The 57671-nt window shown below is 69.0% G+C and carries 47 protein-coding genes (1 of these 47 running past the window's edge); 17 read left to right on the forward strand and 30 right to left on the reverse strand.

From position 1 onward, the window contains the following. Together ABZ319_RS18215 and ABZ319_RS18220 are read right to left on the reverse strand one after the other, a co-directional pair. The coding region (locus ABZ319_RS18215) for a UvrD-helicase domain-containing protein (protein ID WP_354987580.1) at window positions 1-3938 on the reverse strand (3938 nt) is incomplete at its 3' end. Further along, window positions 3935-7336 carry an ATP-dependent DNA helicase gene (locus ABZ319_RS18220; RefSeq protein WP_354987636.1) on the reverse strand — a complete coding sequence of 1134 codons (3402 nt, stop codon included), beginning with the start codon at window positions 7334-7336 and terminating at the stop codon, window positions 3935-3937. The genes ABZ319_RS18220 and ABZ319_RS18215, both read right to left, overlap by 4 nt. A gap of 85 nt (window positions 7337-7421) precedes the next feature. On the opposite strand from ABZ319_RS18220, the gene ABZ319_RS18225 reads away from it, so the two are divergent. From ABZ319_RS18225 to ABZ319_RS18235, 3 genes are all read left to right on the forward strand, one after another. Beyond that, window positions 7422-8222, forward strand: coding sequence for an alpha/beta hydrolase (locus ABZ319_RS18225; protein WP_354987581.1), 801 nt, complete (start codon window positions 7422-7424; stop codon window positions 8220-8222). 9 nt (window positions 8223-8231) lie between these two features. After that, window positions 8232-8558: an MGMT family protein gene (locus ABZ319_RS18230; protein WP_354987582.1), complete on the forward strand. Its 327-nt coding sequence runs from the start codon at window positions 8232-8234 to the stop codon at window positions 8556-8558. A gap of 81 nt (window positions 8559-8639) precedes the next feature. After that, a complete protein-coding gene (locus ABZ319_RS18235; protein WP_354987583.1) occupies window positions 8640-9389 on the forward strand; it encodes a VOC family protein in 750 nt (249 codons plus the stop codon). 49 nt (window positions 9390-9438) lie between these two features. On the opposite strand, the gene ABZ319_RS18240 is transcribed toward ABZ319_RS18235, so the two are convergent. Beyond that, window positions 9439-9687 carry a WhiB family transcriptional regulator gene (locus ABZ319_RS18240; protein WP_354987584.1) on the reverse strand — a complete coding sequence of 83 codons (249 nt, stop codon included), beginning with the start codon at window positions 9685-9687 and terminating at the stop codon, window positions 9439-9441. A 76-nt stretch (window positions 9688-9763) separates the two neighbouring features. After that, window positions 9764-10057 carry a hypothetical protein gene (locus tag ABZ319_RS18245; RefSeq protein ID WP_354987585.1) on the reverse strand — a complete coding sequence of 98 codons (294 nt, stop codon included), beginning with the start codon at window positions 10055-10057 and terminating at the stop codon, window positions 9764-9766. A gap of 6 nt (window positions 10058-10063) precedes the next feature. On the opposite strand from ABZ319_RS18245, the gene ABZ319_RS18250 reads away from it, so the two are divergent. After that, complete coding sequence (locus ABZ319_RS18250) at window positions 10064-10369, forward strand: hypothetical protein (protein ID WP_354987586.1); 306 nt, start codon at window positions 10064-10066, stop codon at window positions 10367-10369. 65 nt (window positions 10370-10434) lie between these two features. Next, window positions 10435-11316 carry an alpha/beta hydrolase gene (locus tag ABZ319_RS18255; protein ID WP_354987587.1) on the forward strand — a complete coding sequence of 294 codons (882 nt, stop codon included), beginning with the start codon at window positions 10435-10437 and terminating at the stop codon, window positions 11314-11316. A 61-nt stretch (window positions 11317-11377) separates the two neighbouring features. Here ABZ319_RS18255 and ABZ319_RS18260 read toward each other — a convergent pair whose 3' ends face one another. Continuing rightward, window positions 11378-12211, reverse strand: coding sequence for a helix-turn-helix transcriptional regulator (locus ABZ319_RS18260; protein ID WP_354987588.1), 834 nt, complete (start codon window positions 12209-12211; stop codon window positions 11378-11380). A gap of 353 nt (window positions 12212-12564) precedes the next feature. Here ABZ319_RS18260 and ABZ319_RS18265 point away from each other — a divergent pair, with 353 nt between their 5' ends. Beyond that, the gene (locus tag ABZ319_RS18265) at window positions 12565-14313 is read left to right on the forward strand and encodes an NTP transferase domain-containing protein (RefSeq protein ID WP_354987589.1); all 1749 of its coding nucleotides are present in this window, start codon (window positions 12565-12567) and stop codon (window positions 14311-14313) included. A 66-nt stretch (window positions 14314-14379) separates the two neighbouring features. Here ABZ319_RS18265 and ABZ319_RS18270 read toward each other — a convergent pair whose 3' ends face one another. The 5 genes from ABZ319_RS18270 to ABZ319_RS18290 all read right to left on the reverse strand — a co-directional run bounded on the left by ABZ319_RS18270 (window position 14380) and on the right by ABZ319_RS18290 (window position 20874). Continuing rightward, a complete protein-coding gene (locus tag ABZ319_RS18270) occupies window positions 14380-15150 on the reverse strand; it encodes a helix-turn-helix transcriptional regulator (protein ID WP_354987637.1) in 771 nt (256 codons plus the stop codon). A 426-nt stretch (window positions 15151-15576) separates the two neighbouring features. Beyond that, window positions 15577-17397 (reverse strand): ABC transporter ATP-binding protein, encoded by a 1821-nt coding sequence (locus tag ABZ319_RS18275; protein ID WP_354987590.1) that lies wholly within the window; start codon window positions 17395-17397, stop codon window positions 15577-15579. Next, window positions 17394-18332 (reverse strand): ABC transporter permease, encoded by a 939-nt coding sequence (locus tag ABZ319_RS18280; RefSeq protein WP_354987591.1) that lies wholly within the window; start codon window positions 18330-18332, stop codon window positions 17394-17396. The genes ABZ319_RS18275 and ABZ319_RS18280 overlap by 4 nt, the downstream gene beginning before the upstream one ends. Continuing rightward, window positions 18329-19288, reverse strand: a complete 960-nt coding sequence (locus ABZ319_RS18285) for an ABC transporter permease (protein ID WP_354987592.1) — start codon at window positions 19286-19288, stop codon at window positions 18329-18331. Before ABZ319_RS18285 ends, ABZ319_RS18280 begins: the two co-directional genes overlap by 4 nt. After that, the gene (locus ABZ319_RS18290) at window positions 19285-20874 is read right to left on the reverse strand and encodes an ABC transporter substrate-binding protein (protein WP_354987593.1); all 1590 of its coding nucleotides are present in this window, start codon (window positions 20872-20874) and stop codon (window positions 19285-19287) included. The genes ABZ319_RS18285 and ABZ319_RS18290 overlap by 4 nt, the downstream gene beginning before the upstream one ends. A 279-nt stretch (window positions 20875-21153) precedes the next feature. On the opposite strand from ABZ319_RS18290, the gene ABZ319_RS18295 reads away from it, so the two are divergent. Next, window positions 21154-23466 (forward strand): arylsulfatase, encoded by a 2313-nt coding sequence (locus tag ABZ319_RS18295; protein ID WP_354987594.1) that lies wholly within the window; start codon window positions 21154-21156, stop codon window positions 23464-23466. Window positions 23467-23638: 172 nt separating this feature from the next. Here ABZ319_RS18295 and ABZ319_RS18300 read toward each other — a convergent pair whose 3' ends face one another. Beyond that, window positions 23639-24130, reverse strand: coding sequence for a DNA starvation/stationary phase protection protein (locus ABZ319_RS18300; protein WP_354987595.1), 492 nt, complete (start codon window positions 24128-24130; stop codon window positions 23639-23641). A 213-nt stretch (window positions 24131-24343) separates the two neighbouring features. Between ABZ319_RS18300 and ABZ319_RS18305 the strand changes: the two genes are divergently transcribed. The 6 genes from ABZ319_RS18305 (at window position 24344) to narI (ending at window position 32730) form a co-directional block, all read left to right on the forward strand. Then, a complete protein-coding gene (locus ABZ319_RS18305; RefSeq protein ID WP_354987596.1) occupies window positions 24344-25099 on the forward strand; it encodes a hypothetical protein in 756 nt (251 codons plus the stop codon). 526 nt (window positions 25100-25625) lie between these two features. Continuing rightward, entirely contained in the window at window positions 25626-29402 is a 3777-nt protein-coding gene (locus ABZ319_RS18310; RefSeq protein ID WP_354987597.1) for a nitrate reductase subunit alpha, read from the forward strand. Between the two features lie 10 nt (window positions 29403-29412). Further along, window positions 29413-31137, forward strand: a complete 1725-nt coding sequence (gene narH / locus ABZ319_RS18315; protein ID WP_354987638.1) for a nitrate reductase subunit beta — start codon at window positions 29413-29415, stop codon at window positions 31135-31137. Beyond that, window positions 31134-31319, forward strand: a complete 186-nt coding sequence (locus ABZ319_RS18320; RefSeq protein ID WP_354987598.1) for a hypothetical protein — start codon at window positions 31134-31136, stop codon at window positions 31317-31319. Before narH ends, ABZ319_RS18320 begins: the two co-directional genes overlap by 4 nt. Next, window positions 31316-31996, forward strand: coding sequence for a nitrate reductase molybdenum cofactor assembly chaperone (gene narJ, locus ABZ319_RS18325; RefSeq protein WP_354987599.1), 681 nt, complete (start codon window positions 31316-31318; stop codon window positions 31994-31996). The genes ABZ319_RS18320 and narJ overlap by 4 nt, the downstream gene beginning before the upstream one ends. Next, a complete protein-coding gene (gene narI / locus ABZ319_RS18330) occupies window positions 31993-32730 on the forward strand; it encodes a respiratory nitrate reductase subunit gamma (RefSeq protein ID WP_354987600.1) in 738 nt (245 codons plus the stop codon). The genes narJ and narI overlap by 4 nt, the downstream gene beginning before the upstream one ends. Before the next feature lie 3 nt (window positions 32731-32733). Here narI and ABZ319_RS18335 read toward each other — a convergent pair whose 3' ends face one another. The 4 genes from ABZ319_RS18335 to ABZ319_RS18350 form a co-directional block, all read right to left on the reverse strand. Then, window positions 32734-34176: an RNase H family protein gene (locus tag ABZ319_RS18335; protein WP_354987601.1), complete on the reverse strand. Its 1443-nt coding sequence runs from the start codon at window positions 34174-34176 to the stop codon at window positions 32734-32736. 179 nt (window positions 34177-34355) lie between these two features. Further along, window positions 34356-34604 (reverse strand): three-helix bundle dimerization domain-containing protein, encoded by a 249-nt coding sequence (locus ABZ319_RS18340; protein ID WP_354987602.1) that lies wholly within the window; start codon window positions 34602-34604, stop codon window positions 34356-34358. A gap of 128 nt (window positions 34605-34732) precedes the next feature. Then, window positions 34733-34933 (reverse strand): DUF397 domain-containing protein, encoded by a 201-nt coding sequence (locus tag ABZ319_RS18345; protein WP_354987603.1) that lies wholly within the window; start codon window positions 34931-34933, stop codon window positions 34733-34735. Further along, window positions 34923-35828 carry a helix-turn-helix transcriptional regulator gene (locus ABZ319_RS18350; protein WP_354987604.1) on the reverse strand — a complete coding sequence of 302 codons (906 nt, stop codon included), beginning with the start codon at window positions 35826-35828 and terminating at the stop codon, window positions 34923-34925. Before ABZ319_RS18350 ends, ABZ319_RS18345 begins: the two co-directional genes overlap by 11 nt. Window positions 35829-35981: 153 nt before the next feature. On the opposite strand from ABZ319_RS18350, the gene ABZ319_RS18355 reads away from it, so the two are divergent. Continuing rightward, the gene (locus ABZ319_RS18355; protein ID WP_354987605.1) at window positions 35982-36230 is read left to right on the forward strand and encodes a hypothetical protein; all 249 of its coding nucleotides are present in this window, start codon (window positions 35982-35984) and stop codon (window positions 36228-36230) included. Window positions 36231-36510: 280 nt separating this feature from the next. Here ABZ319_RS18355 and ABZ319_RS18360 read toward each other — a convergent pair whose 3' ends face one another. From ABZ319_RS18360 to ABZ319_RS18380, 5 genes are all read right to left on the reverse strand, one after another. Then, on the reverse strand, window positions 36511-37296 hold the full coding sequence (locus ABZ319_RS18360; protein ID WP_354987606.1) for an SDR family NAD(P)-dependent oxidoreductase: 786 nt from the start codon (window positions 37294-37296) through the stop codon (window positions 36511-36513). Between the two features lie 97 nt (window positions 37297-37393). Beyond that, the gene (locus tag ABZ319_RS18365; RefSeq protein WP_354987607.1) at window positions 37394-39136 is read right to left on the reverse strand and encodes a hypothetical protein; all 1743 of its coding nucleotides are present in this window, start codon (window positions 39134-39136) and stop codon (window positions 37394-37396) included. 6 nt (window positions 39137-39142) lie between these two features. Then, on the reverse strand, window positions 39143-40801 hold the full coding sequence (locus ABZ319_RS18370) for a class I adenylate-forming enzyme family protein (RefSeq protein ID WP_354987608.1): 1659 nt from the start codon (window positions 40799-40801) through the stop codon (window positions 39143-39145). 30 nt (window positions 40802-40831) lie between these two features. Continuing rightward, window positions 40832-41962, reverse strand: a complete 1131-nt coding sequence (locus ABZ319_RS18375) for a serine hydrolase domain-containing protein (RefSeq protein ID WP_354987609.1) — start codon at window positions 41960-41962, stop codon at window positions 40832-40834. 13 nt (window positions 41963-41975) lie between these two features. Further along, complete coding sequence (locus tag ABZ319_RS18380; RefSeq protein ID WP_354987610.1) at window positions 41976-43343, reverse strand: NAD(P)-binding domain-containing protein; 1368 nt, start codon at window positions 43341-43343, stop codon at window positions 41976-41978. Between the two features lie 213 nt (window positions 43344-43556). Here ABZ319_RS18380 and ABZ319_RS18385 point away from each other — a divergent pair, with 213 nt between their 5' ends. Next, the gene (locus tag ABZ319_RS18385) at window positions 43557-44222 is read left to right on the forward strand and encodes a TetR/AcrR family transcriptional regulator (protein WP_354987611.1); all 666 of its coding nucleotides are present in this window, start codon (window positions 43557-43559) and stop codon (window positions 44220-44222) included. Here the strand turns inward: ABZ319_RS18385 and ABZ319_RS18390 are convergent. The 8 genes from ABZ319_RS18390 to ABZ319_RS18425 all read right to left on the reverse strand — a co-directional run bounded on the left by ABZ319_RS18390 (window position 44219) and on the right by ABZ319_RS18425 (window position 53176). Continuing rightward, window positions 44219-44626, reverse strand: coding sequence for a nuclear transport factor 2 family protein (locus ABZ319_RS18390; RefSeq protein WP_354987612.1), 408 nt, complete (start codon window positions 44624-44626; stop codon window positions 44219-44221). The two genes, ABZ319_RS18385 and ABZ319_RS18390, sit on opposite strands and share 4 nt — an antisense overlap. 143 nt (window positions 44627-44769) lie before the next feature. After that, on the reverse strand, window positions 44770-45000 hold the full coding sequence (locus ABZ319_RS18395; RefSeq protein WP_354987613.1) for a hypothetical protein: 231 nt from the start codon (window positions 44998-45000) through the stop codon (window positions 44770-44772). 91 nt (window positions 45001-45091) lie between these two features. Beyond that, the gene (locus tag ABZ319_RS18400; RefSeq protein ID WP_354987614.1) at window positions 45092-45847 is read right to left on the reverse strand and encodes a sirohydrochlorin chelatase; all 756 of its coding nucleotides are present in this window, start codon (window positions 45845-45847) and stop codon (window positions 45092-45094) included. Continuing rightward, window positions 45844-47217, reverse strand: coding sequence for a uroporphyrinogen-III synthase (locus ABZ319_RS18405; protein ID WP_354987615.1), 1374 nt, complete (start codon window positions 47215-47217; stop codon window positions 45844-45846). Before ABZ319_RS18405 ends, ABZ319_RS18400 begins: the two co-directional genes overlap by 4 nt. After that, window positions 47214-47615: a nitrite reductase small subunit NirD gene (nirD, locus tag ABZ319_RS18410; RefSeq protein WP_354987616.1), complete on the reverse strand. Its 402-nt coding sequence runs from the start codon at window positions 47613-47615 to the stop codon at window positions 47214-47216. Before nirD ends, ABZ319_RS18405 begins: the two co-directional genes overlap by 4 nt. A gap of 124 nt (window positions 47616-47739) precedes the next feature. Continuing rightward, a complete protein-coding gene (gene nirB, locus ABZ319_RS18415) occupies window positions 47740-50277 on the reverse strand; it encodes a nitrite reductase large subunit NirB (protein ID WP_354987617.1) in 2538 nt (845 codons plus the stop codon). A 27-nt stretch (window positions 50278-50304) separates the two neighbouring features. Continuing rightward, a complete protein-coding gene (locus ABZ319_RS18420; RefSeq protein WP_354987618.1) occupies window positions 50305-51765 on the reverse strand; it encodes a nitrate/nitrite transporter in 1461 nt (486 codons plus the stop codon). A 259-nt stretch (window positions 51766-52024) separates the two neighbouring features. Further along, a complete protein-coding gene (locus ABZ319_RS18425; RefSeq protein ID WP_354987639.1) occupies window positions 52025-53176 on the reverse strand; it encodes an MFS transporter in 1152 nt (383 codons plus the stop codon). 224 nt (window positions 53177-53400) lie between these two features. Between ABZ319_RS18425 and ABZ319_RS18430 the strand changes: the two genes are divergently transcribed. Both ABZ319_RS18430 and ABZ319_RS18435 read left to right on the forward strand, forming a co-directional pair. Then, window positions 53401-54072 (forward strand): FCD domain-containing protein, encoded by a 672-nt coding sequence (locus ABZ319_RS18430; RefSeq protein WP_354987619.1) that lies wholly within the window; start codon window positions 53401-53403, stop codon window positions 54070-54072. Between the two features lie 197 nt (window positions 54073-54269). Further along, window positions 54270-55736, forward strand: a complete 1467-nt coding sequence (locus tag ABZ319_RS18435; RefSeq protein WP_354987620.1) for an MFS transporter — start codon at window positions 54270-54272, stop codon at window positions 55734-55736. Window positions 55737-55913: 177 nt separating this feature from the next. On the opposite strand, the gene ABZ319_RS18440 is transcribed toward ABZ319_RS18435, so the two are convergent. Both ABZ319_RS18440 and moeZ read right to left on the reverse strand, forming a co-directional pair. Further along, window positions 55914-56765 (reverse strand): TIGR02569 family protein, encoded by an 852-nt coding sequence (locus tag ABZ319_RS18440; RefSeq protein WP_354987640.1) that lies wholly within the window; start codon window positions 56763-56765, stop codon window positions 55914-55916. Between the two features lie 169 nt (window positions 56766-56934). Then, window positions 56935-57671, reverse strand: the 3' portion of a protein-coding gene (moeZ, locus tag ABZ319_RS18445) for an adenylyltransferase/sulfurtransferase MoeZ (protein ID WP_354987621.1). The gene runs 451 nt beyond the window's last position; the window shows 737 of its 1188 coding nt (coding positions 452-1188); its start codon lies beyond the right edge, outside the window — the gene reads right to left on this strand; its stop codon occupies window positions 56935-56937.

The raw sequence follows: 57671 nt of genomic DNA on the forward strand, positions 1-57671 counted from the left end.
CAGTTCCTGGTCCTGGCCCCCGGCGAACAACCCGCGCCCATGGAAATGGCCGAAGTGCCGGGCATGCCGGGTATGAGCGACTCCGGCCATATGGGAGGTCGTTCGGGTGCGGCGTCGGTGATGAGCGCGGCGAGTTCGGCGGGGCCGGGCAGGTATTCGGGGGCGATGGTGCGGCCGGTGCGGACGTAGTGGAAGGCGGCGCTGGTGCGGGCGAGCACGTCGGCTTCGGTCGCGCCGGTGCGGGCGGCCTCCAGGCGCGCCCAGGCCAGCCGGTAGACCGCGAGCTGAATGGCCACCGCCTGTTCCTCCGCCGCGGTGGGTTCGCCGCCGGTCTTCCAGTCCACCACCACCCAGGTGCCGTCCGGGTTGCGGAAGACCGCGTCCATGCGACCGCGGATCACAGTGCCTGCCAACGAGGTTTCGAACGAGATCTCGACCTCGACGGCATTGCGGTCGGCCCACTCCGAGGACAGGAACGCCTCCTGCAGGCGCAGCAGTCCGGCATCGGTGTCACCGGTGTCGGCGGCTCCGGGAAGTTCGTCGAAGGCGAGCAGGCGGCCCGCGCCGAACCAGCGTTGCAGCCAGGCGTGGAAGGCGGTGCCGCGGCGGGTGAACGGGCTGGGCGGGTACGGCAGCGGACGGCGCAGGCGCGCGGCGAGTTCGGCCGGATCGCTGCGCAGATCGACCAGGGAGGTGGCCGCGAGCTGGCCGGGCAGTTCCACCTCGCGGACCGACTTCTCGGCGGCGAGGTGTTCGGCGATGAGTGCGTCGACGTCGGCGGCCCAGTTCTCGGGATCGGCGTCGATCGGGTCGGAATCGGCTGCCGCGCTGCCGGATTCGAGATCGTCGTCGCCGTCGAGGCCGAAGTCGAAGGCGATCTGCTCGGGCCGGGATTGCTGGTGTAGGGCGGTGAGCGCCGATTTCACCATGGCCGCACCGTGTTCCACCGATTCGCGGCGCGGGCCGAGCGGATCGCGGGGCCAGGTGGCGCTGGCCGGGTTGTCGGTGAAGGGGTTCGCGGTGTCGGGCAGTGGCGGGTCGTCCCAGCGGTCCACCTGGACGGCGGGGTTGGGCGTATCGCCGGTGCGGACCAGCTCGAGCAGGAAGTCCGAGGGGCCCTTGGGTTTCGAGCCGGTTTCGCCCCAGTGGTGCGCCGAGACCAGCAGCGCGCGCTCGGTGCGGGTGAGGGCGACGTAGAAGAGGCGGCGGTCCTCGTCCAAGCGTCGGCGGGCCAGGGCCTTCTTGTGCCCGTCGAGGGCGCGTTCGAGGTCGGAGCGGTCGTAGATGTCGGCGAGATCGAGGACGGGGACGCCGTCCCCGGCGTCGCGGGACTGCCGGTCGCCGCGCAGGGTGGTGGGAAGTTCGGCGAGCGCGCCCATCCAGGTGGTCGTGCCGGTGCCCGAGGGGAAGGTGCCCTCGACCACGTGCGGTACGGCCACCACCTCCCATTCCAGGCCCTTGGCGGCGTGCACGGTGAGCACCTGCACGCGGTCGTGCGCGACCTCGACTTCGCCCGGCTCCAAACCGTTCTCGACCTCTTCGGCGGCGGCGAGGAAATCGAGCAGGCCGGTGAGGGAGGAGCGATGATCGGACGCGTAGCCGGCGACCACGTCGGCGAAGGCGTCCAGGTGTTCGCGGCCGGCTGCGGCCACGGCCTTGCGGGCCTGGGTCTCCACGCCGACGCCGATGGTGCGCTCCACATCGGCGACGAGCTCGGACAGCGGCTGCCCGGCGCGTTCGCGCAGGGCCGCGAGTTCCGCGCCGAGCGCGGCGATGCGGGCGAAGCCCTGCGGTGAATACTGTTGCTCGTCACCGGGATCGGCGATGGCGTCGCCGAGCCCGGCGCGTTCGGCGGGTTCGGGGGCGACCTCGCGCAGGGCCTCGTCCAGGGTCGCGGTGTCGGTGATCTCGGCCGCGGGTCCGCCGGGGCGGCGGATGGACAACTCGCGGGCGCGTTTGGACAGCGCGGCGATGTCGGCGACCCCGATGCGCCAGCGCGCGCCGGTCAGAATGCGCACCGCGGCGCTGCCCGCGGCAGGGTCGGCGATCAGGCGCAGGGTCGCGACGATGTCCGCGACCTCGGGGGTGTGCAGCAGCCCGCCGAGTCCGACGATCTCGACCGGCAATCCCTGATCGCGCAGGGCTTCCGCGAGCGGAGCGGCATCGGCGTTGCGGCGCACCAGGACCGCGGAGGTGGGCGGCGGCGCGCCGGCCTCCGCGGCCGCGACCCACTCCCCTTTGATCCGGACCGCGACCCATTCCCGTTCCTGTGCGACGGTTTCGGTCAGCGCCGCCGCCACCAGCCCCGCCGGGGCGTCCGGCCGCGGCCGCAGCGCGTCCACGGTCACGCCGCCGCCCTCGGCGGCCTTGCGCCGCAACGGATCCGCCACCAGGTTCGCCAGATCCAGGGCCTCGGGCGGATTGCGCCAGCTGGTCAGCAACGGCAGTACCGGCGCGGGCACCCCGGGCGCGACCGGGAAGTCGGTCGCGAACCGCGGCAGGTTCGCGGCCGACGCCCCGCGCCACCCGTAGATCGACTGCATGGGGTCCCCGACGGCCGTAACCGCCAGCGGCCGCAAGTGATTCGGCTCTTCCTCGGTGGCCGTGGGCGACCCGTCATGGCCGTGGCGGTGTCCATCGACGCCTGCCGAACCGGACGCGGCGGCGGAGCTGTCGGCCGGTCCGCTGCCTCGTGGCTGCCCGGAGACCGCTGCGGCACGGGCGGGCCCGGACCCACCGTCTTCGAGTACGTCACCGCTGCGAAACGCACCGTCGGCGGCGGGCTGACGATCGTCGTAGGGTGCACCCGCCTCCGGTAGCACCCGGCTGCTCGGATGCGAGTCGCCGGTACGCGCCGCATCGTCCCCCGGCTGTCCCGCAGCCGGTTCGCGACCCACCACCCGCGGGCGCGCGTCGGTGGCAGAGTGCGCGTGGTCCTCGCGGCGGCGGCCCGGCCGGGGACGCACGTTCGCGATCGGTTCAGCGCCGTCGCCCGGGTGTGGGTTCGGTTGGGGTGCTGCGGTATCGGCGGCGGGAGCGCCGAACAGGCTGGAGAGCAGGATCCGCTGGGAGTGGCCGGTGTCCTGGTATTCGTCGAGCAGGACCAGGCGGAAGCGGGTGCGTTCGGCGGCGCCGACCTCGGGATGCAGGGCGGCGAGACGGGCGGCGAGCGACATCTGAGCGCCGAAGTCCAGCGCGCCGCGCCGGCGGAGTTCGTCGGCGAGGCGGGCCACCAAGGGGAGCAGGGCGATTCGTTCGTGCTGGGTGTCGAGCAGAGCCAGCAGCGATTTGCTGGGGCCGCCGCGCTGGCGGGGGCCGGGTGGGAGGGTGTGCACCAGGTGTTCGAGTTCGCGGTGTGCCGTGGCCAATTCGCGCGGTTCCACCAGGTGTTCGGCGAGCTGGCCGGACAGGGCCAGGACGGCTTCGGTGACCGAGACGGGGCTGCGATCGGTGTCCAGGTCGCCGTCCCAGGTGGAGACGACGCGGTAGGCCAGCTGCCAGAGCTGGGTCTGGGTGAGCAGGGTGGCGGTGGGTTCGACCGGCAGCAGCAGGCCGTATTCGGTGAGCAGGCGGCCCGCGTAGGAGTGGTAGGTGCTGATCTCGGGTTCGGAGCCGGTCAGCAGGCCGCGCAGGTGGCCGGTGGGGTCGAGGTCGCGCAGCACGGGTGCGCCCGCCAGGCGCGCCAGGCGGGTGCGGATGCGAGTGGTCAACTGCTGCGCGGCTTTTCGGGTGAAGGTCAGGCCCAGCACCTGGTCGGGCTGGACCAGGCCGTTGGCGACCATCCACACCACCCGCGCGGCCATGGTCTCGGTTTTGCCCGCGCCCGCCCCGGCCACCACCAGGGTGGGTCCGGGCGGTGCGGAGATGACCGCGGCCTGTTCGCCGGTCGGCGGGGGCAGCCCCAGTGCGTCGGCTAGTTGACCGGGGGTGATGCTCACTCGTCGGTCACTTGACGACCGGAATCCTGTACCGGGCAGCTGCCCGCCACCTTGCAGTGGCGGCAGCCGTCATTGCGCATGGCCAGGTAGCTCGGCCCCTTGGAGGAGGCCGCGGCGTCGTGGATGACCCCGCGCCAGGCGTCCACGCCCTCGGCGTCGAGGGCGGGCTGTTCGCGTTCGGTGGCCGATCCGTCCCGGGCGCTGGGCTTGGCCACGTACACCAGGCGCGCGCCGCCGGTCTCGCCGTCGCCGAGCGCCCCGCCGGCCGCGGCGACCTGGTAGGTGGCCAGCTGCGCGTGCTCTTCGGCGGCCTGTTTGGAGATCGGGGTCTTGCCGGTCTTGACGTCCACGATGACGAAGCGGCCCTGCGTATCTCGTTCGAGCCGGTCCATCCGGCCGCTGACGCGCACCGGCAGTTCGCCGGGTCCGCGCGCGGGCAGCGTGATGTCGATCGGCACCTCGACCCCGAGGGTGGTCAGTTCGTCGCGGGTGTTGCGCAGCCAGGCCAGGAACGTGTCGACCATGGTCTCGGTGCGCCGGTACTCCGCGCGCGAATGCCAGTTCTCGCCGTCCCGGGCGGCGCTCGGATCGACCTTCTTCCACGCCTTGGCCAGCGCGAGTTTGACCTGCGCCTCGGTGACCTGCCCGGCCAGCGCCTGGACCAGGGTGTGCACCAGATTGCCCTTGAGGGCGTGCTGGTTGTCGCCGTCCCCGCCGCCGTGCCGTTCCAGCGCCCAGCGCAGCGGGCAGGTCTTCAGCTGTTCGACGGTGGAGGGCGACAGCGCGATGGAGCCGTCCACCAGATCCCAGAGCGGATCGTCGGTGGAGAGTTGGGCGGTGCCGTACCAGTCGTCCGGGTGCGCGCCGCGCACGCCGGCGTTCGCCAGCCGGGCGAGCTGGTGCGCGGCGCGATCGCGCCGATCCTGGGTGGTGTCGGGATCGCAGGCCGCGCCGCGCAATTCGGCGATCAGGGTGTGCATGGCCAGGGCGCGGCCCGGATCGATGGCGGGCGGAATCCGCCCGGGCTGACCGGCTTCGGCGTCGGCGTCGAGTTCGGCCAGGAAGCGCGAGGGCACCAGATCCTGGTCGCCGGTGACGGATTCGACGGCGGTCACCAGCAGTGAGCGCCGGGCCCGCCCGCACGCGACCAGCAGCAGACGGCGTTCCTCGGCCAGCATGGGTGCGGCCCGGCTCACCTTCTCACCGGTATCCCCCACCCCGGCAAGCAGATCCACCATGTCCTCGACCCCGAGCAGGGTGCCGCGCGGGCGCAGATTGGGCCAGATGCCCTCCTGCACCGCCGCCACCGCGACGGTGTCCCACTCCCGGCCCGCGGCCGCGTGCGCGCTGCAGATGGTGACCGCTTCGCCCGGGTCGGTGTGCGGGGCGTTGTCCTGCGGAATCTCCTGCTGTTCCAGGTATTCCACGAAGCCCTCGGCGGTGGCGCGCGGCAACCGGTCCACGTACGCGGCCGCCGCCTCGAACAGCCCGACCACCGCGTCCAGGTCCCGATCGGCCTGCATGCCGACCGCTCCCCCGCGCTCGGACTGCCCCACCCAGCGCCGCTCCAGGGTCGACCCGCTCCAGAGCCCCCAGAGGGTCTCTTCCAGCCCGCCGCCGTCCCGCCTCGCCTTGCGCGCCCGCCCCAGCGCCTTGAGCACTCGGTTCAGCGGGGCGGCCTCGACCGGGGTGAGCCGGGCCAGTACCGCTTGACTTCCGCTGCCCACCAACAGATCTCGCAGAATCTCCGCCGAGGAGCGGTCCAGATCCGCGTAGCGATCGGCCTGCTCGTCCGGGGCAGCTTCCTCCTCCGGGGCCGCATAGCGCTCCGGATAGCCCAACTCGAGCACGGTGCGCCGGATGCCGCGGCGCAGGCGGCGCAGGCTGATCTGGTCCGCGCCGCCGAGCGGGCCCGCGAGCAGGTCGAGGGCGTCGTCGGCGGTGAAGGCGATGGGGCGGGGCTGCTGGGTGCCGGTGGGATCACCGGCGGTGATGGCGCGCAGCGCGAGCAGGGCCCAGGCCGCCCCGTGGCGGCGGGCCAGGGGCACCTCGGCGGGCGGCTGGCGGACCGGGACGCCCGCGGCCAGCAGCGCGCGGCGCAGCGGGGCCAGCGAGAGCGGGACCGAGCGCACGACCACGGCCATGCGCGACCACGGCACGGCGTGGGTCAGGTGCGCACGGCGCAGGTGGTCGGCGATGAGCGCGGCTTCCTTGGCCGGGGTGGTGAGCACCTGCACCTTCACTTCACCGGAAGGCACCCCCGTCCAAGGCATTTCGTGATCGTCGAACGCGGCCTCGTCGCGCAGGCCGGCGGGTGTCACGCGGTGGGCCGCCGAGCCGGGCAGGCGTGCGGCGATCCGAGCCGTCACCTCCTGGATGGCGAGGGCGGAACGGTGGTTGCGCCGCAGCACGATTCGGCGTTCGGCCGGTGCGCCCGGATCCAGGGCGAAGCGCGCGTCCGCGCCGCGGAAGGTGAACACCGCTTGGTCGGGGTCCGCGGCCAGCACCGTGGTGGCCGCACCCGCGCCGAGCGCGCGAACCAATTGGGCGGCAAGCGGATCGAGGTGCTGGGCGTCATCGACGAGCAGGCAGTGCAGGCGGTCGCGTTCGGCGGCCAGCAACTCCGGATCCACGGCCAGCGCGTCCAGCGCCGCCCCGACCAGCTCGGCGGCGTCCAGGGCGGGCGCACTGGCCTCGGGGACGTCCATGCCCACGGCCCAGCGCAGCAGCATGATCTGCTCGAATCGTTCGAAGAACCGGCCCGCCGCGATCCATACCGCGTGCCGATGGGTCCGGCCGAGTTCGATCAGATCTTCGGGCCCGAGCCCGCGTTCGGTGGCCCGGAGAATGAGGTCACGCAATTGTTCAGCGAATCCCGCGGCGGGCAGCGCGGGATGCAGTCGTTCCGGCCACAGTTCCGCGCCGTCGGCGAGTTCACCGCGCAGCATCTCGCGAATCACCATGTCCTGTTCGGAGCCGGTGAGCAGCCGCGGCGGCGGATTGTTGTGCTGGGCGGCGACCGTGCGCAGCAGACCGAACGCGTAGGAGTGCAGGGTGCGAACCAGCGGGCCGCGGGTGGCTCCGGGCACCCCGCCCAGCGCCGGGTCCGCACCGGCCACCCGTACGGTCAGCGCGTTGCGCACGGCCGTGGCCGCCCGTTTGGAGTAGGTGAGCACCAGGACCGAATCGGGATCGGCGCCGCTCAGGATGCGTTCGGCGGCGATGTCGACCAGCAGCGAAGTCTTGCCCGTGCCGGGCCCGCCCAGCACCTGCCAGGGCCGCCAGCCGGGGTCGGCCCCGGCGGCTTCGAACAGCGGATGGATAGCGGCGTCCCACTCCCGGGGATGGGAGACAGCCTCGGCCCGGCGCACCAATTGCACCGAGCTATCCGATCGCATCACGCAGGCTATTTCAACAGACCGCCCCGACAGGTTGCGTTTGCCATGAGTTGGCCGCGCCGACGATCCGCGTTCGGCGGGCAGAATGGGCGGCGTGCTCGATCTTCATACGCATCGTTTCGGCCCCGCGACCGGTCCCGTCGTGCTCGCTCTGCACGGCCTGACCGGGCACGGAAGGCGCTGGGAGGCGCTCGCGCGCGAGCAGCTGCCGCAGGTGCGGATCATCGCGCCGGATCTGCGCGGGCACGGGCGTTCGCCGGGCGTGCCGCCGTGGGATTTCGAAACCATCGTCGCCGATCTGGTGCGGCTGCTGGCCGCCGAGACGAGCGAACCGGTGGTCGTGCTCGGGCATTCGTTCGGCGCGGCCGTGGGCGTGCGGCTGGCGCACCGGCATCCCGAGCTGGTGCGCGCGCTGGTGCTGCTGGACCCGGCCATCGGCCTGGACGCGGACTTCATGCTGCGCATCGCGGAGTCCATGCTGGAGAACCCGGACTACGCGGACGCCGAGGCCGCCCGTTTCGACAAGCTGGAGACCGCCTGGGCCGAGCTGGACCCGCGGGTGCTGGACGCGGAACTGGCCGAGCATCTGGTGCCCACCGGAGCGGGCCGGGTCGGTTGGCGGCTGACGCAGCCCGCGATCATCTCCTACTGGGGCCAGCTGGCCCGGGACTTCGTGCTGCCGCCCGCGCACCTGCCGACCACGGTGGTGCAGGCGATGAAGGTCGACCCGCCCTTCGTGACCCCCGAGTTCCGCGCGGCCCTGAGCGCACGCCTGGGCGACCGGCTCACGGTGCACGAGTTCGATTGCGACCACATGGTGGCGCAGGCGCGGCCCGCGGAGACCGCCGCGCTGGTCCGGGCGGCCCTGGCCGCCGCACCCGCCTAGAGTCGGACCATGCCCACCTCCGACGCCGACATCGAACGGGTGCGCGCCCTGGTCGCGGCCGTTCCGCCCGGGCGGGTCGCCACCTACGGCGACATCGCGGCCGCGGCCGGATTGTCCACCCCGCGCACGGTCGGCTGGATCATGCGCACCGACGCGGCCGACCTGCCGTGGCATCGCATTCTGCGCGCAAATGGCACGCCCGCACCGCATTTGGCGCATCGGCAGTTGCGCGAGCTCGCGGCCGAGGGCTGCCCGATGCTCGATGACCGCGTCGACCTCCGCCGGGCGCGTCACGTCTTCGAACCGCCCGTGACCGGGACGAATCCGCCCGGCTGACCGCGCGGATGGCAGCCTGCCGGGCCGCCGGATACCGAGAACCCGCCACACGGCGCCCGCGGCGGCGGCTACCGTTGAAACATGTCCACCCGGCTGGCGTGCGTGGTGTTCGATGCGATGGAGCCCCGAAGCGTGGCACGCTTCTGGGCCGAACTGCTGAGCTGGGAGGTCACGGTGGAGCGGCCGGATTCGGTCGACGTCGCCGCCCCCGACCCGGACGGCCTGGACGTGGCCCTGACGTTCCTGCCCGCCCAGCGCGCCAAATCGGCGAAGAACCGCATCCATCTGGATCTGGCCAGCAGATCACTGGATCATCAACGCGTGCAGGTGGATCGAGCGCTCGCGCTCGGTGCGCGCCGGCTCGACATCGGGCAGGGCGCGGTGCCGTGGTCCGTGCTGGCCGATCCCGAGGGCAACGAGTTCTGCGTCCTGGAGCCGCGCGAGCACTACGTCGACACCGGATCGGTCGCGGCCATCGTGGTCGACACCGAGAATCCGCTGCGGCTGGCCGAATTCTGGTCGGCGGCCTCCGGGTGGCCGGTCACCCACGACAGCGCCCGCTACGCCGGAATCCGTTCGGCCACCGGACAGGGCCCGTGGCTGGAGTTCCTGCGCACGCCCCGCGCTCAGGACGCACGCAGCCGTCTGCATCTGGATCTCATCGCCTTCCCCACCGATGATCCCGCGGCGGAGGCGGCTCGCCTGCGGGCCGCGGGCGCGCTCCCGGTCGGCCCCGGCACCCCGCAGATCCCACCGGCCGCCGCGCCCGTCACCGTGCTGGCCGATCCGGAGACGAACGAGTTCTGCTTGCTCCCAGCGGCTTCGGATTGATCGGCGGGCGGTGCGCCGGCGAATACCCGGCTCGCGCGCGAAATCCCGTTCAGGCGGCGTTGTAGCGACGGCGTTCGCGCGGGGAGAGTCCACCCCAGATGCCGAAACGCTGATCGTGACTGAGCGCGTAGTCGAGGCATTCGCGCCGCACTTCGCATGCCGAGCAGATGCGTTTGGCTTCCCTCGTGGAACCGCCCTTGTCCGGAAAGAATGCCTCCGGATCGGTCTGCGTGCACAGCGCCTGCTGATGCCAGGACGCGGGCTCCAATTCCTGCGGGCGCGAGATCGATTCGAACATTGCGTCGAAATTGGTAAAGAGCATTTTCACGACGTCCACCCTCTTCGATAGTTTTCCGCGGGGTACCGAATCGGGATCAGGCACGGCCCATCATGGAGCAATCCCCACTGGCGACCGCGGTCAAACGTGCCTGTTCTCCGGTGAGGAATATTCGCCGCGCGTGCACCGCCGCCGGGGCCGATGACCAGGGCGCCAGTGCCGTGGTGAACATCAGCTCGCACCAGGACAGCGCCGGCACCGCCCCGCCCGACAGCGTGTTGAGCATCGACAATTCGCTGTCGGATTCGTTCCAGGCGGCGAACAGCCAGCCGGCGTCCAGGCGGCCGAGGAATTCTTCGGCGTCCTCGGGCGGGCCCAGCGGAGTATCCACGGCGAGATGGACGACCGCGGCGATCGCGTGCCGCATTCGCGCATCCAAACCGACACCGTCGTGCAGGAGCAAACCCTCGAGCGAATCCCGCAGTCCTGCTCCCTGATCGACTCGGAAGTCGGTGTGGCGAGCGGCAGTAGTAACGTCGAACATTTTCGATTTCCTCCCTTGGAATTGACGCTCGTCCCAAAAGCGCCACGGCCTGATTTAAATGGCCGCACGGTGTTGTTGTCCAGTTTTGGCGGCATCTGGGGCAAACCCCTAGCAGTACTGACACTCGCCAGTGTTGGTACCGGTCGGGAAGAGTACTGAAGGGTGCCTGGCACCGCGTGGGCAAACATTAGGCCCGGAACACTTCCTGCCTTTACGGTCTGACCATGCCTTATGTGCGATCAGGTTCAGCCACAGTTCATTTCGTTGCCAGCGACATCCCGGGCCCGGCACTTCTGCTCACCCACGGTTTTCTCATGGACGAAACGATGTTCGAACCCATGCGCGAACCTCTGGCAGCGGCCGGAATCAATCTCGTAACTGTTGACGCGCGGTGCCACGGACGCACCCAGACACCCGAGGGCGAACCCTTCACCTATTGGGATATGGCCGCCGATGTTCTGGCCGTTCTCGATGAACTCGGAATCGACAAAGCAGTATTCGGCGGAATGAGTCAGGGCGGTTACACCGCACTGCGTGCGGCGCTGCTGGCGCCCGAGCGCGTGCGCGGACTCGCGCTCATGTCCACCGAGGGCGATGCCTGCACGCCCGCCGAACTCGCCTTCTACCGAACCTTTTTCGAGCGCTGGTGCGGCGCCGAGCCGATGGCCCCGCTGGTCGCGGAACTGGCGCCGCAGCTGATCGGCGGTTCGGATCCGCGGCAGTGGCGATCCTGGACCAGCCGCTGGTACGCCTCCGATCGGCAGGCGATCGCGCCCGCCGCGGACTGCCTGATGCAGCGGCGCTCGGTCCTGCATCGGCTCGGCGAGATCAGCGCGCCCGCGCTGGTGGTCCGGGGCAGCCACGACGGCACCAGCACCGCGCAGAAGTCGGAACTGCTCGCCGCCGGACTGTCCGGCGCCGACGGCGTGGTCACCATTCCGGGAGCGGGCCACGGCGCGGTGTGGACCCATCCGGAAGTGGTGGCGCCGTTGCTGATTCGGCTGGCGCGGCGGGCCGTCGCGCAACCGCACCGCGCGCCCGGGCGGCCGCGGGCCAATCCGTGGTTCACCAGCCGTGGCGGGGGCGAGATCGACATCGCGCAGTAGTGCGCGCCGGGCGCACGGCCGCGACCCCGCGGTGGCGGCCCCGCCGGTTGCCCGCGGCGCGCTAATCCTCCTGCGAAAGACTCCGCAAATGACCGGGATCGAGTATCTCGCCCGATTCCGAGCACCAACTCGGAATGCCCAGGAAGATCTGAATCTGGGTCGGATAGGCCGCGGAGAAGACACTGAACAACTGCACCGCGATGGCCCGGCACCGCCCGGTCGCAATGTCGTTCAAATGCATGATCGGCCGGGGCCTGCCGTAGGCGGCGATGCCCTCGTCCCACATTTCCCGGAAGAGCCCGAAGCGGCCGAGTTCGGCGAGGAAGTCCACCGACCAGGCGGTGTCACCGGAGCCGGCGATGAGTCCGCGCAGCCAGTGCACGGTGAGCCGGACCTCGTCCTCCCACTCGAGCATCACGTCGCGCGCGCGTTCGTTTCCCAGAAACCAGCGCAGGATATTGACGTCCTGTTCCAGTCCGGGGAACGCGCGGGAGTAGCTGGCATTGCAGGCCAGCACATTCCACCGGGTATCGACATACGCCGCGAGATTGGGCTCGTGCAGGTCCAGTGCGCGCCGCATGTCGTCGGTGATTTCGGCGCGCAGTTGTTGCACGGTGGGGAATTCGCTCACGCCCAGCCCCGCCAGGTCGAGCAGATGGCGGCGTTCGACCGCGGACAGCTGCTCTATTCGGTCCAGATAGCGGACCAGCGCGTCGACCACCTCGCGGGTGGGATGGCCGCGATCACCCTTCTCCAAATGGCTGATGTAGCTGGCGCTGACCCCGGCGTTGAACGCGAGCCTTTCTCGCGATACCCCCCGCGCGTCGCGCAGCTTACGCAGCAGCAGACCGAAGGTCGGCGGTTTCAGCTCTTCGAAGTCTCTAGGCGGTTTCACGCTCAACACCACGCCGTTCCCTCTCCACAAACATTCAGCAAACCAACCTTCATCGATCCGGTGCCCACCCGGTTCCGGACAGCGGGACCCGCTGTAACGCCTGTCGTGAACTGTGACGAATCGCCAGGAACGCCGTCAGCTCTGGCCTCGGATACTGCCATATGCGATTGTGCAGGAGTTCCAAAACATGATCATTTCTACTATGTGTCGCAACACTTCGCATAACGATGAAGAGATGAGCAATTGCTTAGCAAGCGAACGAAACGGACGCGGCGCGGACCGGGTTCGCGGATCGGAATCGACCGGCAACTACCATCTTCAACCATGATCATCCACACCCCCGGCGCACCCTCGTGACGACCGTCGACGCCATCGTGCTCGCGGGCGGGCGGGCCAGCCGGATGGGCGGTGTGGACAAGCCCGCGATAGTGGTCGGCGGTCAATCCATGCTGGATGCGGCCCTGCGGGCGGTCGCGGCGTGCACGCGCGTCGTGGTCGTGGGACCGCATCGTCCCGAGTTGCCGCCGGAGATTCTGCAGACCCAGGAGGTGCCAGCCGGCGCGGGTCCGGTGGCGGCCGTGGCGGCGGGCATCGGCGCGCTCGCGGGCTGTGAATTCCCGGCCGGATCCATTGTCGTGCTCGCCGCGGACATGCCATTTCTCACAGCCGCCGCGGTCGACGAACTACTCGTGCACGCAAAGGAATCCGGCAGCGACGCGGTGTTCGCGGCCGACGCCGCCGGGCGGCCGCAGTACCTCGTGGGCGTCTGGCGGCGCACCGCGCTGCTCGCCGCCCTGCGTCAGCTCGAGTCCCCGGTCAATCGGCCGATGAAGGCGCTGGTGCCCGTCGACACCGTCACCGTGCAGCTGTCCGGGGTCGATGATTGCGACACCCCGGACGACGTGCAGCGGGCACGCGTCACGGCGGGGCGCGGCGCGGCCCCGCTCACCCTGGACGAGGCGCGGGATACCCTGCGCCGGAATATCTCCCGGTTGCCGGTGCGGCACGCCGCGGTGCGCACGGTGAAGGGCGCGACCCTGGCCGAGCCGATGCCGGCCGCCGACGCGCTGCCCCGGTTCGACGTCTCGGCCATGGACGGGTACGCGGTCAGCGGGACCGGACCCTGGCAGGTGCGGCGCGACATCGGCTTCGCGGGCGGGCGGCGCCCGGTGGGCCTGCTGGACGGCGAAGCGGTGCGCATCGCCACCGGTGCGCACGTGCCGGACGGCACCGGCTCGGTGGTGCGCGACGAGTTCGTGACGCTCGGGCCGGACGGCCTGCTGCATCGCCTGCCGGACACCCCGATTCGCGACGATGTGCGCTATCGCGGTGAGGAGTGGCAGCCCGGCGACGAGGTCGCGCCCGCGGGCGCGCCGGTGACCACCGCGCTGATCTCGGTGGCCGCCAGCGCCGAGGTGCACACGGTCGCGGTGCGCGGTCCGGTGCGGGCGCGAATCGTGATGACCGGCGACGAGATTCGCAGCGAGGGTCCGCTGCACGCCGGGCAGACCCGCGACTCCATCGGGCCGGTGCTGCCCGATCTGCTCGCCGCCTCCGGTGTGCTCACCATCGATCGAGTCCATTTGCGCGACACCGCGAACGCCTTCGACGAGGTCTTCGCCGCGGCCGGCGACTGCGATCTGCTGGTCATCGTGGGCGCGACCGGCGGCGGCGCGGCCGATCAGCTGCGCGCCGCGCTCGACCGCGCGCAGGCCCGCGTGCTGGTGAACCGGCTGCGGCTGCGCCCGGGCGGCTCGACGGTGGTGGCCCAACTCGCCGCCGGCCCAGCCGTTCTCGGGCTGCCCGGGAATCCGTACGCCGCGGTGTCCACCCTGCTGGGGCTGATCGGCGCGCTGCGCGACGGGCTGACCGGCGCCACGCCCGCGCCGGCCTTCCGCGCGCCGCTGGCGAACGCCGCCGAACTCGCCGGGCCCGCACCGCGTATCGTGCCCGCGCGGCTGGGCCCGGCCGGTGAGCTGATCGGCGATGTGCGCCTGCGCACCGCGCATCTGGCCAATCTGCTGGGCCGCGACGCGCTCGCGGTGGTGCCCGCGGACGCGGTCGACGGGCAGCCGGTGGAGTTCATCCCGCTGCCCCGCTGATTCGAGCGCGAGCCGGCGAATTCGGCCACCGCCCCGCTGATTCGGGCGACGGTGGCCGGACCGGGTTCAGACGGGCAGGCCGAGCACGGCGAGCAATTGGCCCGGATAGACGCCGCTGTCGAGGCGGCCGGTCTGGGCGTACAACCGGCGGCGGACGCCGGTGACCGGGTTCCGCAGGTGCAGGGACCAGACGTGCGGCGCGAAGGCCACCCCGCCCTCGGACCAGACCTGACGGAACTTCGGATACGCGCCGAGTTCGCGAATGAGATCGGTGAATCCGGCGGCGTTGCCCGAGCGGCCGATCAATCCGCGCAGCCAGCGCACCACCTGCCGGGCGTCGCTCTCCCAGTTCACCATGACGCGGGTGGCGAGCTCGTTGTTGAAGAACCAGTGCAGCATGTTGCCGTCGTCGACCAGGCCCGGGAACGCGTCGGCCCAACCCTCGTTCCAGGCAACGACATTGGCGCGGCTGTCCATGAACGCCGCCGGGTCGGGCCGGTGCTGGATGAGTATGCGGTGCAGGTCCGGGGTGAGTGCGGCACGCAATTGCGCCACCGTCGGGAAATCCTCGGCGGGCAGCCCGGCCAGATCGGTGAGCTGACGCCGATCCGAGATCGAGAGCGGTTCCAGGCGATCCAGGTATCGGGTGAGCGCCTGCACCACCTCGCGGGTGGGATTGCCGCGGTCGCCCTTCTCCAAATGCGTTATGTAGCTGGCGCTCACACCGGCGTTGAAGGCCAATCGTTCCCGCGACACGCCCCGATCGTCACGCAATTTCCGAAGCAGATTCCCGAGCGTGGGGGCTTCCAGGGCTTCGTAATCGCGTCCGCATGTCATATTGGCGACCACCGGTCCTCCTTCGTCAGCAACCGGCGGACACCGCACCTCCCCGTTGAAGCGGGCCCCGCCGGGTATTCACCCTGGAAGAGAATGTTTCCACAGTCCGCGACGAGAACGCGTACACGCGAGTTGCCCAATCTGTATATCCGGGTGACCCTGACGGTATCGGTGCACGCCGGTAGCCGCCCGATCCTGCTCGGCCGCAAGAATTTCCGCCCATCGAACGCATATTCCGCTTGCAACGGGCGCCTATTGCGGAAGGTGCGCGAACGCGCGAAGACCGCGCCGAACCCCCTGTCCCCCACTATTGGGGGCTCGGCGCGGTATTGCGTGAATGGTCCAATAAGACCATTTGGTCTGTATTGGAAAGGGCCGGACCGACCCTTCCCAACAGCGTGAATACGCGGAGAAAACGCGTATTGCTCAGGCTCCGACCGCGAATGGCGCGGCGACGGTGGATGAATCCCGCGGCGCTTCGACGAGTGGGCGCGGCGTCGCGGCCGGGACGGCTGCCAGAAGTTTGCGGGTGTAGTCCGCACGCGGCCGGCGGAAGACCTCCGCGACCGGTCCGGTCTCGACCACGCCGCCCCGGCGCAGCACCACCACCCGATCCGCGATCTGATGGACCACGGCCAGATCGTGGCTGATGAACAGGCAGGCGAAACCGTATTCCGCCCGCAGGTCGGCGAACAGCTCCAGCACCTGGGCCTGCACCGACACGTCCAGGGCGCTGGTCGGCTCGTCGGCGATGAGCAGGCGCGGAGCCAGGGCCAGCGCCCGGGCCAGGGCGACGCGCTGACGCTGACCCCCCGAGAGCTCGCCCGGGCGGCGGGTGGCGTACTCCCGGGGCAGGCGCACCGAATCCAGCAGATCCCCGACCCGTGCGCGCAGCAGCGCACCGGAGGCGGCGCGATGCACGAGCAGCGGCTCGCCGATGGAATCCTCCAGCGTGCGACGCGGATCCAGGGACGCGGTGACGTCCTGATGCACCAGCGCGACGTTCTTGCGCAGGCCGCGCAGCTCGCGGGTGGAGCGGCCGGTGAGCGAAACGCCCTGCAGCACCACCTCTCCCGCGGTGGCGGGCACCAGGCCCAGCGCGGTGCGCCCGAGTGTGCTCTTGCCCGAGCCGGATTCGCCGACCAGGCCGATCACCTCGCGCGGCGCGACGGTGAGCGAGACGCCGTCCAGGGCTCGGAACTCCTGGCGGCCGCGCCGGTAGACGACGGTCAGATCGCTGACGCGCAGCACCGGTTCGGGTGTCTCGGCCGGGTCCGGGGTGGCTACCGCGGCGCCGGACGGCTCGCGCGCGACCTCGGCCTCGCCCGCCACCTCGATCGCGTCGCCGTCCGGCCGCTTCGCGATCCGGACCGGCGCGGGGGCCGGCTCGGCGGGCGCCGCCGGATCGGCCGCCCCGGTCCGTTCCGGAAGCTCGGGCACCGCGGCGAGCAGGGTGCGGGTGTACTCCTCGCGGGGATCGCCGAAAAGCTCGTGCACGCCCCGGGTTTCGACGACCTGTCCGGCGCGCATGACGACCACGCGATCGGCGATGGCCGCCACCACACCCAGGTTGTGCGTGATGAACAGGATGGCCGTGCCGGTGCGGCGCTGGAGTTCGCGCAGCAGGTCCAGTATTTCGGCCTGCACGGTCACGTCGAGGGCGGTGGTGGGTTCGTCGGCGATGAGCAGGTCCGGCTCGCCCGACAGCGCCAGCGCGATGACCACGCGCTGTTTCTGACCGCCGGAGAGCTGATGCGGATACCAGTCCACGCGCTTGTCCGGCTCGGGGATGTCGACCAGGGTGAGCAGCTCGATGGCCCGGGTTCTGGCTTCCGCCTTGGTGATCGAGCCCTGCGCCGCCCCGGCGCCGTTCGCCGCGTGCGCGCGCAGCGCCTGGATGAGCTGGGTGCCGATCTTCTGAACCGGGTTCAGCGCGGTCTGCGGCTCCTGGAACACCATGGCCGCGCGGGTCCCGCGCAGGGCGCGCAGTTCGGCGTCGGGGGCGCCGATGATCTCGGCGCCGCCCAGTCGAATGGATCCGGCGGCCCCTGCGCCGTCGGGCAGCAGACCGAGCACGGCCCGCGCGGTCAGGGATTTGCCAGAGCCGGATTCGCCTACCAGCGCGACGGTTTCGCCGCGGTCCACGCGCACGTGCACCCCGTCCACCACGACGCGGTCACCGAATCGCACCACCAGCTCCCGAACTTCGAGCAGCGCGCCGGTGGGGACTTGCTCGTTGTCGCTCATCCGATCCTCCGGGCGCGGCCCAGTGCCTGGGCGATCAAAAGGAATCCGAGGGTCAGGCCGGAGACCACGAGCAGCGGTCCGACCGCGAACGCCGGATTGGCGTCGAGATTGTCGATGGAAGCCGAGATGAGCGAGCCCAGTGAGGGTTCGGGCGGCCGCACGCCGATGCCGATGAAGCTCATGGCGCTCTCGATGAACACCGCGATGGACAGCGACAGCGCCAGCTGGACCGAGATCGGCTCGATCACGTTGGGCAGCACGTGTTTCCGCAGCGTCCACCAGGTGCTCGCGCCGATGACCTCCGACGCCTCCACGTAGGGCTGCTCACGCACGGCCAGGATGGCGGTGCGAATCTGCCTGCCGAAGATGGGGATCTCGGCCGCGATGATCACCACGATCACCGCGTGCGCGCCGGGCCCGGTGACCGCGGCCAGCGCGATGGCGAAGATGAGCGCCGGGAAGGCCAGGATCAGGTCGAACACGCGCTGGGTGATGACGTCGGCGATCGTGTTCACGCTCGCCAGCAGTCCCGCCAGGGCCCCGATCACCGCGCCGATCGGCACGGCGGTGAAGGCGATGATCAGATCGATGCGAATGCCGTACAGCACGCGGGAGAAGATGTCGCGGTTGAGGTTGTCGGTGCCGAACCAGTGCTCACCGCTGGGCCCGACGAGGTTGGCGCCCGGGATCTGTTCCAGCGGACCGTAGTCCGTGAGCAGTCCGGCGGCGAGTCCGGCGAGGGCGATGACGCCCACCAGCAGCACCCCGGCCAGGCCCTGCCCCCTGCGCAGGGCCCGCAGCAGCGGGCGCGCCGAATCGGCGTGCCGGTCGGCGGTTTCCACGGCCGTGCCGACGGTGGGGTCGAGTACGCCGGGATCGAGCTCGGGCACGGGGGTTTTCGACGGATCGGTGGTCGACGGTGAGATACCGCTCATGATCGGCCTCCGATGCGGATGCGGGGGTCGAGGTAGGCGTGCACGATGTCGGTGGTGAGCTGGATGGCGACGAAGACCGCCACCGAGAACAGCAGCAGCGCCTGCACCACTGGGTAGTCGCGCCGGTTGATGCCCTGTTCGATGAGCTGGCCGATGCCGGGCCAGGCGAAGGCGGCCTCCACCAGCACCGCACCGCCCAGCAGCTGCCCGGTCTGGATGCCGAGCACGGTGAGCATGGTCGGCAGGGCGTTGCGCAGCGCGCCGCGGGTGACGATCTCGCGATGCGAGATGCCCAGGGCCCGGGCGGTCAGCACGTAGGGCTTGCGCAGTTCGGTGCGCAGCGATTCGGTGAGGAAGCGGGTCAGGGCCGCGGTCACCGGCAGCGCCAGGCAGATGCCGGGCAGCAGCAGGTACTGCACGGCGATGTCGGGCCGGGCGATGAAGCCGTCCGGGGGCACCCCGCCGGCCGGCAGGACCGGGATGGCGACGGCGAACACCAGCACGAGCAGGACGCCGGTCACGAAGACCGGCACCGCGACCGCCACGGTATTGGCCGCGGCGACGACGGCGTTGAGCCACCTGCGATCCCACAGCACCGCCGCGACGCTGACCGCGAGCGAGATGGTCACCGCGAGCACCAGCGCGAAGGCGGTGAGCACGAGGGTGTTGGTGAGCCCGCGCCCGACGAGGTCGGCGATCTGCCCGCCGATGATGTACGAGCGCCCGAGATCGCCGGAGAGCACATCGCTCACCCAGGTCAGGTATTGCGCGGGAATGGATTTGTCGAGGCCGAGCTGTTGCCGGATGGCGGCGATGGACTCCGGGCTCGCGTCGGGCCCGGCCAGCGTGGTGGCCGGGTCGCCGGGGACCAGGCGCAGCAGCAGGAAGATCAGCACCGACGCTCCGAAGAGCACCGCCACCGCCGAGGGCACCCGGCGCAGCAGGTACCCGGTCACGAGAGGAACGCCTCGCGCAGATCGAGTTCGCGGCGCTTGGTCCAGTTGACCGCGTGCAGTTTCCGGGTGGAGGTGCCCTGCGGGTGGTGCACGCCGATCTCGATCAGGAACAGCGACTCCAGCAGCTGATCGCTCAGCGCCTGGTAGGCCTTGGCCGCCTCGGGCCCGGTGCCCTGGGGCAGCTTCCAGGCGGCGTCGGCCGCGGCCACGTAGGCGGGCGATTCGAAGCGCGAGGCGTTCTTGCGGGCGTTGAACGGGTAGGCGCTGACGGTGAGCGTGGAGGGCACGAACTGTGCCCAGGAGTGGTCGGTGATCCACAAGCCCGGGAACTGCGCGCCGATGAGCTGCTTGACGAAGGTGGCGTTGTCGATCGGCACCAGCTCGACCTCGATGCCGACCTCGGCGAGGTTGGCCTGGACGATCTGCGAGGCGGCCTCGTAGGCGGCGATGCCCGCGACGAAGGTCAGCGGCACCTTCGGCGGCTTGGGCAGGCCCGACAGGATCTGCTTGGCCTTGGACACGTCGCGCTGGTAGCGAGTGTTGCGCCCGGCGTCGAAGGCCGGGGAACCCTTGGGCCACGGCACGTTCAGCGGGTAGCCCGCGCCGCGGAAGACCTCGGTGATGATGCGCTCGCGATCGAGGGCGAAGGCGATGGCCTGGCGCAGCTTCACGTCGGCGAGCGCGGGATCGGAGACGTTCGCGCCCACGTAGAGCTGGAGTTCGGCGCCCTCGTAGGCGATGACCTTGTACTCGTCGTTCTTGGCCAGGTTCTCGTTGTCGCGGTAGCTGATGGCGTCCGCGAAATGGATCTGGCCGGACTTGAGCGCGTTGAGCTGGGCCTGGTTGTCCGCGATGACGGTGAACTCGACCCGGTCCAGGTACGGCCGCTCCGGGATCCGGTAGTCGGGGTTGCGTTCGAAGACCAGCTGCTGGTTCGGGATTCGCGAGACGAAGCGGAACGGCCCGGTGCCGATGAGCTTCTCGCCGGTGCCGACCTGATCGATGCTCTCGCTGTCCAGGATGGGCACGGTGTCGAGCAGGTCGAAGATGTTGCCCAGCGGATGCGCGAAGCTCAGGGTGATGCGGTACGGATCGATGATGTCGAAGCCGGTGATGGCCGCGGCGGTGCTCTTGAGCTGCGCGGTCCACTTGGGATCGGCGTAGGTGCGCAGCGCGAATTCCACGTCCTTGGCGGTGAATCCGCGTCCGCTGTGGAACTTCACGTCCTTGCGCAGGTCCAGGGTGATCGACTTGCCGTCCGGGGCCAGCGACCACTTCTCGGCGAGCAGCGGCTGCGGCTCCAGCTTGTCGTGCGGGTAGCGGACCAGCGATTCGTAGACCAGGCCGATCACGGCCGGGGTGGTGCCGGTGTTGGTGAGCAGGTTCGAGGGGATCAGATCGAACTGGACGCCGTACTTCAGCGTGCCGCCGCGCACGGGCTCGGCGTTGTCGTCGCCGCCGCCTTTGCTCTGGTTCACGGCCGAGGTGCAGGCCGCCAGCGCGCCGCCACCGAAGATGGCGAGCGCGGCGATGCCGGAGTTGCGCAGGAAATGACGGCGATCCAGTCCACGGGGGGACGTATTCATCTGAAGATCCTCGAGATATGAGCCGCTGGACAGGCGGCGGGGTGCGCTGAACACACCTGGGGGACTTGAGAAAAGGGAGAATTACGCGCGGGCCGGCGCGTCAGGCACAGTGCGGACAGCCCTGTACCCGCGAGGACCGGAGCAGTCCGGTGCGGGGCGCGCAGGGGTGGCCGATGTGCATGGCGGCGACGGTAACAGCGGGTGAGCACCCGATCACCGGTTGCGCGCAGCACGAATGAAACCCTGGCGAGCGGCGGGACCCGGAACTTTGCTGGGCGGATGCCTGTTCCCCCGCATGCCCGTGGCTATGAGAACTTCGCCGGCGAGATCGGCCGCACCACCGCCGATTCGACCCCCGAATGGGTTTATCCGCCCGCCGCCCCCGCCGGTGCGCCCAACATCATCGTGGTGCTGGTCGACGATATGGGATTCAGCGATATCGGGCCGTTCGGCTCGGAGATCGAGACCCCGACCCTGGACCGCCTGGCCGCCACGGGCCTGCGGCTCACCAACTTTCACACCACGCCGCTGTGCTCGCCGTCCCGCGCCGCCCTGCTGACCGGCGTGAATTCCCACCGCGCGGGTTTCGGTTTCGTCGCCAACGCCGATCCGGGATATCCGGGACTGCGCCTCGAACTCGCCGATGACGTGCTCACCCTGCCGGAGATTCTGCGCGCCAACGGATATGCCACCTACGCGGTCGGAAAGTGGCATCTGGTGCGCGACGCCACGCTGCATCCGGGCGCGCATCGCGATTCCTGGCCGACCCAGCGCGGATTCGACCGCTATTACGGATCGCTGGAGGGCCTGAACTCCTTCTATCATCCGAATCAACTGATCTCGGACAGCTCCGCGGTGGAGGTCGAGGAGTTTCCCGAGAATTACTATCTCACCGACGATTACACCGATCGCGCCATCGGCTACCTCAAGGATCTGCGCGCGCACGACGCGACCAAACCGTTCTTCCTGTACTTCGCGCACACCGCCATGCACGGGCCGTTGCAGGCCAAACCCGCGGATCAGGCCAAATACCGGGGCCGGTACAAAGAGGGCTGGGACCGGCTGCGCCAGAGCCGGTTCGCCGAGCAGCTGGCCCAGGGGCTGTTCCCGCCGGGCACCGAGCAGAAGCCGCGCAACACCGAACCGGGTTACGAAGCGCAGGAATGGGATTCGCTGACCCCGGAACAGCAGTCGCGCTTCGAGCGGTACATGGAGGTGTACGCGGGCATGGTCGACAGCATCGACCAGAGCCTGGGGCGGATCGTGGAGACCCTGGAACAGTTCGGCGAGCTGGACAACACGATCATCGTGTTCACCTCGGACAACGGCGGTACCGCGGAGGGCGGGCCCGAGGGCACCCGCACCTACTTCGCACAGTTCGCCCAGGTGGACGAGCCGGACTGGGAACGCGACGTGCCGCACGACGACGAACTCATCGGCACCGCCCGGCTGGGCGTGCACTATCCGCGCGGCTGGGGGCAGGCCTCCAACACCCCGTTCCGCTTCTACAAGGGCCAGACCTTCGCGGGCGGTGTCCGGGTGCCGTTCGTGCTGTCCTGGCCCAAGGGTCTGCCGCGCACCACCGATGACGCGGGCGTGCGCCAGGAGTACACCTACGTCACCGATCTGGCTCCCACCCTGCTGGAACTGGCCGGGCTCGAGCGGCCCACCGTCCGGAACGGCTTGCCCGCCAAGGATTTCGACGGCGTGTCCGCGGTCGATGTGCTGCGTGATCCGGGCGCGGTGTCCCAGCACACCGAACAGTATTCGGAGATGACCGGGCATCGCGGTTTCTACCGGGACGGCTGGAAGCTGCTGGCGCTGCTGGAGCCCGCGCGCGGCATCGATGATCCGCGCTGGCAGCTCTTCGACGTCCGCACCGATCCCACCGAACTGCACGATCTGTCCGAGCGATTCCCGGAGAAGGTGGCCGAGCTGGCTGCCGCCTGGGACGAGGCCGCCTGGAACAACACGGTGTTCCCGCTGCTCACGCGCCAGGATCTGGCCCTGCGCCGGCCCGAGGAGGCCCGGCTCACCGACCGCGTCCGCATCCTGCCCGGCACCGCCACGCTCGAGCGGTACCGCTCCCAGCGCCTGATCGCGTACCGGGACTTCACCATCGCCGCCGAACTCGCCGGGTTCGAGCCGGGAGACGCGGGTGTGCTCGTGTCGCACGGTGATCCGCTCGGCGGCTATGTGCTCTACGTGGAGCACGATCGCCTGCACTTCACCTACAACGCCTACGGCCGCGAGCACACCGTGGACGCCGGTCCCATCCCGGCGGGCAGCCGGAATCTGACCGTGTCCGCGACGGTACAGCCGCACCTGCGCTGGGATTTCTCCCTCGGCATCGACGGCGTGCAGGCGGCCACCCTGCCCGATCAGGTGCAGTTGGTCGGCATGGCGCCGTGGACGGGCATCACCGTCGGGCTCGACGCGCGCGGCCCGGTCTCCTGGGAGCTGCGCGAGCGCCGCGGCGTCTTCCGCTACACGGGTGCGCTGCGCTCGATCACCTACCTGCCGGGCGCGGTCGGCGTGCCGGAGGAGACGCAGCAGGCGCTGGACTCGGAGGCCGAGCTGATCGCCGAGTAGCGACCGGCGCCGAAAAGTTCGGCTGCACAGACGAACACCCGCCGGGCACAGGTGTCCGGCGGGTGTTTCGCTGTCGAGTCCGATCCCGGTCGCGTTCCGTGGTGTTCCGGTTCCGCGCCGTGCGGCGGTGTCCGCCGAACGGGAGTGGGCTGTGCTCCCGTTCGGCCGCCGGTCAGTCCGCGAGCTGGGCCTGGAACATCCAGCGATGCTCCTCGATCTTGGCCGTGATGGAGATGAACAGATCCTGGGTGACCGGGTCCGCGGTCTCGGTGGCGGCGATATGGCCGCGCAGGCGCTGGGTCAGCTTGTCCAGTACCTCGACGATGCCCGATACCGCTTCATGGGTGCGCAGATAGCCGGTGGGCAGCTGCGGCAGACCCTTGGCCTCGGCGACGGTCGCCGCGCGGCCGTCCGGGGAGATACCCAGTGCCGCAGCGCGTTCGGCGACGGCGTCGGAGAACTCGCGGGCGCTGTCGACCACCTCGTCCAGGTGCAGGTGCACGGTCTTGAAGTCGCGGCCCACCACGTTCCAGTGCGCCTGCTTGGCCAGCAGCGACAGATCGACGAGATCGGTCAGCGCCGACTGCAGTGCCAGGCCGACCGCCTTCTGTTCGGCCTTACCGAGCGGGCTGGTGATCGGGGTCCGGGACAGTGTGGTGGTCATATCGCACTCCTTCTGAACGATGGTCGTTTTCTGGAATGACTCCAATCTAGCTCGAGGCGCGGCGGGATGCCACCGAGTCGTCCCACGACTTCGGTCACCTTCTGAAGAATGTGTGATCCAGACCGCGCCGCTGTGTCGGGTGCCACTGCTAGCGTGCGAAGCGAAGTACCCGGTGGGACGGAGGCCGGGCGCACAACTGCAGAGGATGTACCGGTGGAACTGGGGAAAGACCCGCGCGACGGCGAGCATACGAACGCGGGCGCGACAGCCGAGCCCGGGGCGGGCGCACGCTCGCCGTACGGCACGGCCGAACTGCCCGCGGTGTGGGGGCAGCCGGATCCGGCGAGCGCGGCGGGCGCACCGCCCGAACCCGCGCCCGAGGTCCCGAATTACCCGCCGACCACGCCGTTTCCGGCGATGCACGCCGCGCCGGCGCCGGGGTCCCCGTACGCCGCCACGGCCGTGCCGCCGGGCGGGGCGCAGGCTCCCGGCGGATACGAGCCGATGCCGCCGTTCCCGACGGGCGGGAACCAGGGCTACGGCTATCCGCCGAATCCGCACGGCTACAACCCCTATGGGCCGTACGCGCCCCAGCCCGCGACCATGCCCGCGTCGGTCAAGGCCGCGCGGGTGGTCTCCTTCCTCTTCGGCGGACTCGGGCTCGTCATCGTGGTGGCGGTGTCCGCACTCGGCGACGCCTACGCGGCCGGCGTGGCGGTCGGCGGCTTCGCGGTCCCGATCCTGCTGGCGGGCTTCGCATTCGGGTTCGGATCGGGTGGCAACGGGATCCGCGTGACGGCCATCGTGCTCGCGGTCATCACCATGCTCATGGGCCTGGGCGGGGCGGCGAGTCAGTCGCCGCCGGGGCCGCTGGGCCTGATCGTCGGACTGGCGGTGCTGATCCTGCTGTGCCAGTCCAGCGCCGCCGCCTGGTTCAAGCGCCCCCGGGACGCCGAGCCCGTCGGCTGAGCCCGACGAGCGGAATGGGGATTTACGCGCCGCCGCCATCGGCGGCGGCGTTGAAATGTCCGATTCGAGACACCGATTCGAGACAGCGCGGTGCGGCTTTCATACCGCACCCGCGACCGCGCGATATTCATCGGCGATCATTCAGCAAACACGAATACCGATGAGTAATCCACGCCACTCCGTAAGCGCGACACGGTAGCCGGGTTGGCGGAAAATCGCGTACAGGTCCCCTTCCGAAACGTGTTAACAAATGTAAACCGCCGGAGAACCAGCCGTTTCCAAAGCATCACCGTGACCACTCCGGAACCCCTGGAACGGGCGGCATTTCAGCGGTTCACCCGCGGTAACCGCAGGTCACGCCAGATCATCGGGGGTATCGCCGCTATCGCGCAGTGACCGTGAGGTTGCGGCGATCTCACAACTCACCATCGGCCATCGCGCACTGTGAGAACATGGTTTTGATGCCCGCAATGACGTCCCTACAGTCGAGCCAGCAGCCCGGTTTTTCTCACTCGATGGGGGCGTCATGGCTAACTCGCATACCGGAACTTCCTCCGCGGATGCACTTCTTCGACTGGGAAAGTACTTCAATCGCGGTGAGGTTTCCGGCGATTTGCGCACCCTGCATCAGGTGGGCGGACGCGAGGCCGACGAGTTCTATCGTGATCGCTGGTCCCACGACAAGGTGGTGCGCTCCACGCACGGTGTGAACTGCACCGGTTCGTGCTCCTGGAAGATCTACGTCAAGGACGGCGTGATCACCTGGGAGTCGCAGCAGACCGACTACCCCTCGGTGGGATCGGACAAGCCCGAATACGAACCCCGCGGCTGCCCGCGCGGCGCGTCGTTCTCCTGGTACACCTACTCCCCCGCGCGCATCCGCTACCCGTATGTGCGCGGCGTGCTGCTGGAGCTGTACCGCGAGGCCAAGACCCGGCTCAAGGATCCGGTGCTGGCGTGGGAGTCCATCGTCGAGGATCCCGCGAAGGCGAAGTCCTACAAGTCCGCTCGCGGTCGCGGCGGCTTCGTGCGCGCCGAGTGGTGGGAGGCCGCGGAGATGGCCGCCGCCGCCCACGTGCACACCATCAAGAAGTACGGCCCCGACCGCGTCGCCGGCTTCTCCCCGATTCCGGCGATGTCCATGGTCAGCCATGCCGTCGGCGCACGCTTCATCTCGCTGATCGGCGGCTCCATGCTGTCGTTCTACGACTGGTACGCCGACCTGCCGGTGGCCTCGCCGCAGGTCTTCGGCGATCAGACCGACGTGCCCGAATCCGCGGACTGGTTCGACGCCGGCTACCTCATCATGTGGGGCTCCAACGTCCCGGTGACCCGAACCCCGGACGCGCACTACATGACCGAGGCCCGGTATCGCGGCCAGAAGGTCGTGGTGGTCTCCCCGGACTACGCCGACAACACCAAGTTCGCCGACGAGTGGATGCCCGCCCGCCCCGGCACCGACGCCGCGCTCGCCATGGCCATGGGCCACGTCGTGCTGAACGAGTTCTTCGTCGCCAAGCGCACCGAGCGCTTCGACGACTACATCAAGCGCTACACCGACCTGCCGTACCTCATCACGCTCGAGGACAAGGACGGCGTCGCGGTACCGGGCAAGTTCCTCACCGCCGCCGATCTCGGTCGGACCGGCGAAGGTGTGGAATTCAAACCGGTCCTGCTGGACGGCGACGCGAATCCCCAGGTGCCCAACGGATCCCTCGGCGACCGCTTCACCGAAGCGGGCAAGGGCAAGTGGAACCTGGACCTCGGGGACGTCGATCCCCTCCTGACTCTGCACGGTCGCACCGACGACGCTGCGGCCGTGCAGTTCCCCCGCTTCGACGAGCCCACCGCGGGCGTCCTCACGCGCGGTGTGCCGACCACCGTCGTGGCGGGTAAGCGGGTGACGACGGTGTTCGACCTGTTGCTGGCCCAATACGGGGTAGCGCGATCGGGGCTGCCCGGCAGCTGGCCTACCGGGTACGACGATCCCAGCGAGCCGTACACACCGGCCTGGCAGGAACAGATCACCGGCGTCCCCGCGGTGCAGGCGGCGCGCATCGCTCGCGAATTCGCCGACAACGCCGATAAATCCGGCGGCCGCTCCATGATCCTCATGGGCGCGGGCACCAACCACTGGTTCCACTCGGACCAGATCTACCGCGCCTTCTTCACCCTGACGCTGCTCACCGGCTGCCAGGGCGTGAACGGCGGCGGCTGGGCGCACTACGTGGGCCAGGAGAAGTGCCGTCCGGTAACCGGCTGGGCCACAATGGCTTTCGGCTTAGACTGGCAGCGCCCGCCGCGTCAGATGCAGGGCACCGTGTTCTGGTACCTGACCAACGATCAGTGGCGCTACGACCCCTTCACCTCCGAGGCCTTCGCCTCCCCGCTGGCCAAGGGCGAGTTCGCCGGGCGCACCGCCGCCGACAACATCGCGCTCGCGACGCGTTTGGGCTGGATGCCGTCCTACCCGACGCTCAACCGCAATCCCCTGGACCTGGCCGACGAGGCCGAGGCCGCGGGCAAGAGCGCGGCCGAGTACGTGGTCGACGGGCTGAAGTCCGGTGAGCTGCGCTTCGCCTGCGAGGACCCCGACGCCCCGGAGAACTTCCCGCGCGTGCTCACCGTGTGGCGCGCCAATCTGCTCGGCTCCTCGGGCAAGGGCAACGAGTACTTCCACAAGCATCTGCTGGGCGCGGACTCCAACCTGCAGACCGGCGAGGCCACCGGCGTGCGGCCGCAGGAACTCGTCTGGCGCGAGGAGGGGGCCACCGGCAAGCTGGATCTGCTGCTGTCCCTGGACTTCCGCATGACCAGCACCACCATGTACTCCGACATCGTGCTGCCCGCCGCCACCTGGTACGAGAAGCACGATCTCTCCTCCACCGACATGCACCCCTTCGTGCACGCCTTCACCCCGGCCATCTCCCCGCCGTGGGAGACCCGCACCGACTTCGACGCCTTCCACCGCATCGCGCGCGGCTTCTCGTGGCTCGCGGAGAAGCACCTCGGCGTCCGCAAGGACATCGTGGCGGTGCCGCTGCAGCACGACACCGCCGACGCGCTGGCCCAGGCCGGCGGGCGCGTGCTGGACTGGAAGAAGGGCGAATGCGAGCCCATTCCGGGTAAGACGATGCCCAAACTCGTTGTGGTGGAACGGAATTTCCCCGCGGTTGCGGAGAAGATGGCCGCCCTCGGGCCGCTGGTGGAGACCATGGGCCTGACCACCAAGGGCGTGGTCACCCATCCCACCGAGGAAGTCGAATACCTGCGCGGCCAGAACGGCGCCGTGGTTTCCGGTGTGGCGCAGGGGCGTCCGTCGCTGGCCAAGGACACGCACGCCGCCGAGACCATCCTGGCGCTGTCCGGCACCACCAACGGGCGACTGGCCGTGGAGGGCTTCGAGGATCTCGAGGAGCGCACCGGCACCAAGCTGGCGGACCTGGCGGCCGAACACGAGGGCAAGCGCATCACCTTCGCGGACACCCAGGCCCGGCCCGTACCGGTCATCACCTCGCCCGAATGGTCGGGCAGCGAGACCGGCGGCCGCCGGTACTCCCCGTTCACCATCAATACCGAGCGACTCAAGCCGTGGCACACCCTGACCGGCCGCCAGCACTTCTACCTCGATCACGACTGGATGATCGAACTGGGCGAACAGCTGCCGATCTACCGGCCGCCGCTGGACATGACCGCGCTGTTCAGCGAGCCCGGCATCGGCTCGGTGAACGAGCACGGCGGCGTGACCGTGCGCTATCTGACGCCGCACTCCAAGTGGTCGATCCACTCCGCGTACCAGGACAACCTGCACATGCTCACGCTCTCGCGCGGCGGTCAGGCCATCTGGATGTCCAATGTCGACGCCGCGAAAATCGGTGTCGCGGACAATGACTGGATCGAGGCGGTCAACCGCAACGGCGTCGTGGTCGCCCGGGCGATCGTCTCGCACCGCATGCCGGAGGGCACGGTGTTCATGTACCACGCCCAGGACCGCACGGTGAACGTGCCGCGTATCGAGGGGCCGCCCGTCGCCTCGAACGGCAAGGGCGGCAACGGTTCCAACGGCCACAGCTCGAACGGCAACGGCTCGAACGGCAACGGCGCCGACAAGCCCGACGACTTCAAGGGTCGCGGCAAACGCGGCGGCATTCACAATGCGCTCACCCGCATCATGATCAAGCCCTCGCATCTCATCGGTGGTTACGCCCAGCAGTCCTTCGCGCTGAACTACCACGGCCCCACCGGAAATCAGCGCGACGAAGTGACGACGATTCGTAAGCGCTCGCAGGAAGTGGAGTACTGACATGCGCGTCATGGCACAGCTCGCGATGGTCATGAACCTCGACAAGTGCATCGGCTGCCACACCTGCTCGGTCACCTGCAAGCAGGCGTGGACCAACCGCGGCGGCACCGAGTACGTCTGGTTCAACAACGTGGAAACCCGTCCGGGACAGGGCTATCCACGCCGCTACGAGGACCAGGAGAAGTGGAAGGGCGGGTGGACCCTCAACAAGAAGGGCAAGCTCACCCTCAAGTCCGGCTCGCGGATGAAGCGCCTGCTCAACATCTTCGCGAACCCGGACCTGCCCACGGTCTCGGACTACTACGACCCGTGGAGCTACGACTACGAGAATCTGCTCTCGGCCCCGGCCATGGACACCAGCCCGGTGGCCAAGCCGAAGTCGCTCATCACCGGCGAGGACGCCAAGGTCACCTGGGGCGCCAACTGGGACGACTCACTGGGCTCGGGACCCGAGCAGGTCGCCAAGGATCCGCTGCTGGGCAAGCTGGAGGACAAGGTCAAACTCGAATTCGAGGAGACCTTCATGTTCTACCTGCCGCGCATCTGCGAGCACTGCCTCAATCCCTCCTGCGCGGCCGCGTGCCCGTCCGGCGCGATCTACAAGCGCTCCGAAGACGGCATCGTGCTCGTCGATCAGGACAAGTGCCGCGGCTGGCGGCAGTGCGTGAGCAGCTGCCCGTACAAGAAGATCTACTTCAACCACAAGACGGGCAAGGCGGAGAAATGTACTTTCTGCTACCCGCGCGTGGAGGTCGGAATTCCGACCGTGTGCTCGGAGACCTGCGTCGGGCGCCTGCGCTACATCGGCGTCATGCTGTACGACGCCGATGCCGTGCAGGCCGCGTGTGAGGTCAAGGACGACAAGGACCTGTACCCGGCGCAGCTGGGGGTGTTCCTCAATCCGCACGACCCGCGCGTGATCGCCGAGGCCGAAGCGGCCGGTATCTCACCGGAATGGATTCAGGCGGCTCAGGATTCGCCGTGCTACAAGCTCATCGTCGACTACCAGATCGCGTTGCCGCTGCATCCGGAATACCGCACCATGCCGATGGTCTGGTACGTGCCGCCGCTGTCGCCGGTGGTGGACGTGCTGTCCGAGACCGGGCACGACGGGGAGAACGTCGACAACCTCTTCGGGGCTATCGACGCGCTGCGCATCCCCCTGGAATACCTGGCCGAACTCTTCACCGCCGGTGAACTCGGCCCGGTGCGCTCCTCGCTGCAACGCCTCGCGGGCATGCGCTCGTTCATGCGCTCGATCAACCTCGGCCAGGAACCCGATCTCACCATTCCGGATTCGGTGGGCCTCGAGCCGGAGGAGATCGAGGCCATGTACCGGCTGCTGGCCATCGCCAAGTACGAGCACCGGTACGTGATTCCGCAGGGTGCGACTTCGCGTGCGCACGAACTGGATTCACTCGCCACCGGCTGCAGTCTCGATACCGATGGCGGGCCGGGCATGACGGCCTTCGACGTGATGGCGGAGAAGTTCCACCTCACCGATACCAATGGCGCGGCGCCGGACGAGAAGTCCACGCGCATCAATCTGCTCAACTGGGACGGCAAGAACGCCTCCGGGCTGCTGCCGGGGCGCAACGGCAACGGCAACGGTTCGCACGGCAACGGTTCGCACGGCGGTGGCTCGAACGGCAACGGGCACAACGGGTCCGCGGCCAACGGCAACGGCGGCGCGAACGAACCCGAATCCACGCTCCCGGCGGGAGCGGCCCGATGAAGCTGTTCACCCTGCGCCGCCGCACCGCATCGGCCGCACCGATCGCCCAGCACGATTCCCGGCTGGCCTGGCGACTGGGCGCGCTGGCGCTGGACTACCCGAACGCCCGGGCCGATCGCCCGATCGCGAGCGGCCCGGGTGACGCGACCGCGTCATCCCTCCAGGCCGGAGTGACGCCGTGAACCTGCTCAAACTCCGCCGCCGGCCCGAACCGGCCGTCGCGCTCTCGGATCGCGACCGGCGACTGGTGTGGCGACTGTGCGCGCTGCTGCTGGACTACCCGAGCGTCAAGGCACTCGAATTCATCGGCGAACTGGCCGATGCCGCGGGCGAATTGCCGAGCTCGGTGCGTGTACACCTGGAACCGATCATCGAGCATCTGCGCTCGGGTGCGCCCATCGCGCTGGCGCAGGAGTATGTCGAGACCTTCGACATGCGCCGGCGCGCCAGCCTGCACCTGAGCTACTACGCGTACGGCGACACCCGCAAGCGCGGCATGGCGCTACTGCGCTTCAAACACGCCTACCGGCACGCGGGCATGGAACTCGGCGACGAGGAACTGCCCGACTTCCTGCCGGTGCTGCTGGAATTCGCGGCCACCGTCGATCCGGTGGGCGGCGAGCGCCTGCTGGGCGAGCACGTCCCCGTACTCGAACTGCTGCGACTGTCCCTGTCCGACAGCGGATCCCCCTATTCCGGCGTGCTGGCCGCGGTCACCGCCACGCTGCCGCCGGTCACCACCGCCGACCGCAGGCGCATCGCCGAACTCGCCGCGCAGGGACCGCCCGAGGAAGAAGTCGGCCTGGAGCCGTTCGCCATGGATCCCCTGTCCTTCACCGGAGCGGAAGGCCGCCGATGACCAGCACCCTGTGGATGACCCTGCCCTACATCGCCTTCACCTCTTTCGTGCTGGGCCATCTGTGGCGGTATCGCAACGACCAATTCGGCTGGACCACAAGGTCTTCGCAGATCTACGAATCGCGGCTGCTGCGCCTGGGCAGCCCGCTGTTCCACTTCGGCATGCTCGGGGTGATCGGCGGACATGTGCTGGGCGTGCTGATTCCGGCATCGTGGACCGCGGCCATCGGCATCTCCGACCACCTGTATCACGTGGTCGCGGTATCGGCCGGCACCGTCGCGGGCGTCGCGGTCATCCTCGGCATCGCCATCCTGCTGTACCGGCGCTTCACGGTCTCCGCCGTGCGGCAGGCGACCACCACCAATGACAAATTCATGTACGCGTTGCTCGCGGGCGCGCTCATCACCGGGTTGCTCAACACCGTGGGCAGCAACCTGCTGTGGGGCACGTACAACTACCGCGAGACCGTATCGCCGTGGTTCCGCAGCCTTTTCACCGCGCATCCGGAGCCCGAACTCATGGTGGGCACGCCGTGGACCTTCCAGGCGCACGGCCTCATCGTCATCACGCTCATCGGCGTCTGGCCGTACACGCGGCTCGTGCACATGTTCAGCGCGCCGATCGGCTACCTGGTGCGGCCGTACGTGGTCTACCGCAGTAAGGAGACCAACGCGGTGGACAAGCGGCGCTTCGCCCGCGCCTGGGACTCCCCGGTGCTGCCACCCAAGCGGTAGCCGCTACCAGCGGGCAGCGCGGGCCAGGCGGTGTGCCTCCTCGTTGAGGGGGTGGCCGTCGTGGCCCGCTATCCATTTGGCGCTGAAGGGAATCGTGCGCCCGATCGCCCGGTGCACGTACTCCTGGACGGCGGCGGACACCGAGAACGGGAGCGTATTGGCCGTGCGATTGCGCAGCGCGGCGTTCACGGCTTCGACCGCCTGATCACAATCGGACAGTATGCGCAGCCGGCGATCCGACAGCTCGGGCGCCAGCGCGGCTTCGCAGATGGCGATGAGCTCGGATTCCACCGAGGACTTCCCGTCCACGCATTTGCCGCCGCCGCTGCGGCCGTCGGCGGTCACCCAGGCGTAGCCGCCCACCGGGCCGAATCCGGAGGCATCGGTGGCCACGGCGAGCACGCCCGGACCGGACGCGGGAGTCACCACCGGTATCGCGCCGGAGGACAGGTCGCTCGCGGAATGATGAACCGGATGTTCGCGAACCGCCAGCCGCAGGCGATCGGCGAGCGCGCTGCCGTCCACGGTGAAGGTGAATCCCGCACGTTCCCAGGTGCTCCGGTGCTCCCACACGACGGTGCGCACCCGCGCCCACAGGTCGGCGTGCTCCTCGGCGATACGATCGGCCGCCGCGGCGCAGCACCACTCGCGCACCGAATCGGTGGCGGCGTTGACGCGGCCCGCGACCTCGTCCTTCATCGCGATACAGCGCCGCACCGCCGCCCGGCGCTGCACGCGCAGATCGGCGAGTTCCTCGTAGAGTTCGGCGACCCAGGTGAGCGCGAGTTCGAAGGACGCGCCACGCGCCTCCCGCGCCACGGCCAGCGCGGCTTCGAGATCCGCGCGCAATTCCTCCTCGATGCCCTTGAACGCGCGCTCCCAGCGCTCCACCACCGCGGGATCGTCCGATCCGGGAACGTTCTCACCGGCGATGACCCGGCGTACCCGCTCGACGAAAGCGTCCTGGTGCAGTGAAAGTAGTTGTGTGGCAGCGGGACCGGAGGTGTCCACGAGCCAGCCGTAGCGCACGGCCCAGGCCCACCAATCGTGCGAGGGGAGCCGTGTGCGTTCGGGAGCCAGACCGCATTCCAGCGAGGCTTCACCGAACGCGGCCTCGTATTCGCGCGGCAGCAGCAGCCCCACCAGCCAGCCGCACACCTGCTCGAATCCCTTGGGGCCCTCACGCCGCAGCGGATGCTCCTCCGCGCGCACCAGCGCCATCGCGGTCAGGCGCAAACTCTCGGTGCGATGCCACATATCGGCTAATTCGGCCCGCTCGGCGCGACCCGCCTCCCGCAATTTGGCCACACTGAGATCGCGCATGAGCAGCGTCTCGAGATAGTGCAGCGCGTCGATACGACGTTCCCGCAACCCCGGATCATGCAGTGCCGCCAGCAACTCCCCCGAGGCGGTCCCCTCCACCTCCTCCCAGCACGCATCCAACATGACATCGAAATCTCTTCGTAGAGAACCGATCCGCCCTGAGTCATCCCCGCCGTGTCCCACCTCCTTGACGTTAGCCGCCGAGCACGACACTTTTCGGCGCTTACACGAAAAAGCGCGATACCCGACGGGGGTTCGTACACCACACCGCCGCGTACCGCGCGTCAGGTTTCGCGTGCTGCTCAGGTCATGCTCTCCCGCAGTCTTTTTCGGGCGATACGCTCGGCGAGGAGCGGCAGGAAGGCTTCCACCTTCGCTTCCCTGGCGATGTACTCGTAGGCCGACTGCACCGTGGCGTCCACGGTCTCGGCGGCCACCAGTTCGGTGAATTCGGTGTTCAGGCGGGTGGTGACCCGCTGCAGGGCGACCTGAACATCGGGGCTGAGCCCCGAGGACGGGTTCGAGGCATGTGCGACAGGCGTTTCAGTCATCGCGAACTCCGGCCGATTCGATCGGTAGAGATGTGCGATGGGGCCCGCACACCCACCAGTAGAGATTGCCTCTCCCACCTTGCGTCAACACGAACGCTCGGTGAACGACCGGTGAGCCGCCGCCCCGGCTACCCGAAGTTCCCGGCGCGCAATGCAGCGGTGAACGCGTCCCAGGCTCGCGAACCGAAGGTCAACGCCGGACCGCCGGGATCCTTCGAATCACGCACGCCTACCCCGCCACCGGAATGGAAGGCGACCTCTACGCATTCCTGACCTCCGGCACTATAGGTGGACTTGAACCACTCGGTACGTTCCGATTCAACGCTCAATGTCGTACTCCCTTGCTAACTCCCGAATCAGGTCGCGGCTCGGGCGGACATCCAGGGTGGCGCGCTGCACGGTGTCGAAGGCGTCCCGGTAGAGCTGAACCTCCGATTGCCGCTCGAAGTACATCGCCCCGGCCAGGCTTTCAGAAAACACGATTGTCGGCTCGACCAGCTTCCCCCGAGCGTCCCTGCCGAACTGGTAAATGAAGAACGGCGTCAAGGGCATACCCACGGGAAAACCAGCACCGAACAACAGCACTCGCACCTCGATGTTCTCGCGAGCACCGAGATCGGCGATGTGCCGAAGCTGAGCCGCCATCGCGCGACGATTGCCGACCACCGTCCGCAGCACCGACTCGTGCAGCACCACCTTCGTTTCCACCGGCTTGCGCTGACGCAGGATCATGTTCTGGCGCTGCGCACGCAGCTCCACCCGGCGATCGAGCTCCGCGTCGGAGTCACCCGGAAAGTAGGTGCGATCCAGCGCACGCGAGTAGTCGGCGGTCTGGAATAGACCGGGAACGATCAGCGGCTGATAGATCGTCAAGAATCTCGCGCCGGACTCCAACCTGACCAGCATGTTTATTTGCGCGGGCATGAGATCTACGTAGGCATGCCACCAGGATTTGCCCGGCTTCTGCTCGGCGAGCGCCTTGGCGGCGGCGGTGCGGTCGTCATCGAGTCCGTATATCTCGCAGAGCCCCAGCACATCTCGGGCTCTCACCTTCTCGGTCAGCCCGCGTTCGAGACGGCTGAGGGTCGACTTGTTCCACTCCATCAACCCGGCGGCCTGCTCCACCGTAAATCCTGCCCCTTCGCGCGCCTCACGCAGGAACCGTCCGAGCTGCCTGCGTGGCAACGTGGTACTCGAATCCGTTGTCTCGCCACCACTGGTCACGCTTGCCTCCCCCGTTGCACCATGCGACCGAGTTCTGTTGCGCAATGCGCCAATTCTAGGGCTTATTTCGCAACGCTATCTGGGGTTTCGCGCAACTTTCGTCACCTCACCGCAGTCGTCCCGGTGGGAGTGATCGCCGCCCATCGTTGTCCCATGACATTCACCAGCAGGCTCGACAAGGCACAGATCGCGGTACTCGAATCGCTCGACCCGGGTGGGCTTCTCACGGTCGAGAGTCTTGCGGACGCGGCGGCGCTGACCGCCTGGCGGACGCGCAACGCGGTGTCCAAGCTGAGCGCGCGGGGGCTCATCCTCGGACGGATGCGGGGTGGGGTGGGGGTGTGGCAGATCACCGAGCGGGGGCGGCGGACGTTGGCCGCACGGGGGCGGTTCTACCGGTAGCGGCGCACCGGAGCCGAGGAGGTATTCACATGGCGGGTGTGGTCGAGCTTGTCGTTGTCGGATTCTGCTGTGCCGCTGTGGTGTTCGCCGCCTGGATGGGGACGGCTGACACCCGGGAGCCGGCGCGCGGGGGCCGGGAGGTGTCTGCGGTCTTCGCGAACGGGCGCGAGTTTCGGCGGGTGCCGGTGGGCAACCTTCATCGGTTGCGGGGGCGGCATCGGGCGTGAGGCCGCGCGGTGCGGGGAATCGGCACACGGCCGATCCCCCGCGACGACTCCGATCAGCTCCCGGCGAGCTTCGCCAGATTCGGGAAGTTGCTGATCTCCCAGCCGCCGTCCACCACCAGTTCGGTACCGGTGATGTAGGAAGCGCCATCCGAGGCCAGGAAGAGACAGGGCTCGGCGATCTGCTCGGGCGTCGCCGCCACGCCCAGCGGAATGCGCTCCAGGAACATCTGTTTCGCGGGCTCGTACGCCATGACCGCCGCCACCAGCGGGGTGTCCACCAGGCCGGGCAGGACCGAGTTCACCCGGATGCGGTGGGGCGCCAACTCCAGGGCGGCGTTCTTGGAGAACATCACCACGCCCGCCTTGCCGGTGGCGTAGGGGCTGCCGCCGGGCATGGGGATGCGGCCGTCCAGCGACGAGATGTTCACGATCGCACCGCCGTTGCCGCTGTCGCGCATCAGGCGGGCCTCGTGCTTGGTGCACAGGAAGACACTCTTCTGCACCAGATCGACGGTGAAATCCCAGTCGGACTCCGCCATATCGGTGATCGCGCCGATCCGGGATCCACCCGCGACGTTGAACGCCGCGTCGAGACGACCGAAGCGTTCCGCCGCGACGCCTATCGCGGCGGCCACCTGTGCCTCGGCCGTGACGTCGGCGGTCACGGGAACGAACGAGTCGCCGAGCTCGGCCGCCTTCTTTCCCAATCCCTGCTCGTCGATGTCCAGGCCGATCACCGAAGCGCCCTCGGCGACCAGGGCGGTGGCCAGTGACGAACCGATGCCGGAGGCGGCGCCGGTCACGACGGCTACCTTGCCGCCGAATCTCGCAGTGCTCATTGCGCTCTCTTCCCGCGGTCCGGGCGTGCGCCCAACGCACGCCCGAACCGGAAACTAATGCTGATCAGTGGATTTCGTTGCCTGAACCGAAGCCGGGTCAGCGCCGTCCCGCGCGCAGGAACCGGCCGGTGCGCCGCTCGCCCAGGTGCGGCGACTTCTCGCCGCGGCCGAAGACGTACTCGCCGTTGACGAGCACCGCGGTGACGGTGGCGTCGTTGCGGTTGACCATGCGGGAGAGGTTGTCGTACTCGGGCACCACGCTCTCGGCGTAGGCCGCGAGGGAGTCGTCGAGCCGGGCGGGATCCACGATCACCACGTCGGCGCGATCGCCCGCGCGCAGATGTCCGGCATCCAGGTCGTACCAGTCCGCGAGCTCACCGGTGAGACGGTGCACGGCGTGCTCGACGGTCATGAACGGCGTGCCCGCCTGTTCGGCGCGGTGCACGCGCTCGAGCAGCCGCAACCCGAAGTTGTAGAAGGCCATATTGCGCAGATGCGCGCCGGCGTCCGAGAACCCGAGTTGCACACCGGGATCCGCGGCCAGCCGATCGAGGACCTCGGGACGGTGATTGGAGATGGTGGTGTGCCAGCGCACTTTGGGACCGTGCTCCACCACCAGATCCAGGAAGGCGTCCACCGGGTGCAGACCACCCCGGTCGAGGCCGACCTGCCCGAAGGTCTTCCCGATGACACTCGCGTCGGGGCATTCGGTGATCTCGGCGTCGAAGAAGTCGCGGTGCCATACGCGCGGACCGTACTTCTTGTCGTAGTCCTTGCGGAACCAGCGCCGGTACTCCGGATCGGCCAGCAGGTCGCGCCGCTCGTCGAGCTGGTTGGACAGGTGCAGAGCCGCCGCGCCGGAACCGAACTCCTCGAAGACGGGCAGGTCGATGCCGTCGGAGTAGACCTCGAACGGGACCGGCAGATGCTGCCAGCGGAAGTTGCCGCCGAGCCGGTTCACGATCTTGGCCAGCAGCGGGAAGATGTGCACCACACCCGGAATCGCCTTGATATCGGCGGCCGAGAGCAGGCTGACCTTCAGATTCGGCCGCCCGATACCCAGCGAACTGGCCACCATGGCGATCAGACTCTGCGGGCGCGGCACGTCGGGACCACCCTGGAGCGCCCGATTACGTTCGCGCAGAATGCGATTGAGCCGTCGGCGTTCCTTGGCCGTGGCGTAGGTCGAGGGCAGGGTGCGTGAACGGCACACCTCGCCGTCCAGCTTGTCGAACAGCAACTGCTGTGACGACATCCCCACGAATCCCGCATCGAGGGCCTCGGAGAGCTTGTGCTCCATGGCTTTCAGCTCGGCCTCGGTCGGCCGCACATCGGGCCGGGTGGAGCGATCCAGACCCATCTGCGCGGCGCGAATATCCGAATGCCCGATGAACGCCGCGAGATTCGCGCCCAGCGGCAGCGACTCGAGCGCCGCCACATAGCCGTGCGCGCTCTGCCAGGTCTTGAGCCCGTCCATCGCCTCCACCACGTGCTTGCGCGGGATGGCCTCCACCCGGCCGAACAGATCTCCGGCGTCGGGACCGTCGACATGCACGGTGGACAGCGAGCACGAACCGAGCAGGATCGTGGTCACGCCGTGCCGCACCGACTCCGACAGCGACGGGTCCAGCAGCACTTCCACGTCGTAGTGGGTGTGGATGTCCAGCATGCCGGGCATCACCCACTGCCCGGCCGCGTCGATGACGCGGCCGCAGCCGGAGTCGTCCAGGCCGCTGCCGATATCGGCGACCCGGCCGTCACGGATGCCGATATCGCGCACGGCCGACGGCGCGCCGGTGCCGTCGAACCAGCGCCCGCCCTTGATGAGGATGTCGTACATGGTCTTTCACTCCCCCACGGACAGTTCTCGGCGCAGCACCTTGCCGGTGGCGTTGCGCGGCAGGGCATCCGCGGTGACGAGCCAGCGCGCGGGCACCTTGAAGTAGGCCAGGCGCTTGGCCACGTGGTCCCGCAGTTCGTCCACGGTGACCGCTTCCGGATCGGCCACCACCACGACGGCGGCCACCTCCTGCCCGAGATCCTCGTGCGGGACGCCGATCACGGCGGACTCCTGCACCAGCGGATGCTCGTCCAGGGCGTTCTCGATCTCGGTGGGATAGACGTTCTCGCCGCCCCGCAGAATCAGATCCGAACGCCGCCCGGCCATTTGCAGCCGGCCCTCGGACAGGAAGCCGAAGTCGCCCGTGCGCAGCCAGCGGTTCTCGTCGATGCTCGCGCCGGTGGCGACGTCGTCGTTCCAGTAGCCGAGCATGACGTAGGCGCTGCGGATGCAGATCTCGCCCTCGACACCGTCCGGCACCACCGTGCCCTCGGGATCGCGAATCTCCACCGCCACACCGATGATGGGGCGGCCCACGGTCTCCGGCCGGGCCGCCAGCTCGGGCGGCGTGGCCACCGTCGCGGCGGTGCCGCTCTCGGTGCAGCCGTAGCTGGTGGTCAGGGCGACCTGCGCCACGGGGAGGCGCTCGCGCAGACGGGCCTGCAGGGCGGGCGAGGACGGCGCGGCATTGAGCGAGAACGCCGCGAGCGAGGTGAGGTCGTACCGCTCCAGGTCCGCGTCCAGCAGGCGGCTGGCCATGGTGGGCACCGCGCCCCAGTTGGTGATGCGCTCGGATTCGATGAGGCCGAGCACCCGCTCCGCCTCGAACGCGCCGGTCTGGAAGATGACGGCATCGCCCGTGCGCAGGCGCGGGATCACCAGGTTGTGCAGGCTCGCGATGTGGAACAGCGGCGAGGTGGTCAGGAAGCGGCGGCTGGTGGGCGAACCGTCCCAGGGCAGGCCGCGGAAGCCGGCGGCCAGGGCGTCGGTGAAGCGGTGATAGTCGCTGACCGCCACCATGTTCCGATGCGAGTGCACCACGCCCTTGGGGCGGCCGGTGGTGCCGCTGGTGTACAGGATGCAGGCCGGATCGTCCTCGCCCACGGTGGTTTCCGGAAGCTCGCCGGCGAATTCGGCGACCAGCGCGGGCAGATCGGTCTCCATGGTGAGCACCGGCACGCTCGCACCGCTCTCGGCGAGCAGCGCGGCCCGCTTGGCGTCGGCGATCACGACCTTCGGCTCGGTGTGCGCGAGGCCGTAGGTGATCTCCTGCGGCGCCCACCAGGCGTTGTAGCCGACCGGGATCGCGCCCAGCCGCTGCGCGGCCCAGAAGGTCAGCACCCATTCGGGGGTGTTGGCCGCCAGGATGCCGATGCGATCACCCTTGCCGATGCCGTAGCGCCCGGCCAGGGCGGCGGCCAGCGCGCCCGCCGCCGCGTGATGCTCGGCGAAGGTCACCCGGGTGTCCCCGGAGACCAGATAGTCGCGGTCACCCAGCGCTCGCGAATCGTCGAGCACCTCGAGCAGCGAGCGGCGGCGGTTCCGGAACACCGGAATGGTCGCGCCGAGCACCGGCTCGACGGTCATCTCGAACGGCCCGCCCGGTCCGGTGAGCTTCGCGGCGATCTGCGCCGCGAGTGCTTGGAGGTCAACGGCTTGCGTCATGGATCAATCCTCGGGTGGTGAAGGCGAACATCAGCGGAAGGTGGCGTTCAGGTAGGCGTCGGCGCGTTCGGAGCCGATCAGGCCGGTGGCCATGCGATTCATGGCGTAGGCGAAGGTGATCCGTCGATCCAGGTCGTTGACCACCATGGCCCCGCCGAGGCCGCCCCACCAGCACACCCGGCCGTCGGGCACGGTCGGCGCGGTCTGCGCCTGCGGCAGGCCGTAGCCGATGCCGAACCGCAGCGGCAGCATGATCGCCAGGTCGACCCCCTCGGCCTGCTGCTCGAAGATGAGGTCGATGGTCTTGGCCGACAAGAACTTCCGGCCGCTCAGCTCCCCGCCGTTACTGATGAGCGACTGCACCCGCGCGATGGACCGCGCGTTGCCGTGACCGTTGACCGCGCCGTTCTCCGCCTGCCGCCAGCCGGGCCGCCCGCATTCGGCGAAGTCCAGCAGCGGCTGGAACAGCGTCTTGTACATGACGCTGTCCTGCGGCAGCAGCGACTGATCGAACTCCGGCAACTCCGGCGGAATGAGGGTCGCGATGCGATCGAAATGCTCGGGGCCGGTGCCGATGTGGAAATCAGCCCCCAGCGGGCCCGCCAGTTCCGCGGCGAAGAACTGCCCGAGGGTGCGCCCGGTGATGCGCCGCACCAGCTCGCCGATCAGATGCCCGTAGTTCAGCGCGTGATACGCCGAGGCGCTGCCGGGCTCCCACCAGGGCTCCTGCTCGGCCAGCCGCGCGGTGGACGGCCCCAGATCGTAGATGTCGGCGATCTCGATGGGCGCTTCCCAGCCGGACACCCCGGAGGTGTGCGAGAGCAGGTGCCGCACTTCGATATCGCCCTTGCCGCCGGCCGCGAACTCCGGCCAGTAGTGCGCCACCTTCTCGAAGACGTCCAGCTCACCGCGATCGACCAGCAGCAGCGCGCACAGCGCCGTCATGGTCTTGGTGATGGAGAAGGTGTTGACCAGGGTGTCCGCACCCCAGCGCACGGTCCGTTCCGGGTCGGCGTGGCCGCCCCACAGATCCACCACCGGTTCGCCGTCCACCACGACGCACACCGACGCGCCCAATTCCGCGCCGGACTCCACCTGTTCGGTGAAAGCCGCTCGCACGGCGGCGAATTCATCGGAGCAATAGCCCGAAACCACAGTCATGATCGATATCCCCTCAGACCCGCGCGGCCGCACGCGGCGGGACGGGCAACGCGTAGTTCTCGGCCGCGGCGCGCTTCGCGCCGCGGGCCATCTCTCGCTCCAAATCCCTTACATAGGGCTCGAATTCGGTTTGGATGGTGTGGCGGGGCGAATCGTAGTAGCGCCCGCTGCGGGCCTGCTCGTTCATGCGGATCGCCTCGTTCATCTCCACGTCCGAGGGCAGGTGGTAGTTGCCCGTGAGGTAGGCGGCGATGAGCTTGGACTGCTGTTCGGCGAAGTTCACCAGCGTCGGCATCGGCTGCGCCAGACCGAGATAGAACAGATTGTCCACCCCGGGCTTGATCATGTGCCGGTACAGCGGGATCCGGTTCCGGGAGTCGGGCACCAGGTCCGGCTCGGAGAAGAACGGGAAGGAGATGTGATAGCCGGTGGCGCAGACGATCACGTCGACCTCCTCCACGCTGCCGTCCGCGAAGTGCACGCGGTCGCCGTCCAGGCGGGTGATGGCCGGCTTGAAGTCGATGTCGCCGCACCCGGCCCGGTGCAGGAACTCCTCACTGGCCGAGGGGTGCGCCTCGAACGGCAGGTGATCGGGCTTGGGCAGGCCGTAGTCCTCCATGTTGCCGCGGTTCTTGACCACGAATCGCTGCTTGAGCTTGAGACCCAGCTTCGGCGGCATCCACGGCGGCAACGAGGACTTGTCGCCCACCTTGCCGTTGACGTACTTGGGCAGCACCCAGACCCCGCGCCGGGCGGACAGGAAGAACTTCGAGGCGATGAAGCGCTGGGACAGCTCGCTGGCGATGTCGAGCCCCGAATTGCCCATGCCGACCACGACGATGCGCTTGCCGCGCATGTCGATCGGGTCGAACGGGTCGTTGTAGGCGTGCGAATGCATGAGGACGCCGTCGAATTCGCCGGGGTAGTCCGGCATCCGGGGATCCCAGTGGTGGCCGTTGCAGACCAGCAGTACGTCGTAGGTCTCGGTGCGCCCGGTGTCCGTGGTGATCACCCACAGGCCCGCGGCGTCCCGCTTGGCGCCGATCACCTTGGTGTTGAAGATGATTCGGTCCCGGATGCCGAAATGATCGACGTAGTCCCGGAAGTACTCGTGCAACTGCGAATGATGCGGGAAGTCCGGCCATTCCGCCGGGGCCGGGTAGTCCTCGAAGGCCAGCCGGAACTTCGAGGTGTCGATGTGCAGGCTCTGGTAGCAGGCCGACATGCCGTTCGGGTTCTTGAAGTACCAGTTGCCGCCGACCTCGTCGGAGGCCTCGTAGCAATCGAACGGGATGCCGTACTCGGCGAGGCGCTTGGCGGCGGTGATGCCGGACGGGCCCGCGCCGATGACGCACACCCTGGGCAACTCTCGGGTAGTCAATTACTTCTCCTGCTTCGGCTGTTCCGGAATTGGGTCACAATCCCCTGCCGGACGTGATGTGACACACACGCTAGCAGTCGCTAGACATGGTGTCTAGTGAATCTACAAACGTCTACTATCGGGGGCGTGACCCGGACAGACGTAGACTCGAGCAGCGGAAAAGGCCATCACACCGATGGCTTTCAAGCATCCGACCAAGGCGGCCGAACACCCATGCAGACCGAACCGGCACCCGAGACCGTGCCCGCGGCGGCACCGAGCACCCGGCGCACCTCGCTGCGCGACGAGCAGAAGCGCCTGACGCGCACCCGCCTCATCGAGGCCGCGAAAGGGCTGTTCACGACCCAGGGGTACGCGCCGATCCGGGTGGACGACATCGCCGCGGCGGTCGGATGCAGCCGGGCGACCTTCTATCTGCATTTCAACGGCAAATCCGATGTGCTGCGCGCGATCGCCGAACAGGGCGCGCTGCCGAGCGTGCAGTACTTCTACGAGGACCTGGACCACGTGCTGGAATCGGGCTCGCGCACCGAGTTCGCGGCCTGGATGCGGCGCTCCATCGACTGGTTCCAGGAGTACAAGGATCTACTGCCCGCCTGGGACGAGGCCACGGCCCTGGAACCCGAGTTCCGGGAGGTGGCGCGCGAGGGCATTCTCGCGGTACCCAACGTGATGACCGCGTATCTCTCGCGCTGGCCGGCCGATCGCCAGGACGAGGCGCGGCTGCGTATCGAACTGCTGGTGGCCCAGCTCGAGCGGTTCTTCACGCGCTGGGCGATGCAGGGCACCATCGATGTCTCCGCGGACGAGGCGGCGACCGTGCTCACCGATATCTGGTATCCGGCACTGCAGACGCCGGCAAATTCACAGCGAGACTAATTCGGCAACAATGTGATTCGCGCTTGTTTCAATTCCCAGAAAGCGCGGAGCGCCACGATCAGGCCCGCCGAATTCACCCGGTACGTGAACACACCGTCCACTTCCACGGCCCGGCCGTCCCGCTCGCTGCGAATGGTCCCGACGAAGGCGACCTCCTGCCCGCAGGCGAAGGAATCGGTCATCCGGAAGTCGATGACGCTCTGCGCGATCGCCAGCTCCCAGAAGGCCGCGATGGCCTCCGGGCCGGCGTGGCCCGCGCCCACCGGATCGTAGGGCGAGACGCCGATCGGATCCTCTACCCGGGCATCGGCGGCGAACAGCGCCAGCCACGCGGTCTTGTTCCGGGCGCGCACCGCGGCCTGGGAGGCGAGTCCGGCACGGCGGGCAGGGTGTTCGACCGACATGCGGCCATCCTGGCCGGATCGGGGGCGGTACGGGCGGCACAGGCTCGCTCAGCGGGACGCCCGCGGCCCGGAATCCGCCCGCGACGCGCAACGGGCCGGTCTCCCGTCGGAGACCGGCCCGTAAGTGACAGCGCCGAGCGCGATCAGTTGGTGCGCGCGGCGGAACCTGAATAGCCGAAGCCCGCCATCGGGCTGGTCGCCGTGGCCGGATCCTCGGCCAGGGTCTGCCCGCTGCAGTCCGAGTCGGTGAGTCCGGTGATCTTGCAGGCGGCCAGCGGATCCCAGGGATCCACCGCGGGCGCGGCCGCGGCGGGGGCGAAAGACCCCGCGGCACAACCCACGATCAAACCTGCTGTCACAACGAGCTTTTTCACCAGGGAGCCTCCGAGCGTTATCGAATTTACTTCTCGCACAGTGCCACGGCACCGCGGAAAGCACCAACAATCGGAGATTCAGGCGATTCGATCAGGCCGCGCGAACGGCGGTCACCTGTTCGGCGCCGGTCAGGTAGCGATCGATCAGCAAACTGACGATGGCGGGATGCACGCCGATGGGTTCGGCCACCCCGTCCGCGCCCGCCGCGTGCAGGCGCTCGTGGAACAGCCCGTGCGCGAGCAGGTACGAGGCGATGAAGACGCGCTGCGCGCCCGCGGCCCGCAGTTCGGCCACCACCTCGGGCACCCGGGGCTCGCCGGTGGCGATGTAGGCCAGCCGGACCGGGGCGCCGATCTGCTCCGCGAGCAGCCCGGCCGCCCGCCGGACGTCCTGGCGCGCACGGGGATCGGAGGAACCCGCGGCGGCGAAGACCACCGCGTCACCGGGCCGCCAGCCGGCCGCGCGCAAACGCATGCGCATGACCGCCGCCAGCGCCGGATCCGGGCCCATCGCCGGGGTGACCGCGACCGCGTCGTGCGCGCTCGCCGCCACCTCGCGCGGCACATCCTGATAGACGTGGTAACCCGAGGCCAGGAAGGCCGGAACCACCACGGCGGGAACCGATCCCAGATCACCGAGCACCTCGGCCGGTGAGGGGCCGAGCACGTCGACGAACGCGGTGCGCACCAGCGAGTCACGCGCGGGCCCCGATGCCGCCCCGAATGCGGCATCGGACGCCCGCGCGGCCAGCTCGTGCGACACCGCCTCGGCGAGCGCGGCGATCATCTGCACACCCCGGGTGCTCCTGGTGCCGTGTGCGACCAGCACCAGGGCCGGGGCGTTCACCACGCCCCCGCGACCGGTGCGGGCCGGGTGGCGCGTACCGGAACCCCGGATCCGCTCACCGGCGGGGCCGGATGCGCGGGGCGGGCGGCCCCGGTCACCGGGGGCTCGGCCGGGCGCGCGGACGGACCGCGGCCGGGCAGATCCTGCCGGGCGAAGTTCGAGGTGCGCGGCGGAAAAGGCTGTCGCGCCACGGGAGCCGCGGGCGCACTGACCACGGGGCGCGAATTGTCGATGCATTCGGCCGGATCCAGCGCGAGCCGGTAGCCGCGCTTGACCACCGTCTGAATGGCCTTGGGCGTGCCCAGACCGGCGCGCAGGCGCGCGATGGCGGTCTCCACCGCGTGCGTGTCGTCGCCGCCACCGGGCAGCGCCGCCAGCAGATCCTCGCGCGAGACCACCCGGCCGGGCTGACGCGCCAGCGAGCGCATCAGCGCCATCGGAGCGGGGGCGAGCTGGCGGACCTGCCCGTCCACCACCACGCACGCGCCGCGCACGCTCAGGATGTGCCCGGCGGCCTGAATTCGATTGGCGCGCCGGGGCAGTTCCTCGGCCACGTGCCGGGCGAGCGCACCCAGGCGGGCACGGCCCGGCATGGAGGTCGAGACGCCCAGCTCCTCCAGCGGAGCCGCGGTGATCGGGCCGACGCAGGCCGCCAGCACCCGCCCGCGCAGGGCGTGCAACACCGGCTCGAGCAGCCCGGTTTCCTTGGCGCGCATGAGCAGCGAGGCCACCGCGGGCGCGCTGGTGAAGGTCACGCAGTCGATGCCGGCGGTGACGATGGCCTCGATGAGGCGATCCATGGGTGTGCGATCCTGCGGCGGGGTCCAGCGGTAGACCGGCACCGGCACCACGTCCGCGCCCGCGCAGCGCAGCACCTCGCAGAAGTCCGGAACCGGTTCCCACTCGGTGGTCGCGCCGTGCAGCTGCACCGCGATCCGCACGCCCTCGACGCCCTGGGCCAGCAGGTGATCGAGCACCTCGGCGGAGGACTCGGAGGCGGGCGACCACTCCTCGCGCAGCTCGGCGGCGCGGATCGCGCCCTTGGCCTTGGGACCGCGGGCCAGCATGCGGGTCGAGGCCAGGGTGGCGCGCAGGTCCTCGGCCAGGCCCCAGCCCTCGGCGGCCTCCATCCAGCCGCGGAAGCCGATGCCGGTGGTGGCGACGGTGATCTGCGGCGGATCGGCCACCAGCTGGCGCGTGACGCGCTCGAGTTCGGTGTCGTCGGCCAGTGGAATGATTCGAATCGCCGGTGCGGTAACGATATTGGCGCCGCGGCGAGCGAGCAGGGTGCCCAGTTCATCGGCCCTGCGCGCCGCGGTGATCCCGATCGTGAAGCCGGCCAGCGGGGTACCCGCGTCGACCTCGGTCATGCCGGACCGTCCGGGGATCCGGGAAACTCCAGCGCCGAATTCGACAGTGCGACAACACCATCGACCACGCGGACGGCGTAGACCGGCAGCGCCACGCCGTCGTCGTCCAGGCAGCGCCCGTCGATCAGCGAGAACGCCTGCTTGAGCAGCGGAGAGGCCACCACGGGCACCCCCGCTCGGTCACCGACGATGCCGCGCGACATCACCGCAGCCCGTCCGAACGGATCGATATTGCCCACGGCGTACAGGGTTCCGTCCGCCAGCAGGAACAGAGCGGCCTGCTGGCCGCCCTTCAGCAACACCGCCACGCCGCGGCCGGGAATGAGGTAATCCAATCGGCAAGCCGGGGTCCAGCCGGTAACGCTGGTCGCGGTGCCTGGTGTGTCGATCACGGTCATCGGTAACTCTCCTCCGAACGTCCTGACCTATTGGTACCGACGTCCTGTTTCCATGCGGTTAAGCGGTCATTTCCCCGACGTGGCGACCGGAACTGCTTCGTCACAGTCCCGGTCGCGGCGCTGGTCAGGAAGCCGGCGTAACCGGTACGGCGGGCAGGCCCAGCAGCACCGGGACCTTGCGTTCGCCGCTGTCGTCGAAGCCGATGGTGGGATCGGACTCCTCCGGGGCGTTGACGAAGGACACGAAGCGCGAGAGCTTGCCCTCGTCCTCGAGCACGGCCGCCCACTCGTCCTGGTAGCCGGCCACGTGGCGCTCCATGGCGGCTTCCAGATCCTCGGCGATGCCCAGGCTGTCCTCGCACACCACGGCCTTGAGGTAGTCCAGCCCGCCCTCGAGGGCCTCCTGCCACGGCGCGGTGCGCTGCAGGCGGTCCGCGGTGCGGACGTAGAACATGAGGTAGCGGTCGATGTAGCTGATCAGGGTCGCGTCGTCGAGCTCGCCGGCCAGCAGCACCGCGTGCTTGGGGGTCAGGCCGCCGTTGCCGCCGACGTACAGGTTCCACCCGTGCTCGGTGGCGATGACGCCGACGTCCTTGCCGCGGGCCTCGGCGCATTCGCGCGCGCAGCCCGAGACGGCCAGCTTGATCTTGTGCGGGGAACGCAAACCGCGGTAACGCTTTTCGAGCAGCACGGCCATGCCGACCGAGTCCTGCTGGCCGTACCGGCACCAGGTCGAGCCGACGCAGGACTTCACCGTGCGCAGCGACTTGCCGTACGCGTGGCCCGATTCCATGCCCACGTCGACCAGGCGCTGCCAGATCAGCGGCAGCTGCTCCACGCGCGCGCCGAACAGGTCGATGCGCTGACCGCCGGTGACCTTGACGTACAGGTCGAATTCCTTGGCGACCTGGCCGATGGTGATGAGCTGATCGGCGGTCACCTCACCGCCGGGCATGCGCGGCACCACCGAGTAGGTGCCGTTCTTCTGCAGGTTGGCCAGGAAGTGATCGTTGGTGTCCTGCAGCGCGGCCTGCTCGCCGTCCAGGATGTGATCGCTCGAGGTGGAGGCCAGGATCGAGGCCACGGTCGGCTTGCAGATGTCGCAGCCGGTGCCGGTGCCGTGCTTGGCGATCAGGCCCGAGAAGGTGCGGATGCCGGTGGACTGCACGATGTGGAACAGCTCGGCGCGCGACTGCGAGAAGTGCTCGCACAGCGCCTTGGACTGGGCCACACCCGACTGCTCGAGCAGCTTCTTGAGCATGGGAACGCAACCGCCGCAAGAGGTTCCGGCATTGGTGCAGCTCTTGACCGCGGGCACGTCGCAGGCGCCGTCGGCGATGGCGCCGCAGATCGCGCCCTTGGAGACGTTGTTGCACGAGCAGATCTGCGCGTCGTCCGGCAGCGCGTCCGCGCCCAGTTCCGCACCGGCGGGCGAGATCAGCGCCGCGGGCTCGGCCGGGAGCGGGCGGCCCACCAGGGGACGCAGCGCCGAGTACTGGGTGGCGTCGCCGACCAGGATGCCGCCGAGCAGCGTCTGGGCGTCATCGGAGACGACGAGCTTGGCGTAGGTGCCCTTGGCGGCGTCGTGCAGCACCACCGAGAGCGCGCCCTCGGTCTTGGCGTGCGCGTCGCCGAAGCTGGCCACGTCCACGCCCAGCAGCTTGAGCTTGGTGGACAGATCCGCGCCGGGGAACTCCCCCGCGCCGCCGAGCAGGCGGTCCGCGACCACCTCGGCGGTGCTGTACCCGGGGGCGACCAGGCCGTAGCAGACGCCCTCGATGGCGGCGACCTCGCCGATGGCGTAGATGTTCGGATCCGAGGTGCGCAGCCCCAGATCGGTGATGATGCCGCCGCGGGGGCCGACCTCGATCTCGGCGGTGCGGGCGATCTCGTCGCGGGGACGGATGCCCGCGGCGAAGACGACCATGGCGGCCGAGAGCGTCGACTCGTCCGAGAAGGTGACCTCGAGCCGCTCGGAAAGCGGTGCGTCCGGGCGGGATTCGATGGCCGAGGTGCCCACGCCGGTGTGCACGACCAGGCCCAGCTCGGTGACCAGCTGCTCCAGGATCGCGCCGCCGCCCTCGTCGATCTGGGCGGGCATCAGCCATTTGTTGTACTCGACCACGTGCGGGGTCATGCCGAGCAGGCGCAGCGCGTTGGCCGCCTCCAGGCCGAGCAGGCCGCCGCCGACGACCACGCCGACCGCGCCGGGACCGGCCGCTTCGGCGGTGGCGCGGATGCCGTCCAGGTCCTCGAGGGTGCGGTAGACGAAGCATTCGGCGGCGTCGCCGCCGGGCACCGGGGGCACCCAGGCGTACGAACCGGTGGCCAGCACCAGTGCGTCGTAGCCGATGATGTCGCCGGCCGAGGTGGTGACCTTGCGGGTCGCCTTGTCGATGGCCTCGGCCTTGCAGCCCAGCCGGACCTCGACGAGATCGTCACCGGGATAGTCGTTTCCGGCCAGCGCCAGCGCCGAGCTCTCCCACACCCCGACGTAGGAGGACAGGCCCACCCGGTCGTAGGCGGCGAGCGGTTCCTCGCTCAGCACGATGACCTGCCAGGCGTTCGCCTCGTCGCGGGAGCGCAGCGCCTCCACGAACCGGTGTCCCACCATTCCGTGGCCGACGACAACCGCGGTCTTACGTTCGACTGTGTTCGTCATGACAGTCCTTTCGAGATGGGGAACGGGTCAGGCCCGGGCCGAGGAGGTGGACGGTGCGGCTTCGGCCTCGAGCACGAGGGCTTCGGCCTCGACCACGACATCGGGGTCGGAAGAGCGGGCGCGCAGGCTCGGGCGGCGGACGAAGACCGTCCAGCAGACCGCGGCGCAGACCACGTAGAAGGCCATGAACACCCAGAAGGCGGTGGTGGCCGAGGCGGTGGCGGAGTACGAGGAGCGCAGCACCAGGTTGATGCCCACGCCGCCGAGCGCGCCGATGGCGCCGACGAAGCCGATGAGCGAACCCGAGCAGTTCTGCGCCCATGCCGAGCGAGTCGCCGAATCACCCTGGATGCCACGGGATTTCGCCTCGAACACGGAAGGGATGATCTTGGTGACCGCGCCGTTGCCGAGGCCGGAGATGATGAACAGCGCGACGAAGCCGACGATCATGGCGGTCAGCACGCCGCCGGTCGGGCGGCCCGCGTTGTCCCCGATAGCGCTGGCAGTCGCGACCAGGGCGGTCGCCGCGGTCATGCAGCCGAACATGTACAGCGCCACCCGGCTGCCGCCGATCCGGTCGGCCCACTTGCCGCCGTAGGGGCGGGCCAGCGAACCCAGCAGCGGGCCGATGAAGGCGATCGAGGCGGCGTGCAGCACGGCATCGGCGGCGGTGGCGCCACCGGCCTTGAAGTTGATCTGCAGCACCTGGCCGAAGGCGAAGCTGTAACCGATGAACGAACCGAAGGTGCCGATGTACAGGAAGGCGATGGCCCAGGACTGCGGCACCTTCAGCGCGGTGATCATGAAGGACAGGTCGGCCTTCTGATTCTTGACGTTGTCCATGTTCAGCGCCGCGCCCAGGGCCGCGATCACGATGAGCACCAGGTAGATACCGCACACGATCGAGGCGTTGCCGTAGGCGTTGCCCAGGGTGGCGATGACCGCGAGGCCGATCAGCTGGATCACCGGGACGCCGATGTTGCCGCCGCCGGCGTTCATGCCCAGCGCCCAGCCTTTGAGCCGCTGCGGGAAGAAGACGTTGATGTTGGACATCGACGAGGAGAAGTTGCCGCCACCCAGGCCCGCGAAGGCCGCGATGATCAGGAACGTCGTGTACGAGGTGCCCGGGCGGTTGATGAAGAACAGCGTCAGCAGCACCGGGATCAGCAGCGCCAGCGCGCTGACGATGGTCCAGTTGCGGCCGCCGAACTTCGCGGTCGCCACGGTGTACGGAATCCGCATGACGCCGCCGACCAGGGTCGGCACCGCGGCCAGGAAGAACTTGCCCGGGGTGTCGATGTGGAACACGTCGGCGGGCATGAACAGCACCATGACCGACCAGATGGTCCAGACCGAGAAGCCGATGTGCTCGGCGAAGACCGACCAGATCAGATTGCGGCGCGCGATGTCCTTACCACCGGCTTCCCAGGCGTCGATGTCCTCGGCATCCCAGTGCTCGATGTCGCGATTACGCGTCAGCGTCTTCAAAGCGGCCCTCCTGAAATCTGGATGACTTCAAGGTAGGAAACCGGTATTGCCGCAATGCTGCGCGAAATGACCGTTAAATCAACGGTTGCTCACGATTACCCGGATATCGAGGTGAGAACGATGGGTTTGTTTCCGCCGTGTGACACAAGAGTTTCCGGGTGTCACCAAGAGCCCACATACGTCACCGCGACCCGTGAGGTGTAAGCGCCGCCACACAGCATGCGCGCTACCTCACGGGTCGGCAACTCGAAACGTGAAATCAGTGCCAGGTGTCCTCGAGCATGCTCGGCTTGCACGCGATCCAGGCCCCGCCCAGCAGCACCAGCACCGCCGCCGACAGGAAGGCGAACGGGGCCAGCCAACCGTGGGTAACCGAATGCAGGACGCCGAACGCCAGCGGTCCCAGGCATGCCACGGAGTAGCCGACGCCCTGGGTGAAGCCCGAGAGCGCCGCCGAACCGGCCGAGGTGCGGGTGCGCAGATTGATCAGCGTCAGGGCCATCGGGAAGGTCGAGGGACCCAGGCCCAGCAGCACCACCCACACCAGCGGGGCCGCCATGGGCGCGAGCAGCAGCCCCGCGAAACCGGCGAAAAAGCTGATGGCGCAGCCGATCACGACCGGGAAGGGGTTGCGCATCTTGCCCACCACGATGGGCGCGCTCAGGGCGGCGACCAAGCCGATGAGGGCGAAGATGCCGACCATGCTGCCGCCGAAGGAGGCGCTGGCCCCGGCGTCGGAAAAGATCGTCGGCATCCAGGTGAACATGGAATAGGTGATCAGCGAGGTCATGCCGAACATCAGCGCCATGCCCCAGGCCAGGGGCGAGCGCCACACCTTGCCGGTGGCCTCGAGCGGCTCCGGCGGCAGTTCGGTGCTGTCCGCGCGCGCGTGATCGCGGCGGATCCGCAGCACGCCCAGCCACGGCAGCACCGCGGCGAAGGCCAGGATCGCCCACAGTCCCAGGGAGATTCGCCAGCCGTGCGCCTCGGCGACGGGCACGGCGACGAGCGCGGGCACCACCGTGCCCAGCTGCACCATGACGATGTAGAGGGAGCTGAGCAGCGCCAGCCGATCGGAGAAGTACCGCTTCACCAGCGGCGGGATCACCACGTTGCCGATGCCCATACCGGTCAGCGCCAGCGCCGAGAAGGCCAGCAGTTCCCAGGTGGCGGGCACGATCGCGCGGATCAGGGTGCCCACGCCGGTCATGACCATGGCGAGCAGGACCGTGCGCTCGAGCCCGAGCCGGCGGGTCAGCAGTGGGGTCAGCAGGCCCGCGAGGGCGAACATGGCGGTCGGGAGCATGCCGAAGACGCCGACGACGGCGGTGGAATACCCCATCGAGTCGCCGATCTGCGCGGCCAGCGGGGTGAAGGCGGTGACCGCGACGCGCAGGGTGAGCGCGGACATGATGATCGCCGCCAGTACCAGCAGCCTGCCTTCCAGCAGGGAACGTTTACGTGCGGAGGGCGCCGGATCCGGCCTCGACGGGTCGGCGAGCGGCCGCTGCGGGCCGGCAGCGGCAAGGGCCCGTTCGCGGGACGTCGAGGTATTCAGCGTCGCAGTCACCACGAAATCATAGGATGACCCGATGATGTGATGCAAAGAATGTGAGGCACGGTACGCTGTCCCACGTGCAACCAGTCCGGCGCACGAGCCTCATCGCCCAGGTGACAGAGCAGCTTCGTGCCGAAATCCGTTCCGGCCGTTGGCCTGTCGGCTCGCGGATCCCCACCGAGCCCGAGCTCACCGAGCTCACCGGCACCGGTCGTAACACCGTGCGCGAGGCCGTCCAGGCGCTCGTGCACGCCGGCATGGTCGAACGCCGCCAGGGCTCGGGCACCTACGTCATCTCCACCTCCACCCTCGGCGGAGCGCTCACCGAATACTTCGCCGACGCCCACCAGCGCGACATCCTCGAACTGCGCCAGGCCCTGGACACCACCGCCGCCGCCCTGGCCGCGCGCCGCCGCGACGCCGGTGACATCGCCAATCTGCAACGGCTGCTGGAAGAACGCCGGATCGCCTGGGACGACGATCTCGCGACCGCCATCGAGGCCGACGTGCAGCTGCACCGCGCCATCGTGGTCGCCAGCCACAACGCGGTGTACCTCGAGTTCTACGACTCGCTGCTGCCGGTGATCGAGGCCGGCATCCGGTCCCGTTCGGAGAAGGCGGGCGAGGCGTACCACGCCGAGCACATCGAACTCGTGGAGGCCGTCATCGCGGGCGACTCCGAACGCGCGGCCCGCGCCGCGGACTGCTTCCTGGGATCCCTCATCGCCGAATACCCGGACGCCCGCTGAATCTCGCGGGTAACCGAAAGGTCACCATCGTGCTCGCGCGAACGTGAGCCGGAATTGCCCTCGACGTCACCGAAAGCGACGTCGTTGTAATCGGCGCTTCGTACGGTTGTTTCGACCGCAGGGACCACTCCCGGAAACACATTCCACTTCGGGAGATCACGATGAGGGCGGTCGTCAGTGCGAGAGGAACGCTGCTCATGACAACCGTAGAGGCTCCGGAGACCGCATTCGTGCATCAGACGCGCGGGCGGTGGATCGATCATTGGGATCCGGACAATAAGGAATTCTGGGACAACGGGGGAAAACAGACCGCTCGCAAGAATCTTATTTTCTCGGTATTCGCCGAAAATCTCGGATTCAGCATCTGGGTCATCTGGGGCAGCATTGTCACCGCCATGGGCGCGGCGGGTTTCTCGTTCCTCGAAGGGCTCGGCAAGGGCAATCCCACGGCCGTCGGCAACGCCCTGCTGCTGACCTCCACACCCACCCTGGTCGGCGCGGCCCTGCGCATTCCGTACACCTTCGCCATCCCGAAGTTCGGCGGCCGGGCCTTCTCGGCCTTCAGCGCGGCCATGCTGCTGGTGCCCGCGCTCGGCATCATCTATTTCATCAATCAGCCGAGCACGCCCATGTGGGTGTTCATGGTGCTGGCCGCCATCGCCGGTGTCGGCGGCGGTAACTTCTCCTCGTCGATGGCCAATATCAACTTCTTCTTCCCCGAAGGGAAAAAGGGTGCGGCCCTCGGCATCAACGCCGCCGGCGGCAATCTCGGCGTGGCCCAGACCCAGCTGATCGTCCCGCTGATCATCACCCTCGGCACGCACATCATGGCCAAGGACGCGGCCGGTTACCGCTTCGGCATCACCCTGGCGGTCCTGGTCTGGATCCCGTTCATCCTGTTCGCCATCTTCGGCGCGCTGCGCTACATGGACTCCCTCACCGGCGCCAAGGCCGATGGCAAGTCCTACCGGGCCGCGCTCACCAATCGGCACACCTGGGTCATGTCGGTGCTCTACATCGGCACCTTCGGTTCCTTCATCGGCTTCTCCTTCGCCTTCCCCACCCTGCTCAAGGCCAACTTCCCGGACCTGGCCAAGATCAGCTGGATGAGCACCATCGGCAACCTCGCCTTCCTGGGCGCCCTGGTGGGCTCGATGAGCCGCCCGTTCGGCGGCTGGATCTCGGACAAGGTCGGCGGCGCGAAGATGACCCTGTACGTCTTCCTGGGCATGTCCGCGGCGACACTGCTGATCATGGCGGCGCTCGCGGCCAAGAGCTTCCCGCTGTACCTGATCGCCTTCCTGCTGCTGTTCGTGCTCACCGGCATCGGCAACGGCTCGACCTACCGCATGATCCCGTCCATCTTCGGCGCCGAAGCCAAGCGCTACGCCTCCGAGCACGGCCAGGACGCCGCCACCGCGCTCATCTCGGCCAAGCGGCAGGCGGGCGCCGCCATCGGCGTCATCGGCGCGGTGGGCGCCTCCGGCGGCTGGATCGTGCAGCAGGCACTTCGCCTGTCCAACATCAACTTCGGCAGCATGAACCCCGCCTTCACCCTCTACACCGTCGTCTTCCTCGCCATGGCCGCGGGCACCTGGTGGTTCTACCTGCGCACCACCTTCGCGGTGCAGCGCGTGCCCTCGCTCGCCTACGCCAACGTGTAGGCCCCGCACTCCGGCTCGCGGGGACCTCCCGCCCACCGCGAGCCCGGATCCGATGACCCCGGCGATCCCGGAGGACATCGACAACGACTGTCGCGCCGAGCTTCTCACTCGGCGCGACAGTTCTTTCGTTGGCGGGGCGGTTCTTTCGCCGGCCCGGCGGTGCTTTCGCCGGTGCGACTAGAGAATCAGGCGGATCATGTCCGCCGTGCGCGCCAGCCCCGGGAACGCCTCGGGGGTGGATCGCGGATGCAGCGCGTGCACCGCGAGCCGGAACATGACCGCGCGCACCAGCATCTGCGGCCACTCCGGCAGGGCGGCCCAGCGTTCGAGCAGACCATCGTCCGCCCCGCCCCAGGACAGCGCGTCCACCACGATCACCGCCGCCGCCCACGGCGCGGGACGCCAGTACGGGGTGATGTCGGTGAGCCCGGGCGCGGAACCGCCCGCGAACAGGACGGTTCCGAACAGATCGCCGTGCACCAGCTGCGGCGGCGTGGCCACCGGCTTGCGCAGCGTCGAGAGCTGAGTGATCACGTGCAGACTGCGGTCACCGTCCGGTGACGTGGTCGGCAACAACCCGCCGAGTTTGAGGGTCCGCAACGGAACCGTTTCCCAGGCGGCGCGATCGGCCGCCGCGAAGACGTCCACGTCCACCCAGGGCGCGACCGGGGCCACGGCCAGGAAACGCGGCCGCTCCAGACGTTCGGTCACCTGATGTAATCGGAGCGAGAGCGACACCACCTCGTCGTGGCGGGGTTCGGGCACACCCTCGAGATAGGTGTCCGCGCGCCAGCCGGACACCACGTAGCGCCCGTCCGTGGCGCGCACCGGGCGCGCCAGGCGCAGCCCGTCCACCCGCAACGTCTCGCGCACCTTGGCCGACCACGCGGCCCGCGCGTGATCGGTCACCGGGCTCAGCACCACATCTCCGCAGCGCCAGCCGCCGTCCCAGTTCCCCAGCGGAACCGGGCCGACTTCGCGCAACCCGAAGGTGGCGCGCACGTGCTCCGGAGGTTCCACAGCAGTCATGGTCACGGGCGTAACTTACCGCTCCCGCGCCGTTGCGCGTCTTAAGCGCCGGACTCGCGCATCACAGAGTGTCGCCCGAGACGCGCCGTCAGAAGCGGACATCGGACCGCGCTACGGCCCGGTGCACGCCCCGGACCCGCGACCACGATTCGCGGATCCGAGGAACGGATCAGTAGACCGGCAGGCTGGGATCGACCTGATTGGCCCAGGCGATGATGCCGCCCTGCAGATGCGTGGCGTCGGCGAAGCCCGCCTGCTTGAGCGCGGCCAGCGCCTCGGCCGAACGGATACCGGTCTTGCAGTGCAACACGATCGGGCGATTCTGCGGCAACTCGGCCAGCGCCTCACCGGTCAGAATGCGGTCCTTGGGAATCAGGGTCGCGCCGTCGATGCGCACGATCTCCCATTCCACCGGTTCGCGGACGTCGATGATGGCCACGTCCTTGCCCGCGTCCAGCATCTCCTTGAGCTCGCGCGCGGTGACGGTCGAGCCGATGGCCGCGGCCTGCCCCTCCTCGGACACCACGCCGCAGAACGCGTCGTAGTCGATGAGTTCGGTGATGGGCTGACGCTGGGGATCGCGGCGCAGCTTGATGGTCCGGTAGGTCATGTCCAGTGCGTCGTACACCATGAGCCGGCCCAGCAGCGGGTCGCCGATGCCGGTGAGCAGCTTGATCGCCTCGGTCACCATGATCGAGCCGATGGAGGCGCACAGCACGCCGAGCACGCCGCCCTCGGCGCAGGACGGGACCATGCCCGGCGGCGGCGCCTCGGGGTACAGATCGCGGTAGTTGATGCCGCGATCGTCGGGGGCGTCCTCCCAGAAGACCGAGACCTGGCCCTCGAAGCGGTAGATCGAGCCCCACACGTACGGCTTGTGCGCCAGCACCGCGGCGTCGTTGACCA

It is taken from the genome of Nocardia sp. NPDC005978, from assembly GCF_040614455.1.
Classification (GTDB): Bacteria; Actinomycetota; Actinomycetes; order Mycobacteriales; family Mycobacteriaceae; genus Nocardia.

Coding starts and splice junctions, on each gene's coding strand:
- ABZ319_RS18335 (WP_354987601.1), bottom strand. CDS start 34,176: ATGTTGGATGCGTGCTGGGAGGAGGTGGAGGGGACCGCCTCGGGGGAG.
- ABZ319_RS18360 (WP_354987606.1), bottom strand. CDS start 37,296: ATGAGCACTGCGAGATTCGGCGGCAAGGTAGCCGTCGTGACCGGCGCC.
- ABZ319_RS18250 (WP_354987586.1), top strand. CDS start 10,064: ATGGACGACCGCGGCGATCGCGTGCCGCATTCGCGCATCCAAACCGAC.
- ABZ319_RS18435 (WP_354987620.1), top strand. CDS start 54,270: ATGACAACCGTAGAGGCTCCGGAGACCGCATTCGTGCATCAGACGCGC.
- ABZ319_RS18370 (WP_354987608.1), bottom strand. CDS start 40,801: ATGACGCAAGCCGTTGACCTCCAAGCACTCGCGGCGCAGATCGCCGCG.
- ABZ319_RS18270 (WP_354987637.1), bottom strand. CDS start 15,150: ATGACATGCGGACGCGATTACGAAGCCCTGGAAGCCCCCACGCTCGGG.
- nirD (WP_354987616.1), bottom strand. CDS start 47,615: ATGACCGTGATCGACACACCAGGCACCGCGACCAGCGTTACCGGCTGG.
- nirB (WP_354987617.1), bottom strand. CDS start 50,277: ATGACGAACACAGTCGAACGTAAGACCGCGGTTGTCGTCGGCCACGGA.
- ABZ319_RS18310 (WP_354987597.1), top strand. CDS start 25,626: ATGGCTAACTCGCATACCGGAACTTCCTCCGCGGATGCACTTCTTCGA.
- ABZ319_RS18300 (WP_354987595.1), bottom strand. CDS start 24,130: ATGACCACCACACTGTCCCGGACCCCGATCACCAGCCCGCTCGGTAAG.
- ABZ319_RS18280 (WP_354987591.1), bottom strand. CDS start 18,332: ATGAGCGGTATCTCACCGTCGACCACCGATCCGTCGAAAACCCCCGTG.
- ABZ319_RS18440 (WP_354987640.1), bottom strand. CDS start 56,765: ATGACTGCTGTGGAACCTCCGGAGCACGTGCGCGCCACCTTCGGGTTG.
- ABZ319_RS18225 (WP_354987581.1), top strand. CDS start 7,422: ATGGGCGGCGTGCTCGATCTTCATACGCATCGTTTCGGCCCCGCGACC.
- ABZ319_RS18385 (WP_354987611.1), top strand. CDS start 43,557: ATGCAGACCGAACCGGCACCCGAGACCGTGCCCGCGGCGGCACCGAGC.
- ABZ319_RS18235 (WP_354987583.1), top strand. CDS start 8,640: ATGTCCACCCGGCTGGCGTGCGTGGTGTTCGATGCGATGGAGCCCCGA.
- ABZ319_RS18220 (WP_354987636.1), bottom strand. CDS start 7,336: ATGCGATCGGATAGCTCGGTGCAATTGGTGCGCCGGGCCGAGGCTGTC.
- ABZ319_RS18275 (WP_354987590.1), bottom strand. CDS start 17,397: ATGAGCGACAACGAGCAAGTCCCCACCGGCGCGCTGCTCGAAGTTCGG.
- ABZ319_RS18425 (WP_354987639.1), bottom strand. CDS start 53,176: ATGTCCGCGCTCACCCTGCGCGTCGCGGTCACCGCCTTCACCCCGCTG.
- ABZ319_RS18295 (WP_354987594.1), top strand. CDS start 21,154: ATGCCTGTTCCCCCGCATGCCCGTGGCTATGAGAACTTCGCCGGCGAG.
- ABZ319_RS18240 (WP_354987584.1), bottom strand. CDS start 9,687: ATGTTCGAATCGATCTCGCGCCCGCAGGAATTGGAGCCCGCGTCCTGG.
- ABZ319_RS18375 (WP_354987609.1), bottom strand. CDS start 41,962: ATGACTGTGGTTTCGGGCTATTGCTCCGATGAATTCGCCGCCGTGCGA.
- ABZ319_RS18340 (WP_354987602.1), bottom strand. CDS start 34,604: ATGACTGAAACGCCTGTCGCACATGCCTCGAACCCGTCCTCGGGGCTC.
- ABZ319_RS18405 (WP_354987615.1), bottom strand. CDS start 47,217: ATGACCGAGGTCGACGCGGGTACCCCGCTGGCCGGCTTCACGATCGGG.
- ABZ319_RS18255 (WP_354987587.1), top strand. CDS start 10,435: ATGCCTTATGTGCGATCAGGTTCAGCCACAGTTCATTTCGTTGCCAGC.
- ABZ319_RS18365 (WP_354987607.1), bottom strand. CDS start 39,136: ATGTACGACATCCTCATCAAGGGCGGGCGCTGGTTCGACGGCACCGGC.
- narI (WP_354987600.1), top strand. CDS start 31,993: ATGACCAGCACCCTGTGGATGACCCTGCCCTACATCGCCTTCACCTCT.
- ABZ319_RS18320 (WP_354987598.1), top strand. CDS start 31,134: ATGAAGCTGTTCACCCTGCGCCGCCGCACCGCATCGGCCGCACCGATC.
- narH (WP_354987638.1), top strand. CDS start 29,413: ATGGCACAGCTCGCGATGGTCATGAACCTCGACAAGTGCATCGGCTGC.
- ABZ319_RS18355 (WP_354987605.1), top strand. CDS start 35,982: ATGACATTCACCAGCAGGCTCGACAAGGCACAGATCGCGGTACTCGAA.
- ABZ319_RS18390 (WP_354987612.1), bottom strand. CDS start 44,626: ATGTCGGTCGAACACCCTGCCCGCCGTGCCGGACTCGCCTCCCAGGCC.
- ABZ319_RS18230 (WP_354987582.1), top strand. CDS start 8,232: ATGCCCACCTCCGACGCCGACATCGAACGGGTGCGCGCCCTGGTCGCG.
- ABZ319_RS18290 (WP_354987593.1), bottom strand. CDS start 20,874: ATGAATACGTCCCCCCGTGGACTGGATCGCCGTCATTTCCTGCGCAAC.